The sequence below is a fragment of the Bacillus sp. ISL-78 genome (assembly GCF_018613455.1).
GTDB classification, from domain to species: domain Bacteria; phylum Bacillota; class Bacilli; order Bacillales; family DSM-1321; genus Peribacillus; species Peribacillus frigoritolerans.
Genome location: NZ_JAGGQC010000019.1, coordinates 1 through 57,671, shown reverse-complemented (window position 1 = coordinate 57,671; position 57,671 = coordinate 1). Strand labels below are relative to the sequence as shown.

Annotated in this window: 50 protein-coding genes and 2 pseudogenes (1 of these 52 running past the window's edge); 37 read left to right on the top strand and 15 right to left on the bottom strand. The window is 42.3% G+C overall.

Going from position 1 to position 57,671, the window contains the following annotated elements:
* From J7I96_RS17975 to rbsB, 8 genes are all read left to right on the top strand, one after another.
* Window positions 1-564 carry the final stretch of a lysine N(6)-hydroxylase/L-ornithine N(5)-oxygenase family protein gene (locus J7I96_RS17975; RefSeq protein ID WP_214772553.1) on the top strand. It extends 765 nt beyond the left edge of the window, so 564 of the gene's 1,329 nt are visible here — the last part of the coding sequence; its start codon lies beyond the left edge, outside the window; it ends in the stop codon at window positions 562-564.
* A 22-nt stretch (window positions 565-586) separates the two neighbouring features.
* On the top strand, window positions 587-2,398 hold the full coding sequence (locus tag J7I96_RS17970) for an IucA/IucC family protein (protein ID WP_214772551.1): 1,812 nt from the start codon (window positions 587-589) through the stop codon (window positions 2,396-2,398).
* Window positions 2,399-2,729: 331 nt separating this feature from the next.
* Window positions 2,730-3,716, top strand: a complete 987-nt coding sequence (locus J7I96_RS17965) for a LacI family DNA-binding transcriptional regulator (RefSeq protein ID WP_214772549.1) — start codon at window positions 2,730-2,732, stop codon at window positions 3,714-3,716.
* Window positions 3,713-4,597, top strand: coding sequence for a ribokinase (rbsK, locus tag J7I96_RS17960; RefSeq protein WP_214772548.1), 885 nt, complete (start codon window positions 3,713-3,715; stop codon window positions 4,595-4,597). The genes J7I96_RS17965 and rbsK overlap by 4 nt, the downstream gene beginning before the upstream one ends.
* Window positions 4,594-4,986, top strand: a complete 393-nt coding sequence (gene rbsD / locus J7I96_RS17955) for a D-ribose pyranase (RefSeq protein ID WP_034316088.1) — start codon at window positions 4,594-4,596, stop codon at window positions 4,984-4,986. Before rbsK ends, rbsD begins: the two co-directional genes overlap by 4 nt.
* A gap of 18 nt (window positions 4,987-5,004) precedes the next feature.
* Window positions 5,005-6,486, top strand: a complete 1,482-nt coding sequence (locus tag J7I96_RS17950; protein ID WP_214772643.1) for a sugar ABC transporter ATP-binding protein — start codon at window positions 5,005-5,007, stop codon at window positions 6,484-6,486.
* A 1-nt stretch (window position 6,487) separates the two neighbouring features.
* Window positions 6,488-7,432 (top strand): ABC transporter permease, encoded by a 945-nt coding sequence (locus tag J7I96_RS17945; RefSeq protein ID WP_214772546.1) that lies wholly within the window; start codon window positions 6,488-6,490, stop codon window positions 7,430-7,432.
* A gap of 15 nt (window positions 7,433-7,447) precedes the next feature.
* Window positions 7,448-8,368, top strand: a complete 921-nt coding sequence (gene rbsB / locus J7I96_RS17940) for a ribose ABC transporter substrate-binding protein RbsB (protein WP_214772544.1) — start codon at window positions 7,448-7,450, stop codon at window positions 8,366-8,368.
* 196 nt (window positions 8,369-8,564) lie between these two features.
* Here rbsB and gdhA read toward each other — a convergent pair whose 3' ends face one another.
* Window positions 8,565-9,947: an NADP-specific glutamate dehydrogenase gene (gene gdhA, locus J7I96_RS17935; RefSeq protein WP_214772542.1), complete on the bottom strand. Its 1,383-nt coding sequence runs from the start codon at window positions 9,945-9,947 to the stop codon at window positions 8,565-8,567.
* 155 nt (window positions 9,948-10,102) lie between these two features.
* On the opposite strand from gdhA, the gene gltC reads away from it, so the two are divergent.
* From gltC to J7I96_RS17920, 3 genes are all read left to right on the top strand, one after another.
* The gene (gene gltC / locus J7I96_RS17930; RefSeq protein ID WP_214772540.1) at window positions 10,103-11,008 is read left to right on the top strand and encodes a glutamate biosynthesis transcriptional regulator GltC; all 906 of its coding nucleotides are present in this window, start codon (window positions 10,103-10,105) and stop codon (window positions 11,006-11,008) included.
* Window positions 11,009-11,414: 406 nt separating this feature from the next.
* On the top strand, window positions 11,415-12,407 hold the full coding sequence (locus J7I96_RS17925; RefSeq protein ID WP_214923982.1) for a PTS sugar transporter subunit IIC: 993 nt from the start codon (window positions 11,415-11,417) through the stop codon (window positions 12,405-12,407).
* Between the two features lie 109 nt (window positions 12,408-12,516).
* On the top strand, window positions 12,517-13,716 hold the full coding sequence (locus J7I96_RS17920) for a class I SAM-dependent rRNA methyltransferase (RefSeq protein ID WP_214772538.1): 1,200 nt from the start codon (window positions 12,517-12,519) through the stop codon (window positions 13,714-13,716).
* Window positions 13,717-13,800: 84 nt separating this feature from the next.
* Here J7I96_RS17920 and J7I96_RS17915 read toward each other — a convergent pair whose 3' ends face one another.
* Together J7I96_RS17915 and J7I96_RS17910 are read right to left on the bottom strand one after the other, a co-directional pair.
* A complete protein-coding gene (locus J7I96_RS17915; RefSeq protein ID WP_214772536.1) occupies window positions 13,801-14,472 on the bottom strand; it encodes a lysoplasmalogenase in 672 nt (223 codons plus the stop codon).
* Window positions 14,473-14,600: 128 nt separating this feature from the next.
* On the bottom strand, window positions 14,601-15,869 hold the full coding sequence (locus tag J7I96_RS17910; RefSeq protein WP_214772534.1) for a dicarboxylate/amino acid:cation symporter: 1,269 nt from the start codon (window positions 15,867-15,869) through the stop codon (window positions 14,601-14,603).
* Window positions 15,870-16,031: 162 nt separating this feature from the next.
* On the opposite strand from J7I96_RS17910, the gene J7I96_RS17905 reads away from it, so the two are divergent.
* From J7I96_RS17905 to J7I96_RS17870, 8 genes are all read left to right on the top strand, one after another.
* Entirely contained in the window at window positions 16,032-16,838 is an 807-nt protein-coding gene (locus tag J7I96_RS17905) for an alpha/beta fold hydrolase (RefSeq protein WP_214772532.1), read from the top strand.
* 274 nt (window positions 16,839-17,112) lie between these two features.
* Entirely contained in the window at window positions 17,113-18,525 is a 1,413-nt protein-coding gene (gene uxaC, locus J7I96_RS17900; protein ID WP_214772641.1) for a glucuronate isomerase, read from the top strand.
* 99 nt (window positions 18,526-18,624) lie between these two features.
* Window positions 18,625-20,004, top strand: a complete 1,380-nt coding sequence (locus J7I96_RS17895; RefSeq protein WP_214772531.1) for an MFS transporter — start codon at window positions 18,625-18,627, stop codon at window positions 20,002-20,004.
* Between the two features lie 162 nt (window positions 20,005-20,166).
* Window positions 20,167-21,165 carry a LacI family DNA-binding transcriptional regulator gene (locus J7I96_RS17890; protein ID WP_214772529.1) on the top strand — a complete coding sequence of 333 codons (999 nt, stop codon included), beginning with the start codon at window positions 20,167-20,169 and terminating at the stop codon, window positions 21,163-21,165.
* Between the two features lie 110 nt (window positions 21,166-21,275).
* Complete coding sequence (locus tag J7I96_RS17885) at window positions 21,276-22,745, top strand: tagaturonate reductase (protein WP_214772528.1); 1,470 nt, start codon at window positions 21,276-21,278, stop codon at window positions 22,743-22,745.
* A gap of 14 nt (window positions 22,746-22,759) precedes the next feature.
* Entirely contained in the window at window positions 22,760-24,253 is a 1,494-nt protein-coding gene (locus J7I96_RS17880; RefSeq protein ID WP_214772525.1) for a UxaA family hydrolase, read from the top strand.
* A 339-nt stretch (window positions 24,254-24,592) separates the two neighbouring features.
* The gene (locus J7I96_RS17875; RefSeq protein ID WP_214772640.1) at window positions 24,593-25,348 is read left to right on the top strand and encodes a threonine/serine exporter family protein; all 756 of its coding nucleotides are present in this window, start codon (window positions 24,593-24,595) and stop codon (window positions 25,346-25,348) included.
* 16 nt (window positions 25,349-25,364) lie between these two features.
* On the top strand, window positions 25,365-25,814 hold the full coding sequence (locus J7I96_RS17870) for a threonine/serine exporter family protein (RefSeq protein WP_170956501.1): 450 nt from the start codon (window positions 25,365-25,367) through the stop codon (window positions 25,812-25,814).
* A 105-nt stretch (window positions 25,815-25,919) separates the two neighbouring features.
* Here J7I96_RS17870 and J7I96_RS17865 read toward each other — a convergent pair whose 3' ends face one another.
* Window positions 25,920-27,458: a solute symporter family protein gene (locus tag J7I96_RS17865; RefSeq protein WP_034316065.1), complete on the bottom strand. Its 1,539-nt coding sequence runs from the start codon at window positions 27,456-27,458 to the stop codon at window positions 25,920-25,922.
* A gap of 14 nt (window positions 27,459-27,472) precedes the next feature.
* Entirely contained in the window at window positions 27,473-27,811 is a 339-nt protein-coding gene (locus J7I96_RS17860; protein ID WP_251025291.1) for a DUF485 domain-containing protein, read from the bottom strand.
* A 225-nt stretch (window positions 27,812-28,036) separates the two neighbouring features.
* On the opposite strand from J7I96_RS17860, the gene J7I96_RS17855 reads away from it, so the two are divergent.
* The 9 genes from J7I96_RS17855 to J7I96_RS28630 all read left to right on the top strand — a co-directional run bounded on the left by J7I96_RS17855 (window position 28,037) and on the right by J7I96_RS28630 (window position 36,475).
* Window positions 28,037-28,990: an efflux RND transporter periplasmic adaptor subunit gene (locus tag J7I96_RS17855; RefSeq protein WP_214772521.1), complete on the top strand. Its 954-nt coding sequence runs from the start codon at window positions 28,037-28,039 to the stop codon at window positions 28,988-28,990.
* Between the two features lies 1 nt (window position 28,991).
* Window positions 28,992-29,732, top strand: coding sequence for an ABC transporter ATP-binding protein (locus J7I96_RS17850; protein WP_251025290.1), 741 nt, complete (start codon window positions 28,992-28,994; stop codon window positions 29,730-29,732).
* Entirely contained in the window at window positions 29,659-30,849 is a 1,191-nt protein-coding gene (locus J7I96_RS17845) for an ABC transporter permease (protein ID WP_311315220.1), read from the top strand. Before J7I96_RS17850 ends, J7I96_RS17845 begins: the two co-directional genes overlap by 74 nt.
* A gap of 108 nt (window positions 30,850-30,957) precedes the next feature.
* Window positions 30,958-31,629, top strand: coding sequence for a response regulator transcription factor (locus J7I96_RS17840; protein WP_214772519.1), 672 nt, complete (start codon window positions 30,958-30,960; stop codon window positions 31,627-31,629).
* A gap of 10 nt (window positions 31,630-31,639) precedes the next feature.
* Window positions 31,640-32,878 carry a sensor histidine kinase gene (locus tag J7I96_RS17835; protein ID WP_214772517.1) on the top strand — a complete coding sequence of 413 codons (1,239 nt, stop codon included), beginning with the start codon at window positions 31,640-31,642 and terminating at the stop codon, window positions 32,876-32,878.
* Window positions 32,879-32,993: 115 nt separating this feature from the next.
* Entirely contained in the window at window positions 32,994-33,422 is a 429-nt protein-coding gene (locus J7I96_RS17830; RefSeq protein WP_214772515.1) for a hypothetical protein, read from the top strand.
* Between the two features lie 265 nt (window positions 33,423-33,687).
* Window positions 33,688-34,872 (top strand): NupC/NupG family nucleoside CNT transporter, encoded by a 1,185-nt coding sequence (locus J7I96_RS17825; RefSeq protein ID WP_214772513.1) that lies wholly within the window; start codon window positions 33,688-33,690, stop codon window positions 34,870-34,872.
* Between the two features lie 147 nt (window positions 34,873-35,019).
* Complete coding sequence (msrB, locus tag J7I96_RS17820; protein WP_214772511.1) at window positions 35,020-35,979, top strand: peptide-methionine (R)-S-oxide reductase MsrB; 960 nt, start codon at window positions 35,020-35,022, stop codon at window positions 35,977-35,979.
* Window positions 35,980-36,283: 304 nt separating this feature from the next.
* A complete protein-coding gene (locus J7I96_RS28630; RefSeq protein WP_311315221.1) occupies window positions 36,284-36,475 on the top strand; it encodes an STAS domain-containing protein in 192 nt (63 codons plus the stop codon).
* A 46-nt stretch (window positions 36,476-36,521) separates the two neighbouring features.
* On the opposite strand, the gene J7I96_RS17810 is transcribed toward J7I96_RS28630, so the two are convergent.
* The 4 genes from J7I96_RS17810 to J7I96_RS17795 form a co-directional block, all read right to left on the bottom strand.
* A complete protein-coding gene (locus J7I96_RS17810; RefSeq protein WP_214772509.1) occupies window positions 36,522-38,174 on the bottom strand; it encodes a glutamine--tRNA ligase/YqeY domain fusion protein in 1,653 nt (550 codons plus the stop codon).
* 299 nt (window positions 38,175-38,473) lie between these two features.
* Window positions 38,474-39,214 (bottom strand): amino acid ABC transporter ATP-binding protein, encoded by a 741-nt coding sequence (locus tag J7I96_RS17805; protein ID WP_285289431.1) that lies wholly within the window; start codon window positions 39,212-39,214, stop codon window positions 38,474-38,476.
* An 11-nt stretch (window positions 39,215-39,225) separates the two neighbouring features.
* Entirely contained in the window at window positions 39,226-39,891 is a 666-nt protein-coding gene (locus tag J7I96_RS17800) for an amino acid ABC transporter permease (protein WP_214772507.1), read from the bottom strand.
* 26 nt (window positions 39,892-39,917) lie between these two features.
* Window positions 39,918-40,697 (bottom strand): transporter substrate-binding domain-containing protein, encoded by a 780-nt coding sequence (locus J7I96_RS17795; protein WP_053536955.1) that lies wholly within the window; start codon window positions 40,695-40,697, stop codon window positions 39,918-39,920.
* Between the two features lie 442 nt (window positions 40,698-41,139).
* Between J7I96_RS17795 and purU the strand changes: the two genes are divergently transcribed.
* Window positions 41,140-42,042 (top strand): formyltetrahydrofolate deformylase, encoded by a 903-nt coding sequence (gene purU / locus J7I96_RS17790; RefSeq protein ID WP_034316032.1) that lies wholly within the window; start codon window positions 41,140-41,142, stop codon window positions 42,040-42,042.
* Between the two features lie 379 nt (window positions 42,043-42,421).
* Here the strand turns inward: purU and J7I96_RS17785 are convergent, their stop codons facing one another.
* From J7I96_RS17785 to J7I96_RS17775, 3 genes are all read right to left on the bottom strand, one after another.
* Window positions 42,422-43,081, bottom strand: coding sequence for an SIMPL domain-containing protein (locus tag J7I96_RS17785; protein ID WP_214772505.1), 660 nt, complete (start codon window positions 43,079-43,081; stop codon window positions 42,422-42,424).
* Window positions 43,082-43,222: 141 nt separating this feature from the next.
* Complete coding sequence (locus tag J7I96_RS17780) at window positions 43,223-43,417, bottom strand: YwbE family protein (RefSeq protein ID WP_214772633.1); 195 nt, start codon at window positions 43,415-43,417, stop codon at window positions 43,223-43,225.
* Between the two features lie 112 nt (window positions 43,418-43,529).
* Window positions 43,530-45,050: an FAD-dependent oxidoreductase gene (locus J7I96_RS17775; protein WP_214772503.1), complete on the bottom strand. Its 1,521-nt coding sequence runs from the start codon at window positions 45,048-45,050 to the stop codon at window positions 43,530-43,532.
* A gap of 709 nt (window positions 45,051-45,759) precedes the next feature.
* On the opposite strand from J7I96_RS17775, the pseudogene J7I96_RS17770 reads away from it, so the two are divergent.
* The 3 genes and pseudogenes from J7I96_RS17770 to J7I96_RS17760 all read left to right on the top strand — a co-directional run.
* Window positions 45,760-45,953 (top strand): annotated as a pseudogene (locus tag J7I96_RS17770) (nucleoid occlusion protein); the annotation flags it as partial.
* 462 nt (window positions 45,954-46,415) lie between these two features.
* Window positions 46,416-47,612 carry a ParM/StbA family protein gene (locus J7I96_RS17765; protein ID WP_214772501.1) on the top strand — a complete coding sequence of 399 codons (1,197 nt, stop codon included), beginning with the start codon at window positions 46,416-46,418 and terminating at the stop codon, window positions 47,610-47,612.
* Window positions 47,613-47,620: 8 nt separating this feature from the next.
* The gene (locus J7I96_RS17760; RefSeq protein ID WP_057278234.1) at window positions 47,621-48,163 is read left to right on the top strand and encodes a hypothetical protein; all 543 of its coding nucleotides are present in this window, start codon (window positions 47,621-47,623) and stop codon (window positions 48,161-48,163) included.
* A gap of 96 nt (window positions 48,164-48,259) precedes the next feature.
* Here the strand turns inward: J7I96_RS17760 and J7I96_RS17755 are convergent, their stop codons facing one another.
* The gene (locus tag J7I96_RS17755) at window positions 48,260-49,552 is read right to left on the bottom strand and encodes an NCS2 family permease (protein WP_214923978.1); all 1,293 of its coding nucleotides are present in this window, start codon (window positions 49,550-49,552) and stop codon (window positions 48,260-48,262) included.
* Window positions 49,553-49,852: 300 nt separating this feature from the next.
* On the opposite strand from J7I96_RS17755, the gene J7I96_RS17750 reads away from it, so the two are divergent.
* Genes J7I96_RS17750 through J7I96_RS17740 form a run of 3 tightly spaced genes read left to right on the top strand, consistent with a single transcriptional unit; the run spans window position 49,853 to window position 53,647 of the window.
* Window positions 49,853-51,502 (top strand): DEAD/DEAH box helicase, encoded by a 1,650-nt coding sequence (locus J7I96_RS17750; RefSeq protein ID WP_214772497.1) that lies wholly within the window; start codon window positions 49,853-49,855, stop codon window positions 51,500-51,502.
* 15 nt (window positions 51,503-51,517) lie between these two features.
* Window positions 51,518-52,426 carry a phosphotransferase gene (locus J7I96_RS17745; RefSeq protein WP_214772495.1) on the top strand — a complete coding sequence of 303 codons (909 nt, stop codon included), beginning with the start codon at window positions 51,518-51,520 and terminating at the stop codon, window positions 52,424-52,426.
* 33 nt (window positions 52,427-52,459) lie between these two features.
* Complete coding sequence (locus tag J7I96_RS17740; protein ID WP_251029193.1) at window positions 52,460-53,647, top strand: class I SAM-dependent methyltransferase; 1,188 nt, start codon at window positions 52,460-52,462, stop codon at window positions 53,645-53,647.
* A gap of 106 nt (window positions 53,648-53,753) precedes the next feature.
* On the opposite strand, the gene J7I96_RS17735 is transcribed toward J7I96_RS17740, so the two are convergent.
* On the bottom strand, window positions 53,754-55,304 hold the full coding sequence (locus tag J7I96_RS17735) for an ABC-F family ATP-binding cassette domain-containing protein (RefSeq protein ID WP_034316019.1): 1,551 nt from the start codon (window positions 55,302-55,304) through the stop codon (window positions 53,754-53,756).
* A gap of 215 nt (window positions 55,305-55,519) precedes the next feature.
* Here J7I96_RS17735 and J7I96_RS17730 point away from each other — a divergent pair.
* Both J7I96_RS17730 and J7I96_RS17725 read left to right on the top strand, forming a co-directional pair.
* Window positions 55,520-55,834 (top strand): annotated as a pseudogene (locus J7I96_RS17730) (toprim domain-containing protein); the annotation flags it as partial.
* Window positions 55,835-56,117: 283 nt separating this feature from the next.
* Window positions 56,118-57,164: a YaaC family protein gene (locus J7I96_RS17725; RefSeq protein ID WP_214772493.1), complete on the top strand. Its 1,047-nt coding sequence runs from the start codon at window positions 56,118-56,120 to the stop codon at window positions 57,162-57,164.
* A 168-nt stretch (window positions 57,165-57,332) separates the two neighbouring features.
* Here J7I96_RS17725 and J7I96_RS17720 read toward each other — a convergent pair whose 3' ends face one another.
* Window positions 57,333-57,530 (bottom strand): hypothetical protein, encoded by a 198-nt coding sequence (locus J7I96_RS17720; protein ID WP_214923980.1) that lies wholly within the window; start codon window positions 57,528-57,530, stop codon window positions 57,333-57,335.
* Window positions 57,531-57,671 lie beyond the last annotated feature (141 nt).

Sequence of the window (57,671 nt, the reverse complement as noted above, 5' to 3'; positions counted from 1 at the left end):
CGGCTGCCTCAGGAAAAGAAGGATGAAATCCTGCCGAAACAGGATTTATTGTATAAAGGGATCAGCGCTACGACCATTGCAGCAATTTTTGATAAGATGTATGAAAAATCGATTGGAAATGCCGAACTTGCCATTGAACTTCGGGCCATGACGGAAGTTGCGGCAGTTACCCCCGCTGAAAATGGCTGGCAATTGAAATGTCGACAGTGGGTTGAAGATAGCGAATTTGATGTGGACACAGAGGCGATCGTTTTTGGGACGGGCTATAAATCAACCCTTCCGGCATTCCTTGAAACCATGGAGGACCATTTAGTCCGCGATGACTTGGGCCGTCTTGCAATAACGAAAGACTATCGGGTAGGAACGGCCATCTCTACACCGAATCACCTTTTTATTCAAAATGGCGAAATACATACACATGGGGTGGGTGCTCCGGATCTAGGCTTAGGAGCATTCCGAAATTCGATTATCATCAATCAATTGGCAGGTAAAGAAGTTTATCCATCGAAGCCAAAGGGTGCATTTCAGTCATTCCGTGTAAAATCACCCGTCATGGCTTACTAAGAGAAGGGAAGGGGAGAATTATATGCAGTTCATAAATGAAGTGGAACAGGCAGTTTCAGAAACGAATTGGTCGAAAGTAAACCAAAACCTGCTGGCCAAGATGATTTCTGAGTATATGTATGAAGATATGATCCATCCAGCTGTCCTGAATGAAAATACAGCAGGAAACTTATATGAGTTAAAGATAAATGAGGGGAAATCTTATCGATTTTTAGCGTCGCCCCGTCTTTTTGACAGCTATGAAGTACAGGCCGAGTCGATCCAGGTATGTGAAACGGAAGGTTTTACACAGGCCAAGGATGCTATTCAATTCATTTTGGACATCCAGCCGTTAATTGGGATGACTGCAGAAACAACAGGACATTTAATCAAAGAATTCCATCATACGCTGCTTGCGGATCTCCAATTGCTATCCAAACCTGAACAAGATGCGGCTGATTTAGTCGAATTGGATTATGCATTACTTGAAGGAGAAATGAGCGGTCACCCTTGGATTGCTTATAACAAGGGAAGAATCGGTTTCGGTTATGATGATTATTTGCAGTTCGCTCCAGAAAACCAGAAGGAAGTTCAGTTATCCTGGATTGCCGTCCATAAAACGAGGGGGGAGTTCAATTCAGTCGAAACGTTATCTTATAAGCAATTGATGGAGAATGAACTGGATGGGGAAACCCAAAAATCATTTGCAAAGATATTGACGGAAAAAGGGCTGAACGCAGAAAACTATTACTACCTTCCGGTTCATGAATGGCAGTGGAAGAATGTAATCATCCAGAACTTTACCGATGACCTGGCTAAAGGGCTGATCGTAGCTTTGGGAAATGGTCCTGATAAGTATCTGCCGCAGCAATCCATCCGGACATTTGTTAATGTATCGAATAAGGATAAACACCACGTCAAGCTGCCGATGAGCATTTTAAATACGCTAGTCTACCGTGGATTGCCAGCTGAACGCACGGTCATTGCCCCAAAAATCACAACGTATATAAAGAACATTTATGAAAATGATTCATTCTTGAAAGAACAATGCAAAGTAGTGCTTCCTGGTGAAGTGGCCAGTTTAAATGTTGATCACCCGTATTATTCCAAGCTAGAGAATGTACCGTATCAATATTTGGAGATGCTGGGGGGGATTTGGAGAGAAAGCATTTACAGTTATATGGAAGAAGGCGAAAAGCCCATTACGCTTGCGTCCCTTTTACATGTCGACAGCAAAGGGAAACCATATGTGGAAAGCCTTATTGAAAAATCGGGATTGACTGCAGAAGCCTGGACAGCTCAATTATTCGACGTCATCCTATCACCATTACTTCATTTTATCTATCAGTATGGATTGGTCTTCTCGCCGCATGGTCAAAATACCATTTTAGTTTTGAAGGATTACAAGCCTCACCGCTTGGCCATCAAGGATTTTGTAGATGATGTAAACGTCAGTGATCAGCCGCTTCCTGAATTAAGCAGCCTTCCTGATGATTTAAGGGAAGTACTAAGAAGTGAGACTCCCGAGGGGCTGGTTCAATTCATTTTCACGGGACTGTTCATCTGTCATTTCCGATACTTGTCAACACTTATGATGAAGCGGTCCCTTTTGGATGAGAATGCTTTTTGGGAAGGCGTCGCCCGAACAATCCTGACACATCAGAAAAAATTCCCTATGCTGCAGGATCGTTTCGATACGTTCAATTTCTTTGCGCCAAAATTAACAAAGCTCTGCCTGAATAGAAATCGGATGCTTCAATATGGATATAGCGATGGTGAAGACCGTCCGCATGCCTCTGAGTTTGGGCATGTGAATAATGCCCTTTATGAAAAGTTACCTGCAAAATCGCTATAAAGTTAAACTGGCTCAGACTTTTGAGCCATTTTTCTTATGGTTTTAACAATTTGACCGTTGATTTCCGCTCGAGGCACTCACTTTCCGCGGGCGGTCCGTGAGACTCCTCGGCGCTTTGCTCCTGCGGGTCCCTTGACTCGCCTTTTCCGCAGGAGTCTTGCCCCTTCCGCTCCACTCAACTCAACTTAATTATAACGGTTAGGTAGAACTCCTGCTGTCTTCAGTTTTAGGTCAATTCCCAAAAAATTATATTTGGGGAGGGCTTGCCGTTCATTTAAATTGGTGATAAGCTATGTGTAAACGGTTACACAAAAGCATAGAGGGTGATATTTTGGCAACTATTCGGGATGTGGCAAAGGAAGCTGGAGTTTCTGTGGCAACGGTTTCCAGAGTTATGAATGGCAGTGGTTATGCACATGAGGACACAAAAAAGGTGGTCATGGCAGCTGTTGAAAAATTGAATTATAAACCGAATGAAGTGGCAAGATCCCTCTACAAACGTAAATCCAAATTGGTTGGTTTGATTTTGCCGGACATTACGAATCCCTTCTTCCCAGAAATGGCAAGGGGTGTCGAGGATTATCTTCAGCAGTTTGGTTATCGGTTGATTTTTGGAAATAGTGATGAAAAGCGAGATAAAGAAATAGAATATATTGACACTTTCCTGCAAAACAATGTAGTGGGCATGATTGCTTCGACTAGTGAAGAAGCCAATGAGAATTTCGATAATCTGGATATTCCAGTTGTCCTTCTCGACCGTACAGCGGAGAAATTACCAGCTGTTTATTCCGATCAAAAAACAGGCGGTAAGCTGGCGGCACGCGTATTGCTGGATAGAGGCAGTACGAATATCGTCCTCATTAGGGGGCCAGTCGAAATAAAGCCTGTATATGAACGGTACATGGCAGCATTGGAAGAATTGAAACAAGCAAAAGTGAGCGTGCATGTCATGGATTCATCCCTGACTCTTCAGGGCGGCCAAACATGCGTGAAGCAGCTTTTCGAGCAATATCCGGAAACGGATGGAATCATTGCATGTAATGATATTGTTGCAGCCGCAGCACTTCAAGAGATTTTAAAACGGGGAATACGGATACCGGAAGACATACAATTAATCGGCTATGATGATATCTCCTTCACATCGTTATTGCACCCACCGTTATCGACAATTCGGCAGCCAGCCTATGAAATGGGGGCACAAGCGGCGGAAATGTTAATTAAAAGGATCAATCAAGAAAAAATGGTAGTAACACATAAAAAGCTCCCTGTTTCTTTTGTGGAGAGACAAACAACGAGAAGGAAGGCGGAGAAGACATGATTAGAATTGCAGTAGTGGGAAGTTCGTCAATGGACTTAGTGGTGACATCAGCCAAACGCCCAATGGCGGGGGAAACGGTTTTAGGAGAGTCCTTTATCACGGTTCCTGGAGGAAAGGGAGCCAATCAGGCTGTGGCAGCGGCACGTCTTGGTGCAGAAGTGTCGATGGTTGGATGTGTAGGAGATGATGTCTATGGAGAGATCATCTTAGATAACATGAAAAAAAATCATGTAAATACGAAGTATGTGGAACCGGTTACAGATTCTGCTTCCGGGACAGCGCACATTACCCTTTCGGAAGGTGATAACAGCATTATTGTCGTAAAAGGTGCGAATGATTTCATTACTCCTGAATATGTACAAAAGGCGAAAAAGGTGATAGAGGAATCGGATATCGTGTTGGTCCAGCAGGAAATACCTGAGGAAACTGTGGAGTATCTGGCTGCCTTGTGCAACATGCTTCAAAAGAAATTACTATTGAACCCAGCTCCCGCCCGCAGACTAAGCGAGGCTGTCATTCAACAGGCATCATTCCTTACTCCGAATGAACATGAATTCGAGATACTATTCGATGGGAGAGATAGAACGGAAGTCTTGACTGAGTATCCAAATAAATTATTCATTACCGAAGGAAGAAATGGAGTCCGTTACTTTGATGGACATGAAGAAAAGGTTGTTCCAAGCTTTGAAGTGGAAGCTGTGGATACAACAGGTGCAGGGGATACATTCAATGCTGCCTTTGCGGTGGCTGTTGCAGAAGGAAAGAGTTTGGACGAAAGTTTGTTGTTCGCGAACCGGGCAGCTTCCATTTCCGTGACGAAATTAGGTGCTCAAGGCGGCATGCCGCAAAGGTTAGAGGTCGAGAGGGGCTTTGAAGCATGAAACGTCAAGGAATCATCAATAGTTCAATAGCCAAGGTCCTGGTTGACCTTGGTCATACCGATTATATTGTCGTAGGTGATGCCGGGCTGCCGGTGCCGCCCGGAGTTTGCAAGATTGATTTAGCATTGACGCCTGGGACGCCATCATTTCAAGATGTCGTCCGGGCGGTTCACGAAGATATGGTTGTTGAAAAGGTTATCGCTGCCACAGAAGTGAAGGTTAAAAACCCGGAACAGCATCAATACATGGAGCAGCAATTCGGAGCAGCGATTGAATATGTCTCCCATGAGGATTTTAAAAGGCTGACAAGTAACGCGAAAGCCATTATCCGGACCGGGGAGACCACGCCATATTCAAATTGCATATTGCAGTCTGGAGTATTCTTTTAAAGAAATGAGATGATGAGCATGCAAATCGAAATGCGCGATATTTATAAAGCATTTGGTCAAAACAAGGTATTGGAAGGTGTTCATTTTTCTTTAGAGGCTGGGGAAGTACATGCACTAATGGGGGAAAATGGTGCGGGGAAATCAACCTTGATGAACATTTTGACCGGGCTGCATAAACAAGATCAAGGAACGATCGAGATTAACGGTAAAGAAACATCATTCAAGGATTCAAAGGAGGCCGAAGAGGCGGGAATGGCCTTTATTCGTCAGGAATTGAATATTTGGCCCGAAATGACCGTGCTGGAGAATCTATTTATCGGCAGGGAAATGGTCAATGGCTTCGGTGTCCTGAAGACGAAACAAATGAAAGCGCGTGCAAACGAGATTTTTAAAACACTTAATATTTCCCTTCCTTATGATAAGGAAGCTGGATTGTGTTCTGTCGGGGAACAGCAAATGATTGAAATTGCCAAGACGCTCATGACGGATGCCGAAGTCATCATCATGGATGAGCCAACGGCCGCTTTAACTGAGAGGGAAATAGAGAAGCTCTTTGAAGTGATGAAGGGACTCACCAAAAAGGGTGTATCCCTAGTTTATATTTCTCACCGGATGGAAGAAATATTCGCCATTTGTGACCGGATCACCGTAATGCGTGACGGAAAGACAGTCGATACGAAAAGAATTGCAGATACAAATTTCGATGAAGTCGTTCAAAAGATGGTAGGGCGGGAGCTGGAGGATCGTTTTCCTCATCGTGAAGCGAATGCTGGCGACATAGTCCTTGATGTGAAAGGTTTAACCAGAAAGGGGCTTTTTGAAGATATCCATTTCGCGGTTCGCCAAGGTGAGATTGTCGGTGTCGCCGGATTGATGGGAGCAGGCAGAACGGAAATAATGCGCGCCCTTTTTGGTGTCGACCAAATAGACAGGGGTGAAATCACCATTGAAGGCAAGAAAGTTTCCATACGAAAACCAACGGATGCAGTTCGGCACGGCCTGGCTTTCATTACGGAAAATCGTAAAGAAGAGGGATTGATCCTGGACTTTTCTGTAAGGGAAAATATCGGCTTGCCGAATCTCAAGAGTTTTGCTCCTAACGGAATCGTGAAAACGGAAGATGAGATGAACTTTGCCGAAATGATGATTAAGCGACTTCATGTAAAGACATCTTCTGCTGAGACGGTCATCGGCAACCTTTCCGGAGGAAATCAACAGAAAGTGGTAATCGCCAAATGGATCGGCACTTCCCCTAAAGTTCTAATTATGGATGAACCGACCCGGGGGATAGATGTTGGTGCAAAACGTGAAATTTACGAATTGATGAATGAATTGACGGAGCGAGGCATCGCCATCATCATGGTTTCGTCAGAGCTTCCGGAAATTATTGGAATGAGTGATAGAATCCTTGTCGTTCACGAAGGTGAGATTGCTGGGGAATTGTTAAAGCAGGAAGCAACGCAAGAAAAAATTATGGCATTGGCGACAGGAGGGAACTAGGATGAAACTTGAGGCTGCAGGGAAAAGCGGGATTTGGCAGAAATTCGGTCCGTTACTCGCCCTGGTACTTTTATTTATCGTAATAACCGTTTTAAATCCATCATTCATGGAACCGAATAATATTTTGAATTTATTGCGTCAAACCTCCATCAATGCACTTATCGCATTTGGAATGACCTTTATCATATTGACAGGCGGCATCGACTTATCCGTCGGTTCCATTTTAGCTCTATCCAGCGCACTCATGGCTGGTATGATGGTCTCGGGATTGGATCCGATTTTAGCAATATTGGTAGGCATTCTACTAGGTGCAATAATGGGTGTAATCAATGGGATACTCGTTTCAAAGGGTAAGATGGCCCCTTTCATCGTGACACTGGCCACCATGACGATTTTCCGGGGATTAACGCTTGTGTATACGGATGGAAAGCCGATTACCGGAATTGGCGATTCCGTTACGTTCCAGATGCTTGGGAGAGGTTACTTCCTTGGAGTGCCAGTACCGGCGGTTGTGATGATCATCGCTTTCTTAATTCTATGGTTCCTGCTTCATAAAACATCCTTTGGCCGTAAAACTTATGCAATCGGCGGAAATGAAAGGGCTTCCCGTATTTCTGGGATTAAAGTTGACCGGGTCAAGGTGGCCATCTATGGTCTGGCCGGTACGATGGCGGCCATTGCCGGTGCCATTTTGACATCCCGTCTGAATTCGGCACAGCCGACGGCAGGGCAATCCTATGAAATGGATGCCATCGCAGCCGTGGTGCTGGGCGGAACGAGCCTTTCAGGCGGTAAAGGGCGCTTGTTCGGTACGCTGGTCGGTGTCCTGATCATCGGTACCTTGAATAACGGCATGAATTTACTTGGTGTATCTTCTTTCTACCAGCAAGTGGTAAAAGGTGCAGTTATATTAATCGCGGTCTTACTTGACCGTAAAAAATCATAAGAAGAGGTGTAATCAATGAAAAAAATAGTATCGATCATCATGGTTCTTTCTTTAATGGTCTTGGCTGCCTGTTCAATGGATTCTGGTCTAACAGATGATAAAAAAGAAAAGAAAGACTCGATGAAAGACGTGAAAGTCGGGGTCAGCATCTCTACTTTAAACAACCCATTCTTCGTTTCCTTAAAAGATGGTATTGAAAAAGAGGCAAAAGAAAAGGGCATGAAAGTCACAGTTGTTGACGCCCAAGATGATACGGCAAAACAAATCAGCGGAATTGAAGATCTAATCCTTCAAAAGGTTGATGTCCTTCTTGTGAATCCTACTGACTCTTCGGCAATATCTTCAGCCGTTCAATCAGCTAATGAAGCGGGCATTCCCGTTATCACGATTGACCGCTCTTCAGACGAAGGAGACATTGAAACGTTCATCGCTTCCGACAATGTGGCTGGCGGGGAAATGGCTGCAGAATTTTTAGTTAAAGAGCTTGGCGAAAAAGCGAAAGTAGTGGAACTTGAAGGGGTATCCGGAGCATCTGCAACTCGTGAACGCGGGAAAGGTTTCCACAATATTGCGGACAAGCAGTTAGAGGTCCTGACAAGCCAAACGGCGGAATTCGACCGGACAAAGGGGCTTAACGTCATGGAAAATATCCTGCAAGGCGATAAAGACATCCAAGCGGTTTTCGCCCATAATGATGAAATGGCACTAGGAGCCATTGAAGCAATCAAGGCAGCTGGAAAAGACATCATCGTCGTTGGTTTTGACGGAAACGATGATGCATTGAAAGCAGTTGAAAACGGTGAACTAAAAGCCACAATCGCCCAACAACCGGCACTTATCGGTGAAGAAGCGGTTAATGCGGCTGAAAAGATCTTAAAAGGCGACAAAGTGGATGACACAATATCCGTTCCATTGAAATTGGTCACCAAAGAGTGATTGTCTCCCAAACAAAAAGAGTGACGGAAATCTTCCGACACTCTTTTTTGTTTGGGAGACAGAAATGTTTCGATCTCATTGATGTTATCTAAGAGTTGATATTCAGCTTGAATTGATATGAAAAAGAGGAGATAGAAAAGTGAATTCATTCTTTTAAGGCGGCCACGTGTCGGAACCGCCCTACATCTATTGACTGCTAGAGTACACCTTGAGTCAGCATCGCATCCGCCACTTTAAGGAATCCGGCAATATTGGCACCGACAACTAAATTGCCAGGCGCACCATATGCTTCGGCGGCCTCTATGCTGTTTTTATAGATATTTTTCATGATTTCATGCAGCTTGGCATCGACTTCTTCGAAAGTCCAAGGCATCCTGGCACTGTTTTGGGCCATTTCGAGTGCAGACACGGCTACGCCGCCTGCATTGGCTGCTTTTGCTGGTCCAAAAAGGATGCCGTTATTAAGGAATACATCAATGGCTTCAAGTGTTGAAGGCATATTAGCGCCCTCACCCACTGCCTTCACATTATTTTTGACCAGTAATTTTGCTGCTTCTTCATCGATTTCATTTTGAGTGGCACAAGGCAGGGCGATGTCGCATGGTACAGACCAGATGCCATAGCTTCCTTCATGGTATACAGCCTCCGGGTGCGCATCGACATACTCGCTTAAACGTTTTCGTTCCACTTCTTTAAGACGTCTAACTGTATCAAGATTCAGGCCATTTTCATCATATATGTAGCCATTGGAGTCGCTGCATGCAACAACTTTAGCGCCTAGCTGTGTAGCTTTTTCAATGGCATAAATGGATACATTGCCAGACCCTGAGATAACGACAGTGCTGCCATGGAATTGAAGCCCTTTGTCTTTTAGCATTTCTTCGACAAAGTAAACCGTCCCATATCCAGTCGCCTCTGTACGGGCCAGGCTTCCGCCATAACTTATGCCTTTACCGGTTAAAACACCGGCATGGTAGCCGCCTTGCATCTTTTTATACTGACCGAACAAGTAACCGATCTCCCTTGCACCGACTCCGATATCACCAGCCGGTACGTCTGTATCAGGGCCGATATAGCGAGCTAGTTCCGACATGAAGCTTTGGCAGAAACGCATGATTTCCGCGTCCGATTTTCCTTTTGGATCGAAGTCCGAACCGCCTTTACCCCCACCGATCGGCTGGCCAGTAAGCGAATTTTTAAAGATTTGCTCGAAACCAAGAAACTTTATGATGCTGGAATTGACAGTGGGGTGGAAACGGAGACCGCCTTTGAATGGTCCGATTGCACTGTTGAATTGCACCCGGAAACCACGGTTTACTTGAACATTGCCCAGGTCATCAACCCAAGAGACACGGAAGGTGATCATTCTCTCGGGTTCTACCAGCCTTTCCAATATCCCGCTTTTCATATATTCTGGATGTTTTGCAAACACCGGGACCAATGAAAGGAATATCTCCTTTACGGCTTGATGGAATTCACTTTCGTGAGGATTACGTTCCTTTACCTGCGCGTATACTTGACTTACGAACTCTCTGGCAACCTGCGATTCCTCATGCTCGACTTCCTGTGAAGTGGTCATTGTTCTCTCTCCTTTAGTTAAAGTCATAAAATATTAAATAGGGTAAGTCTATCGATTTTTATATGATACTTTCATGATATAATTTAAAAATGAAACGAACAATCTGAATATTAGATAAATAACATGCTGTTTTGATATGAAAGAGGGAGCTTAGATTGGAATTAAGGCAAATCGAATATTTCATTGAAGTGGCAAAACGTGAACATATGACGGAAGCAGCAGTGGATTTGCATGTTGCCCAGTCTGCAGTCAGTCGCCAAATTTACAATTTAGAAGAAGAGCTGGGTGTGCCCTTATTTATCAGGGAAGGCCGAAAGATTAGATTGACGCCTATAGGACATACATTTTTAGCTCATATGGAACAAGCTATGGATATAATCAATCGTGCCAGGCGTGAGATGGCTGAAAGTCTGGAACCGGAAAAAGGGACAATCCGCATCGGCTTTCCCAGCAGTTTGGCTTCTTATGTATTGCCAAGGGTCATTTCCGACTTCAGGGAAAGTTACCCGCAGGCGAAATTCACATTGAAACAAGGTTCCTATCGCTACCTGATAGATTCCGTGATTAAAGGTAACATTAACATGGCCTTGATCGGCCCGCTGCCGGTGAATGAAAAGAAAATCAAAGGGGAAACGCTGTTTATTGAGAACTTAGTTGCCCTTTTGCCAGAAAGCCATCCTTTGGCCCTGAAGATATCACTATCCTTGAATGAGCTTCAAGGGAATCCGTTCATTTTATCTCCAAAGGGTTATGTTTTAAGGGATCTCGTCATGAACGCCTGCAAATTGCATGGCTTTGAACCGGAAGTTGCATTTGAAGGGAAAGATACTGATGCCATAAAAGGGCTGGTGGCAGCAGGTCTGGGTATAACCTTGATTCCTGAGATTTCCTTGATTGACAGTTTGCCGCGTTTTACTGTTAAATTGCCGCTGGAGAATCCATCTGTAACCAGGGCTGTAGGGGTCATCGTTCCGACTGATAGGGAACTGATGCCGACGGAGAAATTGTTCTACCAATATTTGAAGGACACTTTTGCCAAATTGGAAGGATTTCAAAAATAGGATGATATCTATTAGAAAAGTCATATATCCAGCTAATGAGAGAATCCTTAATCGGGTTCTTTTTTTTGTCGCAAAAGTACGGAAGTATCTCCATGTAGTACATCCTTAAAAGGGGTAATTTATTTTAGAATAATAAATTATTAGCTTTTATTTGATAGTAATGTATTAAACCTTTATTTTTGAAAGCGCTTTTATTTTATTAGAATAAAATCATCCCTTACATTATCAGAAAATTCATGTTATTATACGAACAGACATTAACAGACATTCAGGTAGTGGTACGCTATACTTAATAGGCTTTTAAATGAAGACCTTTATTTTTTTTTTGATTCTGTTAAATCGAATATTCTGATAATTAACAAGGAGTGGAGATAAAGTGAGCAGGAAAGAATACATCAGCGATCGAATGTACAAGGCATCAACAGGGATAGCCAACGCTGTCTTGGTTACATTAGGGATCGGGTTATTGTTTGAGTCCATAGGGGGCTATTTAGGCTGGGAGGTCTTTCTGGCAATAGGCGGGGCCGCAAAGGTCTTGCTGGCACCAGCTTTAGGAGCAGGAATCGCCTATCAGCTAGGAGGAAATTCATTAATTATCTTTAGCGCCATGGCTTCAAGTGCTGTTGGAGGTGCTGCCATTCACAAAACGGCTGAGGGTGCCTTCACGATTGTTACGGGCCAGCCGCTAAGTGCTGTATTGGCAGCGGTGATTGCAACATATATAGGTAAGCGCATAATGGGCAAAACGAAGTTGGACATCATGGCCATACCTATGGGTGCCGTTCTTGTCGGTGGAGTTTCGGGATATGGCCTGGCTCTTGTCACCACTCCGCTCCTAACATGGATAAGCAGTCAAACTACCGCTGCGGTCGAGGGTTCTCCCTTAATCGGTTCCATGGTCATAGCCTTGGTATGGAGCATTTTATTGATGACACCGGCGTCTTCCGCGGCCCTTGCGATCGCCCTGCAATTAGATCCAGTTTCCAGTGCTGCAGCCCTAATCGGATGTACGGTTCAGTTTGTCGGGTTCACTGTCATGTCTTATAAAGATAATGATATGGGCGGGTTCCTGGCACAGATGGTCGTAACGCCAAAAGTTCAATTTCCTAATTTGATCAAAAAACCATTATATGTAGTTCCGCCTTTTGTGGCAGCAATCATCTGTGCACCTATCGCTACCTTGGCATTCGATTTTCAAGTGCCGTATGAGCTTGGCGGCATGGGGTTAAGTTCAATGATTGCCCCGATTGCCATCATAACAGGTCATGGGTTATACACATTCTTGGTTTATGTGGCAGTGGGGATGGTATTGCCAGCTGTGATCACGCTTGCCTTACATCGCGTATTGAAAATGATGGGTAAAGTTAAGCCGGGCGATCTTCATTTGGAAGTTTCATAATCAAAGTTTTCTTGGAAACCAGCCAGGTTAAGGACCGGGCTGGTTTTTATTTATAAGGGGATTAGGGTAAAATGGGGAGGAAAGCATTTGCATAGATAGGATGATATAGATGGGAAAAGAAATTGATATAAAAGTGAAAGCTAAGTTCGTGAGTAAAATCAGCAAGGGTTTTCCCTTGATTGTTAAAGAGTCGATAGCCAATCTTAATGACCTTAAGGAAGAGGGGTCCTTGGTGCGCTTGGTGGATGAGAACAACCGCTTTCTGGCAAAAGGATATTATGGTATACAGAATAAGGGCTACGGCTGGATATTGACCCGAAGAGAGAATGAAAAGATCGATCAATCCTTCTTTAACGGAAAAATCCAGGCAGCGTATGAATTCCGAAAGTCTTTTTTTGAAGATGGGGAGACTACAGCTTTCCGCATGTTCAATGGGGAAGGTGATGGAATTGGCGGGTTAATCATTGATCATTATGATGGCCATTATGTCATTAGCTGGTATAGCAAAGGAATATATTCCTTTAAGGACTACATCATTAAGGCATTGCAGGAAGCGGTCGAGGTCAAATCGATTTATCAGAAGAAACGCTTTGATACAAAGGGGCAGTACGTGGAGGAAGACGATTTTGTCATGGGCGAACAACCGGAATTTCCGCTTCTTGTAAAGGAAAATGGAGTCCGTTTTGCTGTTTATCTGAATGATGGCGCAATGGTCGGTGTCTTTCTTGATCAACGCGATGTCAGAAGGAAAATCCGCGATGAATACGCAAAAGGGAAAACGGTGTTGAATATGTTCTCCTATACGGGGGCATTCTCCGTGTTTGCCACTTTAGGCGGTGCTGTTAAAACAACGAGTGTCGACCTGGCGAATCGAAGTTTACCAAAGACGATCGAGCAGTTCAGTGTGAACGGCATAGATCCTGAAGCTCACAATATCGTGGTTATGGATGTTTTCAAGTATTTTAAATATGCGGTGAAGAAAGCCTTGAAATTTGAAATGGTCATCCTTGATCCGCCTAGCTTTGCCAAATCGAAGAAGTTTACTTTCAGTGCCGGAAAAGACTATACGAATCTACTGAAGGATACCATTTCCATTACGGAAGACAACGGGGTCATTATCGCCTCTACTAATTGCAGTACGTTCGACATGAAAAAATTCAAGAACTTCATTGATGTTGCTTTCAGGGAAATGAATGGAAAGTATGAAATCATGGAACAATTCTCATTGCCGGCTGATTTTAAAACAATTCCTGAGTATAAGGAAGGGAATTATTTAAAAGTAGTCTTCATTAAGAAAATTAAAGGATAAGAAAAGGCGTCCACAGTTCAAGCAGAACTGTGAATGCCTTTTTTATAATGTAAATGTTTCATGTGGAACGATTGGACATTAGATTCATTGGATAGGCCGTTCACTTTTCAAACCTCTCGATACATGAAAGGAAGGTTTCCTGCGAATGCTGTTAGCGATGCAAAACTGCGCTGCATAGTAGGTAAGCATGATCAGTGGACCTGAAAAGGCAACATCATCGATAAACTTGTTCCAAGATAAAATGGAGTCGGAAATCATGAAGAGGAGCCCGCCGATGATTGTGGCCGCATTGCCGGTCATAAATGCTGCCCAGCCCATAAGGGAGATGACCGTTACATAACAAATCACAGGGATGATGAGGTTATGTTCACCTTTTTCGATTAACGAATGTACAATTTCACGGCTAATCCAAGTGGAGTAAATGCTGATCGGAAGAATCGTCGCAAATCGGAGCCATGAAAAGTTCCATCGTCCAAAGAATGCTGAAATATAGAAAAGGTGGCCGATCAAGAAGGCGGAAAGCCCGATGACGAACCAAATCAACAAACCATCTCCAAGCATGCAAAAGAATAAACCAAGAAGGATCAAGGATTGGTAACGATCGCGTATTCCCACATTTGTGCGGGCGTAGAGAAAAATCAATAACATGGGGATTACCTTGAACAGTATTTTGATGATTAAAGGCTCTTCCGGTATAAGAAAAATATAGGATAGTCCCGTGATAAGGATCGCGGCAGGTAGGCACTTTATTAACATTCCATTCCCTCCTTCACTCTTTAATTCTATGTAAGGGGAAGGAACCCCTTGTCAATGAAAGAACTGTTTGAAAGAAAGTAGTGAAAATGAAAAAAACTGGCTCCTGTTTTAACTAGGAGCCAGTCAGGTTATACGGCTGAGTCTTCTTTAACGAAAGCCAGTTTTAACCAGTTTTTTCCCTCAACAAGCCTTGTGACGAGCATGGCACAAACCGTGTTTCCTGTGGAGTTAAGCAATGTAGCGGGAGCATCGATGATCGTTGATATAACGGCAATGATGGGCAGGACTTCCACAGGGAAGCCGAATACACTAAGAATCAACATTTCCCCAATCATGCCGCCCCCAGGAATGGCACCCATAACAGCTCCAACCAAAAAGGCAACAGCAAGTATACTTAAAATGCTTGAAATGCTTGTCATATCCTTTCCAAATAAGCTGAATAGGAAAACGATTTTCAATACACCGCCGAAAACCGAACCATCTTTATGAGTATTGGCTCCGAGTGGGATGACAGTCTCCGCTATATCCTTAGGCACGCCCATTTTCTTGACTGCTTCCAGATTGACTGGAATGGACGCGGCACTTGAACAAGTTGCGATGGCTGTAATGGATGGTGTCAGGGCATTTTTCCAAAATAGTTTAACTCCATCTTTCCCGCCGGCGATAAAGGCATACAAAGTGAAGAAGCCGAAATAATAAATCAAGGCCAAGGCTAGATAAAGAATGAAAGTGCGAGCATAGCCTTCTAAAATCTGCGGCCCAAGCTGCCCGATAATCGCCGCAAAATAAGCACCAAGTCCAATTGGCGCATAGTACATGACAATTTTGACGACCTTCATCATGACAGCTGTACCTGCTGTCAAAAATTCAGTAATCGGTCTTGCTTTCTCACCGACCAGTGCAGTGGAAAGTCCGATTAATACTGAGAAAACGATAAGCTGAAGCATATTGCTTCTGGAGAACAGTTCTGGAAAGTCGGAAACGGTTACAGTGCTGACCAGTTGACTGAAGAAAGAAACTTCTTCGATGGTCTCTTCAGGGGAACTGTTTTCCATCAGTTCTTTAATGGCTGTCGTATCTGTGCCCTCCAACGGATTGACGATGGTTGTCCCAATAAATCCAATGACGGCAGCTAAAGCGGCTGTTGTCAGGAAAACGAGAACGATACTTCCCATGATTTTTCCGAGGCGCTTCATTCCGCTCATATTGGCAATCGCTGAAGCAATGCTGAAAAATACCAATGGCACGATGATCGTGAACATCAGATTTAAGAATAAGTCCCCTAGCGGCTGTATGACCGAGGTTTTCTCCCCGAAAACCACGCCCGCTATCCCACCGATAATGATGGCAGTGAGCAGTATTAAAGAGGTTCGATAGTTTTTGATGAAGCTCTTCATTTAAATTCCGTCCTTTCAGGATGAAGATATCGATAAAAATATACTTCATTATCAACTCTAAAATCGGGTTTGACAATATTTTTTTATAGAAAGGAATGTTAATAGAATAAATGTATTAATAATGGGGAATGGATGGTGAAAATATCGAGAAGGAGGGCTAGAATGGCATTTGTTGAGGTGGAAGAAGGCGTTCGGTTGTTTTATGAAGAAAAGGGCGAGGGGAGACCGATTATTTTTATACATGGTGTGTGGATGAGCAGCCGGTTCTTTAAAAGTCAGCTGCCGTACTTTTCAGAAAAATATAGAACGATATTGCTTGATTTAAGAAGTCATGGCCAGTCAAATCATGTACATTACGGAAATACGGTCTCCGTTTATGCAAAAGACCTTCATGCGTTCATTGGTGAACTGGGATTAAAGGATGTCATACTTGCAGGCTGGTCGATGGGGGCATTTGTCGTTTGGGATTATCTTAAGCAATTCGGTGAGGGAAATATTCATTCAACTGTGATCGTGGATGAATTGGCCTCTGATTTTAAGTGGCCCGATTTTCATATCGGTGCGTTTGATATGGAAACGTTGATTGCCTTCATGACAGAAATTCAAACGAATCGTACCCCGTTTCTGCAAAAATTCCTTGCTTCCATGTTCAACAATGAATTATCTGCAGAGGATGCAGGCTGGATGCTTGGGGAAGTGACCAGAATGCCGGAATCCATTGCTAGCAGCATTCTATTTGACCAATCGATTGTGGACTATCGTGACTTCTTGCCAGCAATCCATGTACCCACACTTCTCTGTTTTGGAAGGCATGAAAAAGTCATTCCTGTAGCAGCTGGGGAACATTTGCATAAAAACATTCCGAATTCCGAACTAGTAATCTTTGAAGATAGTTGCCATTGTCCGTTCATGGAAGAAAGCGACTTGTTTAATGAAACCGTGAATGGTTTTATTTCAAAAATTAAATGAAAAAAAGTGCCTATTCGGCTTATATATGGTCCCGGTATTGTACCGGGGCCATTTTACTTTATTCCCCATTGATCACACTCATTGTATAATTTGTTCTTTTCTTGTTTTTCTACTATCTGAAATAAAAATATTGTAATTTTAGAGAATAGTCTGTAAAATGAATCTAACCTAAAAATGTTAACGTTAACATAAAGCGAAGTACTACTTTTACGAAGTTTATAGGTTCAAAAATGTTAACGATAACATTATACCTATTAAGAAAGCGGTGAAAATGATGAAAATTTTTATGGGATCAGACTTTTTACTAACAAATGAAACGGCCGTTCATATTTATCAAAATTATGCAAAGGATATGCCGATTATTGATTATCATTGCCATCTAAGCCCCAAAGAAATTTATGAAAATAAGACATTCAAAAATATTACTGAAGCATGGTTATATGGGGACCATTATAAATGGCGGGTAATGCGGGCAAATGGTATCCCGGAGTATTACATTACGGGGCAGGCTGATGATTATGATAAATTTGTAGCATGGGCGAAAACGGTTCCGATGACAATTGGAAATCCGCTATATAATTGGACACACTTGGAATTGCAACGCTTTTTCGATGTATATGATATTTTAAATGAAGATACGGCTTCTAGCATCTGGGAAAAAGTCAATAATTTATTAAATGGCGGAGGTTTTGGCGCAAGGGATTTAATCTCGAAATCGAATGTAAAAGTGATCTGTACGACGGATGATCCAGTCGACTCTCTTAAATACCACAAGCTGTTGAGGGAAGATCATGATTTTAATGTAAGCGTTTTACCGAGCTTCCGTCCAGATAAGGCTTTAGAAATTAATCGTAATGGTTATCTCGAGTGGGTGAGTAATCTGGAGCAGGCAGCAGATCAAAAAATCGCAGATTACGATGGTTTCCTTAAGGCCTTGGAGTCAAGAATCCACTACTTTCATTCAATTGGAGGCAGGGTATCTGATCATGCTTTGGATGTAATGGTCTATGAAGAAGCAACTAAAGAAGAGATTGCTGATATATTTACAAAAAGAATGCAAGGTGTCGCAGTCTCTCAATCAGATGAGAAAAAATACAAAACATATACACTGAATTTCCTTGGCGGCATGTATGCCAAATTAGGTTGGACGATGCAATTTCATATAAATGCCCTGCGCAATAATAATTCAAAAATGTATAATCGGCTAGGACCGGACACCGGTTATGATTCAATGAATGATGATGGAATAGCAAAGCCACTTGTGAAAATATTGGATGCAATGGACAAAGAAGATGCTCTACCGAAGACGATTCTATATTCTTTAAATCCAAATGATAATCATGTCATAGCCAGCATTATTAATAGTTTTCAAGATGGAAAGCAACCAGGGAAAATTCAGTTTGGAACCGCATGGTGGTTCAATGACAATAAGGATGGCATGCTAGAACAAATGAAAGCACTAGCGAATGTAGGACTCTTTAGCAGATTTCTTGGTATGCTGACGGATTCAAGAAGCTTTCTCTCCTATACAAGGCATGAGTACTTCAGAAGGCTAGTGTGCCAACTAGTAGGAGAATGGGTGGAAAATGGAGAGGTTCCAAATGATATGGATTTAATAGGAAATATTGTGCAAGGGATTTCATATTATAATGCAAAAAATTACTTTGGATTTGATATTAAAGAATAAATATAGCTCTCTATTCCCCCTTCCCCATAGGTAGAATAGAGAGTTCCATTTATAGGTAGTTTAACGTCGGAACAAAATGTAGATTATCAGGAGGATAATATGAATACAGCCCTTGCTCCAGAAAAAGATCCGATAGAAGTGAAAAACGAGAAATTGAGTTTGAAAGAGAAGATATCTTATGGCTTCGGCGATTTTGGAAACGGTTTCATGTTCGATCTCGGTCAACTCTACCTGCTTAAATTTCTTACCGATATTGCTGGTATACCTGCAGCGGCGGCAGGTACAATTTTTTTAGTCAGTAAGCTTTTTGCTGCCATTATGGATCCGATCGTTGGCTCTTCAATAGATTATCGCAAGAACATTGGAAAGCGAGGTAAGTTCAAACCATACTTAATTATTGGAAGTTTAATATTAGCTATATTCACTGTGCTACTGTTTATTTCACCTGAGATATCAAATACAGGTAAGCTTATATATGCTTATGCTTTATATATGGTTTGGGGCATTGCTTATTCCTTTACCAATATTCCTTACGGTTCACTTGGGGCTGCAATGACACAAAATGCCGAAGACCGGACTTCCCTTGCCACTTTCAGGCAAATAGGTTCATTGGGAGCTTTGCTGATCACTAGCGTCATTGTTATGCCATTGATCGTGAAGTTTGAGAATCCTAAAGTGGGTTACCCGGTTGTAATGGGAATCATGTGCATTGTCGGAATCATTGGTTTCTATATTTGTTATCGAAATACTAAAGAAAGAGTTATGGTTAAAAAGTCTCCAAGGGAAAAATTATCTTTTAAATCTATTGTCAAAACATTTGTAATGAATAAGCCCTTATTAACACTGGTATTGATGACGATTTTTTCAATCTCAGCCTATAATATCAAGTCAGCATTATTAATCTATTTTGCACAATATAATTTAGGTAACGTAACCCTGGTGGCCAATATGAGTTTTGTCATTATTGGTTCCTCTTTCATAGGGGTTATCCTCATGCCTAAACTTGTCAAGAAATTCGGAAAAAAGCATACGGCGATGCTGGGGTTCGCTATTTGCATTGCCGCCGATTTAATTAATTTCCTTATTCCTACCAATATCTATTCATTCACAATTTTATCTGCGATTGCTTTCATCGGGATAAGTATTCCAAATGGCATAACTTGGGCACTTGTTTCCGATATCATTGATTATGGAGAGTGGGTCTCAGGGGAGCGCAAAGAAGCAACTACATATTCACTATTCAATTTTTCAAGGAAATTGGCTCAGTCTTTAGCCGGCTTTCTTTCAGGACTAGGACTGAGTTTAATAGGTTATGTACCCAATGTGGCTCAAACAGCAGGGACCCTGCTTGGGATCAAGGGTTTACTGACCCTTTACCCTGCAGTTGCGCTGACAATAGCCATGCTGATAATTGGAATGATGTATAAATTAACAGATGATAAACATGCAGAAATCATTAGAAAACTTGAAACCAGGTAATGGGGATATATAATGAAAGGTATAGTTTTGGCAAAACACTTTGCAGATTTCATCCCTTATTGACTCATGGATTTTCTATTAGGGGGATTGTAATCTGGAATTGCCTGATAAACATGGTATGCTAGTAGAAAGTATACTTTGTGATTTTAAAGGATGAGTGGAATGGTGACGATAAAAGATATTGCTAAGATAGCGAATGTATCTCATACAACAGTATCAAGGGCCTTGAATAATAGTCCTTTGATTAAAGAGGATACAAGGAAGAAAATACTGGATCTAGCCTCTCAGCTAAATTATACCCCTAATTATAATGCTAAAAGCTTGGTAATGAAGAAATCACACACGATCGGATTGTTTTTTACAAGCATCTCAAATGGTACATCACCCAGCTTCTTTACAGATACAATAAAGGGAGTCAATAGTGTCATTAATGAGGATTTCAATTTATTTGTACGCGGTATAGATGATTATGAGGATTTTTCAGCTATTAATAGTGGCAGGTTCGATGGCATTATTTTGATGAGCCAAAGTGATGTAGATAATGTTTTTATTTATTATGTATTGGAAAAAAAGATACCTCTTGTCGTGTTAAATAGGCAAGTTGATGAAAAGAAACTGATTAATATTTTATCAAATGATTCAGAGGGATCCTATCAAGCGATTGAACATTTGATTCAAAATGGTCATCAGAATATTGCGATTATCGAAGGTAAAGAAGGATTTAAATCAACTAAAAAGCGGAAAGATGGCTTTATAAAGGCGTTGATTGATTACAAAATCGAAATCAAAAGTGAATATGCTGTCAAAGGGAATTATGATATGCATAGTGGGTACCAGGCTATGGAAAAACTGCTTGCCGTTAAGACGATGCCGACTGCAGTCTTCTGTTCCAATGACGATATGGCCATAGGGGCGATGAATGCTGTTTTTGCCAATGGTTTCAAGGTTCCAGATGATATATCCATTATAGGGTTTGATGATATAGGATTTGCCCAATATACAACGCCGCGGTTAACAACGGTAAAAAGACCGATTGAGCAGATAAGTATAAAGGGGGCAGAGAATTTATTATCCCTAATTGAAAACCCCGGGAAAAACGGGAAGCGGATTTTTGTGAATACAGAATTAATGATGCGGGATTCTGTGAAAAAATTGAAGTGAAAAAAACATGCCCATTTATTTGAATATACATAATAAATGGGCAGTAAAATGATTCTCCTTTTTTTTAAAACAGAATGTTCACGTGTGCAATTGTCGAGGAGGAATAGAGGATGGAAAAAATAAGTAAGAAAATATGTGGTGAGCATCCCGTATACCAGGAAAAAATCCTTCAATTTGGAGAGGGTAATTTCTTAAGGGCATTTGTTGATTGGCAAATTGATGTACTGAATAAAAAAACGGACTTCAATGGCAGTGTAGTGGTTGTCCAGCCAAGAGGTTCTGAAAAAATTGAGCGTTTGAACGAACAAGATGGATTATTCACTTTATATTTGCAAGGAATGAAAGAGGGAAAAGCTGTTAATGAGCATATGATTGTCAATTCGATAAGCAGAGGCATCGATCTAGTTAAGGACTATGATAAATATGTGGATTTAGCAGGTAGTGAAGAGCTAAGATTTATTATTTCAAATGCCACGGAGGCAGGAATTTACTTAGAGGCGACTGACAGATTGGAAGACCGTCCTCAAAAAAGTTTTCCGGGTAAATTAACAGCCTTTTTATTTCACCGCTTCAAAGCATTTAAGGGGGATTATCAAAAAGGCTGCATTATAATCCCGTGTGAATTAATAGAAGAAAATGGAGCTAAGCTTAGAGACATTGTTCTCCAGCTTGCTAGTAGTTGGAATCTCGGGAAAGCGTTTATCGAGTGGATTCTCCACGCCAATACATTCTGCAACAGTTTAGTTGATCGAATCGTACCAGGTTTTCCAAAAGATAGGGTAGATGAAATCACAGAAGAGTTAGGGTATCAAGATGATTTATTAGTGGTAGGCGAACTATACCATCAGTGGGTTATCGAGGGTCCTCAGTGGATCAAAAAGGAATTCCCAATCGATCAAGTGGGCCTAAATACTTTTTTTGTCGATGACTTAACTCCATATCGCGTACAGAAAGTGCGTATTCTGAATGGTGTCCATACAGCGATGACCCCTGTTGCCTATTTAGCAGGGGTGGGAACAGTGGCAGAGGCGATGGAAGATGAGACCACTGGACAATTTATAAAGGAATTGACTTTTGAAGAAATCATCCCGACCCTTGACATGCCGACTGAAGAATTGAGAGCCTTTGCAAATGATGTTCTTAACCGTTTTAAAAACCCTTATATTAAACATTATTTATTGAGCATTAGCCTGAATTCCCTATCAAAATTTAAAACAAGGAATATCCCGGCATTACTTGATTATATGGAAAAGAAACAAGAGTTGCCCCGAAGAATGGTTTTTTCCTTGAGTGCTTTACTCATTTTTTATAAAGGGAAAAGGGGAGAAGAAATGATTCCACTTGAGGATGATCCAAGTGTCCTTGAATTATTTAAGGCGTCGTGGAAATCGGTGGCTGAGGGTACCACGAAAATCGAGGAGCTTGTCGAGACGATTCTCGGTAACCAAGATATTTGGGGGATGGATTTGAATGGAGTAAGCGGACTTACGAAATTGGTGGCAGAATATGTACATCAAATGGAAGACTTAGGTATTAAACCCTCGTTGGAAGCAATGATGAGGGAGCAATCCGTAAAATAGGGAGGGCCTTTATCATGAAAGATATTTTTCAAATACATGAAAATGACAATATAGCACTAGCCTTAAGAAAATTATCAAAAGATGAACGCCTCATTGTCAATGGAACAGAATTAGTGATACAGGAAGATGTTGAACGAGGACATAAAGTGGCATTAAAGAATCTTCTAAAAGATGATCAAGTAATGAAGTACGGTTTTCCAATTGGTCATGTATTGCAAGAGGTGGAAATTGGAGAGTGGGTCCATACGCATAATACAGTAACCAATTTATCAGGTACTCAGGAATATAGCTATGAACGGAAGCTTACGGAAAATCCTTACCATGATGAAAATTTAACATTTAAAGGATATAAAAGGGAAAATGGATCCGTTGGAATCAGAAATGAGCTCTGGATTGTTCCCACAGTAGGATGTGTTAATGGCATTGCCGAGAAAATCATCAAAAGGTTCGAAAAAGAGGTAGGTAATATTACTCCTTTTGATAATATGCTTGTCTTTAAACACAATTATGGCTGCTCACAATTAGGGGATGACCATGAAAATACAAAGCAAATTCTATTGAATGCAGTGAACCATCCAAATGCGTCAGGCGTTCTCGTACTTGGGCTGGGATGTGAAAATAATGAAATGGTCCAATTCAAAAAAGATCTGGGAAATGTGGATGAAAACCGAATTAAATTTCTTGTATCACAAGACGTTACGGACGAAATTGAGGCTGGAGTAAAGTTAATTAAAGAAATCCATGCTTATGTTCAGGGTGATAAAAGGGAAGACGTTCCATTATCGGAATTGAAAATAGGCTTAAAATGCGGGGGGTCTGATGGATTCTCAGGAATAACGGCTAACCCCCTTTTAGGCAGGTTTTCAGATTTTCTGATAGCACAAGGTGGAACGACCGTCTTAACTGAAGTACCTGAAATGTTCGGTGCGGAAACCATCTTAATGGAACGAGCAAACAACGAGGAGGTCTTCCATAAAATTGTTGCCGTAATCAATGATTTTAAAGAGTACTTTCTAAAGTTCGACCAGCCAGTCTATGAAAATCCTTCCCCTGGAAATAAAAAAGGGGGCATTACAACGCTTGAAGATAAATCGTTGGGGTGCACGCAAAAGTCCGGATCATCTCCAGTTGTCGATGTATTAAAGTATGGGGAAGTACTGAAAACGAAGGGCTTAAACCTATTGAATGCTCCAGGGAATGACTTGATTGCTTCTTCAGCACTCGCTGCCACTGGCTGTCATATGGTATTATTCACCACGGGACGAGGAACACCATTCGGGACATTCGTTCCGACGATGAAGGTATCTACTAATACATCAATCTATCATTCCAAACCGCATTGGATTGATTTTAATGCAGGTATCTTACTGGATGATGACATGTCCTCTGAAGCCATTTTACGGAAATTCATTAATTATACCATTCAAATAGCTAATGGTGAATTTGTAAACAATGAGAAAAATGACTTTAGGGAACTTGCCATTTTTAAAACAGGTGTTACCCTTTAGTTAGAAAACGCCATGTCGTTTTTATAAAATATGGTTAAATGGATATAAGGTGATAATGAATGGATGCGGGCAAGTAGTGCCCCGCATTTTTTTTATTGTAGCAGGTGTCATTATTAATAGTTTCTAACTGGATTTTTTTAACTGAACGGTTTCGGTAAGAAATAAAGGGAATACTGATAGGACGTCATTGGTGCAGAGGTAATGGAATTGATAAATTAAATGGGTAATATTTTTATATCCTTTTCACAGGAATTGGGCTATTATGAGGTGGATTTAAATTGGTGTGATCGTTATCTGTTATTGAGAGAAACTCATGCAGAAAGTGATGGAGAGGATAAAATGGATGATCGTTTACCATACAATGAAATTATAGATGTATGTTTACTTGCGGGAAAAATCATGCTTCAGAACGGAGCGGAAACATCAAGGGTGGAAGATACGATGGTTAGAATCGCTGCAGCGTTTGGGTGCGGTGAATCACACAGTTTTTCGACGCCTACTGGAATTATTTTTTCGCTGGATGGCATGCACCCAGCGTCAAAATTGATCCGAGTTTCCCAACGATCTACAGATTTACATAAGGTGACGCAGGTTAATAGTATATCCCGAAGCATTTCCAGCAAGGAAATGACACCGGAGGAAGCATATTTACGGTTAAAACAAATCGAAAAGGCCGGGATGGGGTATCCAATGTGGGTGCAGGTCTTTGCTGCATTTATAGCGAGCGGCTGCTTTTTAATCATGTTCCAAGGACAGTGGAGTGATTTCATCTGGTCCTGTGTAGCTGGAGCAATGGGATTCTCATGCCTGCTTTATTTGCACTGGTTACTGGAAGTCCGTTTTTTTGCTGAATTCATCGCCTCTTTAGTCGTAGGATTAGTAGCTATGTTTTTTGTCCAGATTGGAGTAGGGAGTCATTTGGACACGATAATCATCGGAGCGGTGATGCCGCTTGTGCCAGGGCTGTTAATAACAAATGCAGCCAGGGATTTAATTGCAGGGCATTTGGTTTCGGGTCTATCCAAGGGTGCGGATGCAGGATTGACTGCTTTAGCCATTGGGGCAGGGATATCGGCCGCGTTTGTTTTCTTATGATTTTAGGGGGGGAAGAATGATGATTGCACAGCTTATTACAAGTTTCATTGCCTCAGCCGCCTTTGGAGTCATCTTCAATGTACCAAAAAATTCATTGTTTCAATGTGGTTTCGTAGGGATGTTGGGGTGGATCTTATACTTTGCTCTGGTTGAAAATGAGATAAACAGCATCATTGCAACATTAGCGTCTGCATTTATCGTTGCGGTCATCAGCCAGTATTTTGCTAAAAGGTATAAAACGCCGATCACGATTTTCAATGTATCGGGAATCATCCCCCTCGTGCCTGGAGGTTTGTCGTATGATGCGATGAAGCACTTTGTCGGAAATGATTTTTATGTCGCCGTTCAGCTTGCAGCCAAGGTTTTCATGCTTGCTGGTGCCATTGCGATGGGACTTATCTTTGCAGAAGTCATGAACCAGTTAGTAACTAAGTACAATAGAAGGAAGGTAAGATTGAGAAGTTAGCGGGAATTTTCCTGATGAATAGGTTCTGAATAAAGAGAAAGGAGAGCAGGGCGAAGCCTGCTCTCCTTTCTCTTTTTAATATTTTAAAATAATAATGAATCTAGTCTATATAGGATCTTTCATCCCAGTATTGGCAGTAACCAAAATTTCGTCGAATTTTTTGGCATCAGCTTTCTTGCTTGACAGAAGTGTTCCGGCGATGGCTGCGATAAAACCAATCGGGATGGAGATGATGCCTGGGTTGGCAAGTGGGAATAATGGTTCCCCAACGAATATTGCCGCTCCCTCCACCGGAGACCAGACATTGGGACTTAGGAATACAAGCAATAAAGAACTGACCAGTCCAACTAACATGCCAGTGACAGCCCCAGTCGTGTTAAAACGTTTCCAGAATACTGTGAAGACAATGATGGGCAGATTGGCACTGGCAGCGACGGCAAAGGCGAGTGAAACAAGGAAGGCGACATTCATGTTTTGGGCAAATAAGGCCAGGATGATGGAAAGGATGGATACTCCGATGGATGCCCAACGAGCAGCAACGACTTGTTCTTTGTCGGTGGCTTGACCTTTCCGGATGATGTGGCCATAGAAGTCATGGGCAAAAGCAGATGCTGCCGATAGAACGAGACCTGCCACAACCGCTAAAATGGTAGCGAAAGCAACTGCAGAGACAAACGCGAATAGGAAGTCGCCCCCAATGGCTTCGGCAAGCAGCGGAGCAGCCATATTGCCGGCAGCATTCGCGGCTATGATCTTGTCGTAACCGACAAAGGCTGCCGCTCCGAAGCCGAGGAAAATGGTCATTATATAAAAGATGCCAATGATCCATGTGGCATATACCACGGACTTTCGGGCTGTGATGGCGTCTTTCACGGTAAAGAAACGGATGAGAATGTGAGGCAGTCCAGCCGTACCGAGTACAAGCGCTAAGTTAAGGGATAAAGTATCCAAAGGATCCTTGAATTTGTTACCGGGGTTAAGGAAATCCCCGCCCAAAGGGGTGGCTGTTTTCATCTGCCTGAACATCTCGATCACGCTAAAGTCGAATTTCGCCAAAACGATGATGGATATGATGAATGTACCAGCCATCAATAAAACGGCTTTAACGATTTGGACCCAACTGGTGGCCGTCATACCGCCGAATACGACGTATACGGTCATTAAAATACCTACAATGATGACGGAGTAAAGATAATCAATTCCAAGTAAGAGTTTTATAAGTGCACCTGCACCGACTAATTGGGCGATCATATAAAAGGTTGAAATCGAAATGGTGTTAAGGGCAGCAACCCCGCGTACTTTCTTTTCATTGAAACGGGCAGCAATCATGTCCGCCAATGTATACTTGCCAAGGTTACGAAGCGGTTCGGCCACGATATAAAGAACGACCAGATACGCAACCAGAAAACCTATGCTATAGAAAAAACCATCAAATCCAGAGAGTGCGACCATGCCGGCTATTCCCAAAAATGAGGCGGCGGACATATAATCTCCCGCAATGGCCCAGCCATTCTGCCAGCCAGTGAGGCTGCTGTCCGCCGTATAAAAGTCCGCGGTCGTTTTGGTGCGCCGTGAAGCAAAATAGGTAATGACCAATGTTAGTCCGACAATGATAAGAAATAATATAAAAGCAAGAATATTCATTGTGAATTCACCTTTTATCCTTTCGCTTCTTTAACGATTTTTTCTACTAATTGGTCAAATGTCGCAGCTTTTCTGGAATAGATGATGCATAATGTCCAGGTCATGATAAATTGGGCGAAGGCAAAAATCCAGGCCCAGCTGATTGCCCCGAAGGCAATTGAGTTAAGAACTTTAGAATAGGAAGTTAGTATGGGTAGGGTGAAATAAAAGACCATGAAAAAGATGGATAGCGGGACGATGAAATTGCGTTTTTTCCTTAAGAGTTCTTGAAAAGATTGTGATTGGACGATCTTGGTGTAGTCCGTGGAAGCGCTTACCTCGGTTTCTTTAGCGATTGAATCGTTTGATGCCAAGTTGGTTCCCCCTTCATCATTATTGATTTGGTTTTCATTACCAATTTCTGATAACAGTATCAGTATATATTTTTCAGAATATATTGTAAATTTAAATGCTGAAATTAAAGTTTTTTTCGTTCGACATCGTTTTTTCTTTTTACGCACAAGCAAAACCATTAAGGAAAAGTTAAGTTTCTTTCACGATACTGGTTTCAACGAAGGAAATCTGAAAGGAGAAAAGTGATGAAAAAGTTGATAACGATAGGTACGGTTTTAGTGCTGGCGATTGGGGGAAGCGTTTGGTTTTTCATGAAGGACCATGCTAAGCCTGTCATTGCGAAATCGGTGACGGCTACAGTTGAAAAGGGAGATCTTGAAGTGCAAATAAGCGGTTCCGGATCGGTCGCCGCAATCAATAGTGAAGACATTACATCTTCGGTAACGGGTGAAGTGGACGAAGTCCTTGTAGAGAAGAATGAATTGGTTGAGAAAGGTGATGAACTAATTACCTTCGCGGATGGTAGTGATCCGATAACAGCTCCATTCGATGGTACCGTTACAACAATGGATGTTGAAGAAGGGGACCGTGTATCAAACAGTGAAGTGTTGGCACATGTTACGGATTATAAAAAATTGAAAACCACGATCAGTGTTGATGAATTGGATGTTCCAAGTGTTAAAAAAGGACAAACGGTTGAAATTAAAGCCAGTGCTTTTGAAGATGAAACGTTTACGGGGGAGGTAACCAGTGTAGCAAAGGAAGGTACATATGAGAATGGGGTTTCTTCATTCGATGTCACTATCAAAATTGACAAACCCGGCGATATAAAAATTGGGATGTCGACTGAGGTGAGCATTTTGACGAATCGTGTAAAAGATGCACTATATGTTCCGATTGAAGCAGTCCAAATCGACGGGGAAGAGAAATATGTGAATATACAACAATCCGGTACAACTGAAGGAGCTGCCAGTACAAAGAAAGTGGTTGAGACTGGAATCAGCAACGATAGGTATATTGAAATAACTTCAGGGCTTGAAGAGGGACAGTTTGTTTCCTTGCCTATCACTATCAATGAAAGCTCCACTGGCAGCGGCGGCGAAGGAATGAGGGGAGACCAAGGAGGCGAGATAAGAATGCAGAGCGGCAGCGGAATGCCAAACGGTGGCGGAATGCCGAGTGGAAAGGGAGGTCAGTAAAATGGCGAAACCCATCATCAAAATTAAGAACATGTCTAAATCTTATGAATTAGGCGGTGAAACGGTCAAGGCACTTCAGGATGTCTGTCTTACAATCGATAAAGGCGATTTCATTTCGATCATCGGTCCTTCTGGGTCAGGGAAATCGACGTTCATGAATATGATTGGCTGCCTTGACAAGCCTGACATAGGTGAATATCTTCTTGATGGTAAAGAAGTGGAAAAGATGAAGGATAATGAGTTAGCTGCCATTCGTAATATTAAAATAGGATTTATCTTTCAAAATTTCAACCTGTTGGCAAAACTGACAGCGTTGGAGAATGTCGAACTTCCCCTGGTTTATAGAGGGGCAGGCGTGAAGGAAAGAAGAGAAGTGGCCAATGCGTGCCTTGATATGGTGGGCCTTGGTGACCGGAAGAATCATCTGCCGACCCAACTGTCGGGTGGACAGCAGCAAAGAGTTGCGATTGCAAGGGCACTTGCCGGTAATCCCCCCGTTTTATTGGCGGATGAGCCGACGGGGGCGCTTGATAGTAAAATGAGTAAAGAAGTGCTGCAGATGCTGAAAGAATTGAACGGAAAGGGACAAACAATCATTCTTATAACTCATGACTTGGAAGTGGCAAAAGAAGCGACTCGTGTCGTCCGGATACAGGATGGGCAGCTATTTGAAAACGGAGGTGATTGGATTGAACCTGAACGAATCAATGAAGATGGCTATACGCAGTATCAAAACCAATAAAGTCAGAGCATTTTTAACCATGCTTGGGATCATAATTGGAGTTGCCTCCGTAATCGTCCTGGTTTCGATTGGGCAGGGTTCCTCACAGTCCGTTCAGGATGAGATCAATAGCTTGGGAACGAACCTGATAACGGTAAGTGTCACGGATACCGACTCCGTGGAGCTGACGGATGATACAATTGAACAGTTTAAAGAGCTGAGCGGGATATCGGAAGTGGCGCCTGTTGTCACTGGACGCGTGTATGCCAAGAACGGAGAAGCTGCGTCACAGGTTTTGATGACCGGTGCAACTTCATCCTACTTATCAGTCAGGGATCTAGAGCTCAGTCAAGGCCGGTTTTTGACGGATATGGAAACGGAATTACGCTCCAAGGTCGTTGTCCTGGGATCGAATACAGCCACCACGCTTTTTGAAAATCAAAAAGCCGTGGACCAGAACGTGCTGATCGGCGGTGTTTCCTATCGCGTGATCGGTGTCCTGAAATCGGTAGGCACCTCAATGGGATCGAGCGGGGATGATGTCATCATTGCACCGATCACCACTGCCGAAAGGGCTACAGGCAGCACGACAATCGGAACCGTCTATTTAAAAGCGGAGAACGAGAATATCATGGATAGGGCAATGTACCAGGTACAAGGTGCGATGACCACATCATTCCCGGAACAGAGTGATAACTATTCGGTTTCCAATCAAGAAGATCTGATGGATACAATGAGCTCTGTATCAGATACGTTCACACTCATGCTTGGCGGTATTGCCAGTATTTCGTTACTGGTAGGCGGAATCGGGATCATGAATATCATGTTGGTTTCCGTCTCGGAGAGGACAAAGGAAATCGGGATTAGAAAAGCAATTGGGGCAAATCGGAAATCGATTCTTCTTCAGTTTTTAATTGAAGCGATGGTCCTGAGCTGCTTCGGGGGACTGTTGGGAGTTGGAATTGGCTTGGGAATCGCAAAATTGATTTCGGTTTTTACAAGTTTAACGATTAGTTATTCATGGTCGGTGACATTGTTTGCCTTCTTATTCTCCATTTTAATCGGGATAATGTTTGGTGTATTTCCTGCCAATAAGGCATCCAAATTAAATCCAATCCAGGCACTGCGTCACGAATGAACATACCATTTTGAAAGAAAGCAGGCATTAAAAGCCCGCTTTCTTTTGCATATGAAAAAGGATAAAATCAACATATATCACAATTGAGGCGGTTGGGAGGTATCCTGAATGAAGGTTTTGGTGGTAGAAGATAATGTTTCATTATTAGAGTCGATCCGACAGATTCTGACGGAAGAATATGAAGTCGATACAGCGGATAATGGGGAAGATGGGCTATTCATGGCCCAACAAAGCATTTACGATATCATCATTTTGGATGTAATGCTTCCGGGAATCGATGGATTTGAAATCGTACGGAAAATCAGGGAAGCAAAAATAGATACAAGTGTCTTGTTTTTGACGGCAAAAGATGCACTTGAGGATCGTGTCAGAGGGTTGGAAATGGGTGGCGATGATTATTTAGTCAAGCCGTTTCAGGCACCGGAACTTAAGGCCAGGATTCGTGCCCTGCTTCGAAGGAGTGGCATTATTTCGCTAGAACAGCATGTGAAATACCGTAATATTGAATTGTTGGAAAAAGAAAAGGATATTTTGGTCGATGGAAAGGTCATTAAAATGACCTTGAAACAGTATGAATTACTGGAATACCTGATTCAAAATAATGGGAAAATATTGACCCGTGAGCAGATTTTCGACCGCATTTGGGGGTTTGATTCAGATACGACCATTGCCATTGTGGAAGTGTTCATCCATCACCTTAGAAAAAAATTGGAACCTTTCAATTATCATAAAGATATTCAAACCGTTCGGGGTATTGGTTATATGCTAAAACAACCATAAGGGGATCATTATGTTCCAAAAAACAAGGCTTCAACTAACAATATTGAATTCTATCGTCTTTATTGTCTTAATAGCCATATTAAGCAGAACGATTTATTTCTATACGGAAGACCAGATCTATAGGGATGTCAATGATTCACTTATAAAGGATTACCGGGATTTCAATAATGGCGGCATGCCAGGCGGTCGTCCGCAAGGTGAGTTTCTCTTAGGACCGGGGCCAAGCGTCATTGTTTGGGGGCCGGATGATACGATCATTGAGCCAAGACTGAGTGTAGATAATTTTTTTAAGGTCAATGAACAAAAATTTTTCCCTAAAACTTTTGATGACATTGAAGAAATTTCAGTGAATGGATACACATATCGGGCCCTTTCCACCCAGGTCGATACGGGGTATGGACAGATGGCCGTACAATTCATCAGGAATGTGGATACAGAAAAGGAAATGCTCGATCGCTTGCTGCTCATATTGTTTGTTGGTGGAGGAATTGGAAGTCTAGTGGCGGTGGGCGCTGGCTATCTTCTGGCAGGACGGGCCTTGATCCCGGTCAAGAAATCCTGGGAGCAGCAACAGCAGTTTGTCTCGGATGCTTCGCATGAAATTCGAACGCCGCTTGCAGTCATTCAATCGCGGGCTGATTTGCTATTTCAATCGCCTAACGCGACAATCGAGGAAAAAGCCGTTGATATATCCATCATTTCGAAAGAAGTCCGCCGGTTGAATAAGCTTGTTAACGGACTTTTAACTTTGACCAGAACGGATTCGAATCAAATGGAGGTTAAGAAATCGAACTTTTTCCTTGATGACTTACTTATGGATATCGTGGAACAGTATACGGATATAGCTTCTTTTCAAGAGAAATCAATCATTAGTCATGCTCCCGAACAGGTAGTGTTTCATGGGGATAAAGAGAGAATTCACCAGCTGTTGGTGATATTGGTGGATAATGCCATGAAATTCACCGAGGAAGGCGGGGAAATTTCCTTATCCTGCATCAAGAATGCTTCATCCATCATTCTTACTGTAGAAGATAATGGAATAGGCATTCCGCAGGAAGAACTCCCGTTGATTTTTAACCGTTTTTACCAAGTGGAGCAATCCCGTTCGGCAAATGAAGGCACTGGATTAGGTCTATCCATAGCCCAATGGATTGTAAACACACATCAAGGGACCATCAAGGTTACAAGTGAGCAGAATGAACGGACCCGTTTTGAAATCACTTTTCCGAGAAATCAAAGGAAAAATTAGCTGCCATCCAATACGAAAAAGACTCTTACTTTCTTCCTTGCTGCTTAAGGGAAAATTAAGGGTCTTTTTAGATAATCCTCTTATAAATATATTTATTTTCGGAGGAGAATCATTGATGAATAGACTTGGTAAGTTAAATTTTTTAATTGGAATATTGGCTTCGGTCCTCTTAATGGCCCAAGCAGTCATCGGGATCATGATGTATGTGGATGGCAACGGCAATGAAACCATGAATCGACAGGCGGTGATGGGCCAGCCTGCCGACCGCAACACAACAGAATCGGCTAATGGCAGTACGGCGACCGATGATTCATCGACGGATACGGCAACTAATGAAACGCAGGGAACTCCACAAGGGGGGCCTAATGGTTCCGGGACTCCAGGAGAAATGCCAAGCGGCGGCAGCTTCCCAGGCAGAGACTCTTTTGCAGGTAAATTCATCGACTTTTATAAAGGGGCGGGTGGCTTGGCCGCATCCATCATCATCTTTGTAATTGGAGTCGCTGGATTAGCGACAACGGTGATATCCAGAACAGCTGCCTGAATAGTCGATATTACTTGAGGCAAGAGAAGGCTCCTTTCGAAGGGGAGCCTTCTTTTTTAATTCGCGAAACCCATTATTGTCACTAATTGTTATTTTAAAAAGTGAAATAATAATTGCACTTAAAAAAATATTAGTTTAATATAGACTTCTGGAGAGGTACGTACATGTATTTTGGATGAAAGAGAAAACGTTTGCATAAATTATTTGAGGGTATCCTACTATTAATGCACGAACATTAAATTCACCCTTAGTGGAGGCAGAATATATGAAATTTCTGATTGCAATTTTAGGACTGCTTATTGTTTTTGGACTAGCTATCTTAGTCAGCAGTGACCGGAAGAAAGTTAAAATAAAACCGATCATCCTCATGGTGGTCATTCAGCTTGTTTTAACTTATTTATTATTAAACACGAAGTTTGGCTTAGTGATCATCAATTCAATTGCCGATGGCTTCGGAAAACTTTTGGAATGGGCAAATGAAGGGATCACCTTTGTATTTGGCGGGATTGTAAACGAAGGGGCATCGCCCTTCTTTTTAAATGTCCTTCTTCCTATCGTATTCATATCAGCATTAATCGGGATTTTACAGCACTTCAAGATCCTTCCGTTCATCATGAAGTGGATTGGATTCGTTCTAAGTAAAGTGAATGGGATGGGTAAATTGGAATCTTACAATGCGGTTGCATCAGCAATAGTAGGCCAATCCGAAGTTTTCATAACCTTGAAAAAACAACTCGGTGCCATTCCGCCATCTCGCATGTATACGCTTTGTGCATCAGCCATGTCAACTGTATCAATGTCGATCGTCGGTGCTTATATGACGATGATTGAACCAAAGTACGTTGTGACGGCCATTGTTATTAACATGTTTGGTGGATTTATCATCGCATCCATTATCAATCCTTATACCGTAACGGATGAAGAGGATATTCTCCCTGTTGAAGTAGGGGCAGAGAAGCAGTCTTTCTTCGAAATGCTCGGGGAATATATCATGGATGGGTTCAAGGTTGCCATCACTGTAGCAGCGATGTTAATTGGTTTCGTTGCTTTAATCGCTGGGATCAACAGTGTATTCGACATGATCTTCGGCATCAGCTTCCAAGACATCATGGGGTATATCTTTGCACCTTTTGCCTTTATCATGGGGATACCGATTTCAGAAACCGTGACTGCTGGCGGAATCATGGCGACGAAACTGGTAACCAATGAATTCGTTGCCATGCTAAGCTTAGGGGAAGCATCAGCTGCTTTGAGCGAAAGGACGATAGGGATCGTTTCGGTTTTCCTGGTTTCCTTCGCCAATTTCTCATCAATTGGAATCATTGCCGGTGCAGTCAAAGGACTTCATGAAAAACAGGGTAATGTTGTAGCCCGTTTCGGCTTGAAGCTGCTATATGGTGCGACTCTTGTCAGCATCCTATCAGCGATCATTGTAAGTGTGATACTTTAAATAATGGATCTAACACAAAAGGGCACTTGGGTTCACTCCTAAGTGCCTCTTTATTTTTTTCGAAAGGGAAGAATTTTTGCATTTGAAGGTGTTTTGCTTGCTGGTATATAATACATAAAATGACAGGAGTGAAAGGGGAGTTTTAGGATGACGATGGATGGAAAAGAAACAGCCATCTTTGCAGGAGGCTGCTTTTGGTGCATGGTTGCTCCCTTTGATGAAATGGACGGTATCATTTCAGTGACATCAGGTTATACAGGCGGTAAATTTGCTACTCCTAGTTATAAACAAGTGATTACCGGTGCGACTGATCATGTTGAAGCGGTTCAAGTGGTATTCAATCCATCAATCATTTCCTATAAAACGTTATTAGAGATATTCTGGCGCCAAATCGATCCTACGGATGACGAGGGACAGTTCTCGGATAGGGGAATGCAATACAAGGCAGCCATTTTCTATCTTAATGAACGTCAGAAACAGGAAGCAGAACAATCGAAGGAAGATTTAATGATGAGCGGGCGGTTTAAGAAACCTATTGTTACGGGTATTCTACCCTCGGGGCAATTTTACGCCGCTGAAGAGTATCATCAAGAATTCTATCGGAAAAACCAATTTCGCTATGCATTGTATCGTAAAGGCTCAGGCCGGGATGCTTTCATTAAAGAAAATTGGCCTAAGGATAATGCACACCTTAGAAAGACCTTAACGGAGAGTCAGTTTCATGTCACCCAGGAAAATGGCACGGAGCCGCCTTTCGATAATGCCTATTGGGATCACTTTGGAGAAGGCATTTATGTGGATGTCGTTTCCGGGGAGCCCCTATTCAGTTCGCGGGATAAATATGATAGCGGTTGTGGGTGGCCAAGCTTCACGAAGCCCATCATGTCGGCAAGTGTCAATGAAAAAATGGATCTCAGCCACCGAATGACCAGGACCGAGGTGCGCAGCAGAGATGCCGATTCACACCTTGGACATGTTTTTCCCGATGGTCCAAGTCCTAAAGGCACGAGATATTGCATAAATTCCGCGGCCCTTCGATTCATCCCCAGAAATGAAATGGAGAAAGCGGGATATGGAGATTTGTTAATACTATTCAAAATGAAATAACTAGGAAGATAGGAGAAAATTTATATCGATATATCCTTGATAACTCGTCGAAGATTACGGAAAACTGGCTGGCTTTAAGGGAAAAGCAGTCTTGGTCCATCTATTCAATGGATTCTAATGAGGAAATCGAAAAGCTGCTTAGGGAACAGAATACATGGACCATCAAGACAGTCACAAGTGCTTAACTTGAAGATAAAACTGCTTTTATTGAAACGATGGAGCAGTGGGCCACACTTGTCGCGAAGAGCAGGGTTGAATCGGACACCCCATTTACGAAGTGTTGGAAGCGCTTAATAAGGATACGATGGTTGCCAAACAGATCTATCAATTGATAAGTACCCTGAACCTGTTAGGCATTCAATCAACCATTTCCGGGATTCGTACTGAGGTGGCCCAGACATCGATAGGTCTTGATTTTAGTCAGGTTTCGACACATAGTACTCTTAAACAGAAGGGATCAAGCTATACGAGAAAAAATGCTATAAGGGTGCAGTAAATGAAAAGAACCAGATCCGCTAGGAATCTGGTTCTTTTTCGTGATTCTATAACTTGAATGAACTTTTCAACCCAACGATTTGGTTGAAGACCAAGTGATCGGCCGCAGTGAGTTTAGAATCAACATTATAATAGCCATGCCTGAAGAATTGGAATTTATCCTGAGGCTTAGCATCTTTCATGTTAGGCTCGACAAATCCTTGTAGAATTTCGATAGAATCAGGGTTTACCCGGTCCAGGAATGATTTTTCTTCCTCTTCACCATTTTCCTTATCCAAGATTAACGGTTGAAAGTTGCGGAATTCTGCTGAAACGGCTTGTGAGGCTTCGATCCAGTGTAATGTACCTTTTACTTTACGTCCAGTGAAGCCCGATCCGCTTTTCGTTTCAATATCGTATGTGCAGCGGAGTTCAATGACGTTACCGGCGTCGTCCTTTATCACTTCTTCACATTTAATGAAATAAGCATGTTTCAAACGGACTTCATTGCCCGGGAAAAGTCGGAAATACTTTTTCGGCGGGTTTTCCATGAAATCGTCCTGTTCGATATATATTTCACGTGAAAACGGGATTTGGCGTGTACCCATTTCCGGTACTTCCGGATTGACCTCGGCATCCAGCCACTCTATCTCGCCTTCCGGATAGTTGGTGATGACCACTTTAAGCGGGTTCAGGATGGCCATAGTCCGTGGAGCCTTCAGCTTTAAGTCTTCCCGAACGAAATGATCAAGCATTTGAGAGTCCACGATACCGCTTGTTTTGGCGACACCTATCTCTTGGCAGAATGCACGAATCGCTTCGGGTGTATACCCGCGTCTCCGCAAGCCTGAAACGGTAGGCATCCGCGGGTCGTCCCAGCCGTCCACGAAGCCCTCATCGACAAGCTGCTTCAGTTTTCGCTTGCTCATTACTGTATTGGTCAGGTTAAGACGGCCAAATTCATATTGCTTTGGTTTGCTTTCCATTTCACAATTCTCAACGATCCAGTCATAAAGAGGGCGTTGATCTTCGAACTCAAGCGTACAAATGGAGTGTGTGACTCCCTCGATGGCATCTTCAATCGGGTGGGCAAAGGCATACATTGGGTAGATGCACCATTTGTTGCCGGTATTATGGTGTTCAGTATGGGAGATACGGTATATGACGGGATCACGCAAATTAATGTTAGGTGAGCTCATATCGATTTTTGCACGCAATACTTTTGCGCCGTTTTCGTATTCGCCGCTACGCATCTTTTCAAATAGTTCAAGATTTTCCTCAACGGTCCTATTGCGGTAGGGGCTGTCTTTCCCCGGCTCTGTCAGCGTTCCGCGATATTCACGGATTTGGTCGGCATTAAGGTCGTCCACATATGCCAGTCCTTTATTGATGAGCAGCACAGCTCTTTTATACATTTCATCAAAATAGTCGGAAGCGAAGAAAAGGTTATCCCAGTCGTAACCGAGCCATTTTACATCTTCCTTAATGGAGTTGACGAACTCAATATCCTCTTTCAATGGATTCGTATCATCGAAACGAAGGTTGGTTTTCCCATTGAAATCATCAGCCACCCCAAAATTCAAAATGATGGATTTGGCATGCCCGATATGTAAATATCCGTTCGGCTCAGGAGGGAAGCGGGTGATGACATGATCATGTTTTCCGGACTCTAGGTCATCTTTTATAATATTTTTAATAAAATTCGAAGAGTTATTTTCCAACTGAATTCGACCTCTTTCATTTATATACTTCTTTTAATTTTACCTGTATATATACCATAAATACAGATATTTTTCCATGTTCGAGCCGGAATCACGGTTTATCTGAAACAATTCATCAAGTATTTAGTTTGTACAATCCAAGCGGAAATATCCCTGAAACTTCGATCATGTAATTTAGGGAACGACCTAACTGGATAGTAAAGAAACAAACTAAACCTTTTTCATCTAAAAAAAGCAATACAGGAATTCACGCCTGTATTGCTCATGATCTCGCTGGCAGACAGGTTTTAGAATTAAAATCAAAAGACCGTCGTTTGCAAAAATTCTTTTGTACGTTCTTCTTTTGGATTGGTGAAGAATTCTTTTGGCGGTCCGCTTTCGACAACCCTCCCATTATGCATGAAGACAATCCAATCCCCGACCTCACGTGCAAAGCTCATTTCATGTGTTACGACTACCATTGTCATCCCTTCCAAGGCAAGTTCCTTCATCGTGGCAAGAACTTCACCGACAAGTTCGGGGTCCAGAGCCGAGGTAGGCTCATCAAAGAGCAGGATATCAGGTTTCATGGCAAGGGCGCGGGCGATGGCAACACGCTGTTTCTGCCCACCTGAGAGTTTGCTTGGATAGACATCCGCTTTATCTGATAAACCGACTTTGGCAAGCAATGCCTTTGCTTCTTCGATCGCTTGGGCCTTTGGGACTTTTTTGACGTGTATCGGTGCTTCGATGATATTTTCCAGTACGGTCATATGAGGGAAGAGGTAGAAATGCTGAAAAACCATTCCGACTTTCTCGCGGATTTTATTAATATCATGGGTACCCGGATTGATTTCCGTTCCTTCAATGAGGATTTGGCCGCTGTCTTTCTTCTCTAAATAATTCAAACAGCGGAGCAGGGTGCTTTTTCCGGAACCGCTTGGTCCGATCAGACAGACAACATCGCTATCGAGTACCTTCATATCAATATCTTTAAGTACATGCAGATTTCCATACGACTTATTTAAATTCCTTATCCTAATCATTTCTTTTTGTTCCATTTCAATTCCCCCTATCGATCACTGATGGACAGTTTCTTTTCGAATAAATTGACGATTATGGTCAGGAAAGCCACTAGAATCAAGTAGTAGACCGCTACAATCAATAAATAAGTCATTTCATCGAAATTATTCGAACCCAACGTAGTGGCTACATTAAACAGCTCATTCATGGATATGAAGGCTGCCAGTGATGAATCCTTCAGTCCGATGATGAATTGGTTGCCAAGCGGCGGCAATGCGCGGCGGAAGGCTTGAGGCAGGATGATTCTCCTTAAGGTGAGCGAATTGCTCATGCCAAGGGAGCGTCCGGCCTCCATTTGGCCTTTGTCGATGGATTGAATCGTACCACGTAAAATCTCTGAGATATAAGCTCCGTTATGGAAGGCCAGGGCAAGTGACGCCGCCCAGAAGTCCGGCAGTAAGAAGAGATTGCTGATACCGAAATAGAGTATGAATATCTGTACGATTAAAGGTGTTCCACGTACCAGGAATACATATGTATCTGAAATCCATGCAAGAATTTTTATATTGGATATTTTTAATAGGGCAAATAGCAAACCGATGAAGATACCTACCAATATGGAGACTACCGTCAGTTCCAATGTGAGGAGCATGGCCCGGATGAATACGTCCGAGTAGCTAAATAATGTATCAAAAAAATGTGAAAAACTTGGCAATGTAATGACTCCCTTTCTATCAATCTTTATTCAGGCTTAGTTGTGATGTCTTCACCAAAATACTTTTTGCTGATTTCAGCAAGCGTTCCATCTTCACGGAGGTTTTCAAGTGCTTCGTTGATGCGTGCAAGCAGCTGAGGGTTGTCGTCAGGCAGTACGATGGCCTGCTCGCTCCGTTCGATCAATTGCCTTCCTTCGATGTCGAAACCTTCCTTGGTCGCTTCCTTGCCGGTTACGAAGTCGGTGATGACGGCATCATGACGTCCTCCGCTCAATGCCTTCAGGGCGGTGATATCACTGTCATAGGTTTTTACATTGGTAGTATATTTTTCTGCTGTGGTTGCGTACGTGGAGCCTTTAGAAGCAGCAACTTCCTTACCCTTTAAATCTTCAACCGTTTTAATATCACTATCCGGGCGAACGAAAATTTGAGGACCTGAGTAGTAATAAGGGGTCGAGAAGGCAACATGTTTACTTCGTTCTTCATTGATTGTATGGCTGGCAACCGCGGCATCTGCCCGACCGGTTTTAACACCTTCCACAATACCTTTGAACTTTATCCGTTTAGGCACGGGTTCTAGGTCGAGTTCCTTTGCAATTGCATCGCCAACTTCAATATCGAACCCGGTTACGGTCATGTCATCATTGACATAACTGAATGGCTTGAATTCACCTGAGGCAGCGAAAACAAACTGGTCCTCATTGATCAGCTTACTCCCGTCCTCCAGCTGGTCCTTTTCAGCACAGCCGGACAGAAGACCAAGAACAGCCAGAATGGATACAATGAATGTAACGGATGATTTCATGATAATTTCATTTCCCCCTTTGAAAAAACTAATAGAATGGTCTATACCCTTATGAGGCAATGAATAACCTTATTAACTATGGAAAATAAAACTGAAACCAAAAAGGTTGTCCAGCACATACCGACATTTCATCCAAGAATCCCCCTTCACTATGCATTTCATAAAGGTTCTCGGCCTTTGCCTTCATTTCCTCCAAATTACATGTAATTTCCTGAAAAAATGACAAAAATTCCTTAATAGGAGAAGAAATTTAGGATTGAAACAATTCAGGCTGATGATTTATCTATCGAAAATCTAATGAATGGGATGGGATAAAACTGTGGAGTATTATAGGCAATGTTGATTTTGTCTACCAACAAAGTCCCGATTTGATTGACTGGCTTTAATTTCGGACATGAATTGAAGTATAATATAGCAAAATAGAAGAAGGGCAGTTGGGAAAATGGTTAGCAACTTTGTGCAAGAGCAGTTACAGGAATATCGTGAAAGAAATCAAGATAGAGGCCGTTTAATTATAAAATGTCCGGACCAGCCGGGAATTGTTTCGACAGTTACGGCTTTTCTTAAAGAATATGATGCAAATATTGTTGAATTGAGTCAGTATTCGATGAATCCTGAGGGCGGTACCTTTTTCACTAGGATCGAGTTCGATTGTCCAGGATTGAATGACAAGGCAGCGGATATGCAACTGGCATTCCAGGAAGTTTCGACAGCATTCTCGATGCAATGGACATTTAATCATGTGAGTGATCTGAAGAGGACGGCAATCTTCGTTTCGAAGGAACCCCATTGCCTTCTGGAATTGTTATGGGAGTGGCAAAGCGGGGATTTATTGGCTGACATTGCACTGGTCATCAGCAATCATGAAGATACGAGGGAAATTGTCGAATCGATGGGCATCCCGTTTTATTACATTCCTGCCAATAAGGATATACGTAAGGAAGTGGAAACTAAACAGCTTGGACTTCTGGAAGAATTCAAAGTGGACCTTATTGTTTTAGCCAGGTATATGCAGATATTGACGCCGGATTTCGTAGCGGCCCATCCGAACAGGATCATCAATATCCATCATTCATTTTTACCTGCCTTCATTGGAGCACGGCCTTATGAACGAGCGTATGACAGAGGTGTTAAGCTGATTGGGGCGACTTCCCATTATGTGACGAATGATTTGGATGAAGGCCCAATCATCGAGCAGGATATCGAACGTGTGGACCATCGTGATTCTGCCGGGGATATGAAGAAAATCGGTCGTTCAGCTGAACGCAGGGTGCTGGCACGTGCCGTTAAATGGCATTTGGAGGACCGCGTCATTGTTCATGAAAATAAAACGGTAGTCTTTTAAAATGGAAAACCCCCTTTGGATTGCCAAGGGGGGTTCCGTTTGCGACAAAAGGAGGTTCGGATTGCTGACATCCTAGAACCATGATTTTAGTGGAATAATGAATTATCTTGCATGTTTTTTAACTTGATTATAGAAATTAAAACCTTACTAGATTGAAGAAATTTGCGACACTCCTGCCGAATAACTGGCTAGCCGAGACCCCGGAGACGCTTGCCGGCGAGGAGGCTTGGCAGACAGTCGGCGGCAAGGGAGCGGATTTCTGAAATCACCTGGAACCTTTTTAAACGAATTGAAAGTAAATTAGTTCTTCTCTAATTTGTCTACAGTCTGAACCCCCCTTTAGGTTAAGGGGGGTTTTTAGGATGGAATTAAGTGAGTGCTAGTACGAGTATTCCACCCTTACTGAGGCAGTTATGTTCAATTCACCAGGCTGAATCGGGGTAGTCGTCATTTTTGATAGAGTACTTGTTTGAAAAAGCATTGGAGTTGCCGTTTCAGATAGTTCTTCAACCCTATTAGGGACTGGGTTCAATGAGATCCCTAGCGTTCGAGCCATGGAAAGAGCTTTTTCGTATGCATTTTTTAAAGCGAGGGAAAGTGCCTGGTTATAGTATGCATCTGGATTGGATAAAGAGAAGCGGATGCTGGTGATTGAATTGGCGCCGCTTCTGACGGCCGTGTCGATTATGCTGCCTATTTTCTCGATGTCGGTCGTCTGTGCTTGTATGATGTGCTGGACTTTGTAGTTCTTGAACAATTCCTTTCCGTCAATATAATCATATTGTGGATCGATTCTGTAATCACTCGTTTTCAATTGCTCTTCGGGAATGCCTGCGGATTTAAGTGATGCGATGACATTTGCGATTGCTTGGGAATTGGCTTGCTGGGCCTTTTGCGGGTCCTCATCCTCTGTTATGACTCCAAGGGTGATCGTGGCTTGATCCGGAGCGGCAGATAGCGTCTCTGAGCCGGAAACTTTCAATATATGTTCATCGGTGCGGTAATGATCCCTAAAGGGGGCATTGTATTCTTGATTCATTTTGACACCAGCCTTTTTATAGAGATAATCTCACCCCTATTGTACGAATTATGAATGGGAAACATGATTGAAATATCCCCCTTTGTCATTAATTCATCGAACAATCACACAAAAAAACACTCGGCCTGGACCGAGTGCACATTACTTATGAATGACTTGAACCCTGCCTACCTGGCCATCAGTCAATCTTACTTTAATTCCATGAGGGTGGGTGCTGGAGTTGGTTAAAATATCCTTTACAGTGCCGCTTGTCAGCTTTCCAGTGCGTTGATCTGCTTTAAGTACAATCTCCACAGAGGCACCTGGGGTAATATCTTTCCGGTTTTTACCGTTCATGTTCGATTCATTCCTTTTCAGAGTTATTTGCAGCCATTCAACCATGCAGTAACTTCAGTATAAGGAAAACGGCGGGCCCAGTCGACTATTAGATAAAATCACAAATTGGCAGTCAGCGAATTTTCTTCAATGGTTCGACAGCAGGGCCATTTAACACTTCACCGGCGATGGAGTAGCGGGAGCCATGGCATGGGCAATCCCAAGTACGGTCGCCGCTATTCCAGGCAACTTCACACCCCATGTGTGTACAGGTGGAATCAACAATATGAAGCTGGCCATCATGGTCACGGTAACACCCAGCTTTGTCTCCATCCACCTTCACGATTGCTCCTTCATCAATTCCTACGTCTTCAGGAGTTTTATGATTGACAGCCAATTTGCCTTTGATGAGATGCTTCGCCACATCAGCATTATCTTGAAGAATATTCTTCACGCCTTTTAAACGGGCAGGATCATACAATTCCGCATACCGGTTATCTTTTTGCAAAATCCGGTCAGTTAAGATCCTGGCGGCAATCGATCCATTCGTCATTCCCCATTTCGCATAGCCGGTAGCTATCAGGACGTTTTGTTGGTTGGCTGTCACTGGACCGACGAAGGGGATATTATCCGGTGTCACGATATCCTGTGCAGACCAGCGGTAGGGAATGTCTTTCACATCGAAATACTGGGCACTGAAGTCCTTCAGTGCTTCATAATGCTCGATCGTCGAGATTCCCTGGCCTGTTTTATGGCCATCTCCGCCAACAAGTATAAGTTTTTCCCCATTGTCCAATTCCGTATAGCGAAGGGAGCGGCTAGGGCTGTCTGCACTGTAATACATCCCGCCCGGATACTCCTGTTCGGTCCTGATGCCAAGCACATAGGACCTACTTACATGAACACGGGCAAAGTATAAGCCTTTCTCATCATTGAAAGGGAAGTGGGAGGCCACGATAACCTGATTGCTTTTGATGGAATTTCCCGTATCAGTCAGAACGGTTGGTGGATCGCCGTCTTCAATTTTCATTGCCGTTGTCCGTTCATAAATGGTGCCACCTGCATCGAGAATTGTCGAAATGAGGGCCGTTAAATATTTTAATGGGTGAAACTGTGCTTGATCTTTCATTATCACAGCAGCTTTACATGGAATGGAGAAAGGGATATTCTCCGCATAATCCCCTCGAATGCCAAGTTTTTGATAAGCTCTCAGCTCTTTTTGGATTTTGCTTATATATTCGTCCGTATTTGCGTACACATAGGCATCCTGTGCAGTCAAATTACATTCAATGGAATGTTCTTCTACCAAGTCTTTAATCAGCTTCATACCATCTGTATTGGCTTCATAATAAAGCTTGGCATTCTCTTCGCCATGGTCAGTGATCAACTGGTCGTAAATCAGGCCATGCTGGGCCGTGATTTTTGCTGTAGTGTGTCCTGTCGTTCCGGTAAGGATTTGGCCTGCTTCAATCAGTGTGACTTTTACACCTTGTTTAGCAAGTAGGTAAGCAGATGTGATTCCGGTAATTCCGCCGCCTACTATTAAGACATCAGTGGTTAGATCTGTATCTAGTTTAGAAAAAGAAGGGAATGTCAACGCACTGCGCCAATAAGGTTCCGGAAATCGGGGAAGGTCTGTATTTTTTTCAGTCATTTGAATACCTCCATACAGTTCATAGTGAATCGTCCATTTATTACCATACCCAAATTCGCTATTTATACGCTTATTTTTGTAAGAAGAAAGACTAAAAAAATACATTATTTGGTTCGTTTACAAATATGTATACATGTAAACAAAAATAGATAGTTTGTACACAAATATGTATACATGTTTACAAACGCGTACACATGGCTATATATAAGGTGTATACATATTTTTTTCTATTGTAAACAATTTGAAAACAATTCGACAAATATAGCTACAACTTATGAAGGATTGACTATAGTGGAAATTTTTTTCAGCTTCCAGAATCGTGGAGAGGAGGGCCGTTAAATACTTTAGGGGTGAAACTGTGTTTGAGTATGGAAGAATTACAAGGAAAGGAGAAAGGAATTTCTTCTGCATGGTCCCCGCGAATGGCTAGTTTCGATAGGCTGTTAGTTCTTTTGGGATTTTTACATTTATATTCATCAGTATGTGCGTGAATATAGGTATCCATTGCATTGCAGTCAAATTACATTCTTTTATAAGCCCATTATTTCTGCATTGGCTACATAATATAGTTTGGCTCTCTTCACCATGTTTTAGTGAACAAAAAAATCGTAAATCAGCCATATGTGGTGTGTCCCGTTGGTTGTTCCGTTAAGGACTTCGCCAGCATCCATCAGTGTAACTTTAATTTCTGGTTCCCTGTAATTCCGCCGAAGAACTGACACCGATTGAAGAAGCTTTGACTTATGGAAAACTATTGGAGTTGCATGGTTTAACACAAGAAGATTTTGCACAAAGGTTGGGAATAGAACAATCTACATGGCGAATAAGCTTCTGCTGCTTAAGACGTCCCAGGAGGTTCAGGATGCACTTCTTCAAAGGCAAATTACGGAACGCCATGCCCGCAGACGTCAGTGGGATATCTGTATAATGAAGGAGAATTTAACGGACTGCGACAATCGTGTTCCCGAATTTGGGAAGTTTCTGCAGTTTTCTCAGCCAGTTGAATACCTCTATACAGTTCATTAGTGAATCGTCCAGTTATTACCATACCCAAGTCTACTATTTATCCGCTAATTTTTGTAAGAAGAAATATATAAAAAAATACATTATATGGATTGTTTGCAATTACGTATACATGTAAACAAAAATAGATAGTATGTACACAGAAATATATACATGTTTACGAACACGTACACATGGCTGTACATAAGGTGTGTACATATTTGTTCCTATTGTAAACAGTTTGAAAACAATTCGACAAATATAGCTACAACTTATGAAGGATTGACTATAGTGGAAACTTTTCCTATTCTTAAAGGGAATGCTTCACTTAAATTTTTTCCATGAAAAAGGGGATGTTTTTAGATGAGTTCTAGAATCGCAGCAGTAGACGTAGGAAATGATGCTATCAAGGCTATTTTTGGAAAGCTAGAGTCTGAACTATATATACCGAACGTCATTGCAAAAGACATAGAGGACCGTCCGGTCATTGGGATTGAGGAACTTGATGAAAAAAACCCATTGGAAGGGATTCATATCAGGGTCCATTCACCGGCTCTGCAAGACAATAATGCGATTTATCGCGTTGGGAACTTGGCGACAAAAAGTGATAATCCTACCGAATTGGATTTAGGAAGCAGTAAATCGGAAGAAGATCAAACATTAGTCATGCTTTTTGCGGCTCTTGCATTAGACGCTGCCAAGTTGGGGGACAACGATACATTCAAAAAAGTGAATAACGTTGTGGAAGCCAACTATACTCTTGGAACAGGGTTGCCACTTCGGGAGGTTAAAGAAGGGAAAGATGTCGGGTATCGTTCGAAATTACTCGGATCTGTCCATCAGGTCGAATTTTTAATTACCCCTAAATACCAAGGTATGAAGATTAATATCAAATTCGATGAAGTGAAAGTCTACCCAGAGGGTTTTGCAGCATACATAAATTTGGTCATGGATAAAGATTTGAATATCATTAATCGTGAATTAATAGATAGAAGAATACTGATTCAGGATATCGGTGGATTATCGACGGATATCGCTGTCATTAAAAATCGTAAAGTTGACGATGACAAAGCGCAAGGATTCAATTTGGGAGTAGCTGAAGCCCTTGAATCGATTCGTGAAGAAATCAGGAAGAAACATGGTGTCGAGTTGGATAGCAGGCGCGACGTCGTTGAAATCATCACGAAGAAAAATGATCGCAATCATATCATGGTTCGCGGAAGCCGGACAAGCGTTCATGATATCGTTGACCGTATTTTGGGAGAACTGGCCAAAAAGCAATATCGCCACCTGCGCAACGTATGGCAAAAAAACTCACAAACGGAAATCTGCTATTTTGTAGGCGGGGGATCGATTGTCTTGAAAGATTACTTGAAAACATTGAACCAAAATTTCGATGGCTACAATATAGACTTTTTCGAAGATGAGCGGGAAAGCGTTTGGATGATGGCAAACGCCTATTATAAATTGATTTCGGATTTTAATCGCCGCCGGAATGCAAAGGAACAGAATCAGTCACAGCAAAAGAAGAAAGAACAAAGAACGGGTTCCATTAAATAGGTGAGAGAATGAAAAAAACAGCTTCTTCTGAAATTAAAAGAGGACAAGCCATCACTTTTCGTATCCCTTCGGATGTCTCAGACTATACGTTAAGACAGCTGCAGAAATTGAAGGAAACGGAAAGAAGGAATTTTTCCAGTAAAATTGCTGAGTATGTTCTCGATGGAGTCGGGCAATCCACCCATCAGGATCGGGAAATGATTGCCCTGCCCATGCCGAACAAGCTAAGCAAATCTCAGCGTGATTGGCTCAAGCATTCCCACTCAGAAGCTATGCTTGGAACGATTATGTACCACCTTTTATCCGATCCTTTACGCGCTACGGCCTTGCTTGCCTCTTTGAATAATAATGTATTGAGTGAGGAATTGTATGTGCAGGCCGAGCCCGAGGAAAAGGAACCCGTGGAGGTTCAGGAGGACCTGCCTAAGAAAGATTTGGATGACTTTGATTGGAATTTGAATGAACCCTCACAACAAGAGGAAGAAACCGAACCTGAAGAGGAAAATCTTGACGATCTCCTGGGTGATTTTCTTGATCAAATGAACCAGTGAACATAAAGGAGGATATCTGACGACAAGTTGGATATCCTCCTTTTTCTTTGCGGGGGCTAAAAAAAGAGGAACCACAAGGGATTCCTCTTAAGATGATCAAGCCAGGAAAATCAGTTGGTAAATGAATAAAACGGCAAACATGTACACGAACGGATGCACTTCACGGAATTTGCCTCTTGCCATTTTTAAAATGGGGTAGGCGATGAATCCGAGTGCTATTCCGTTGGCGATGCTTGATGTTAAAGGCATGGCGACAATGACCAAAAAGGCTGGAAATGATTCATCAAAGTGTGTCCAGTCAATTTCATTAATACTTTTAATCATCATGCTTCCGACGATGATCAAGCTAGGTGCCGTGATTGCCGCTACATTTGAGACAGCTCCTATCAGCGGGCTGAAAAAGGCGGTTATTAGGAATAGGATGGCCACCACCAACGCGGTTAAACCTGTCTTGCCGCCCGCTCCTACACCAGCCGATGATTCAACAGAGGCAGCGGTCGGGCTTGTGCCGAACATGGCGCCGACAGTAGTGCCGATCGAATCTGCAAAGAAGGCACTGCCGGATTTTTCAAGCTTATTTTCCTTCAGCAATCCAGCTTGACGGACAATGCCCAATAAAGCACCGGTCGTATCGAAAAGCATGACAAGCAAAATAGAGAAGACGACGCCATAAAGCCCATAGTTAATCACATCAGCGATAGATGTGATTGGATTGGCGACTATTATCCCTTCAGGTAACGAAGGGGTGGAAACCAGACCGTTAATTTCCAATTGGCCTGTAAAGAAAGCGATTATGGCAGTCACGATCATTCCGATGAATATCGCTCCCTGTACATTGCGAACGATCAGTACAATCGTTATGACCAAACCAACCAATGTAAGTGCCACACTGGAATCCCTGAAGCTTCCAAGGGTAACCAGGTTGGATTCATGCTTTGTGACGACACCTGACAAACGAAGTCCGATGAAGGTAATGAAAAGCCCGATTCCGGCACTGATTGCATGCTTCAAGTTATTAGGGATGGCCTCGATCAATTTTGAGCGGAAAGAGGTTAAGGATAAAAGGATAAAGATGATACCGGTAACAAAGACGGCAGAGAAAGCAACTGTGTATGAGATATCATGGGTTCCCAATACCGAGTATGCAAAATACGCATTCAATCCCATTGCCGGGGCTATGACAATTGGGTAATTGGCTAAAAGGGCCATGCATAGTGTACCGACTATTATTGCAATTATGGTTGCTGTGAATGCTTGGTCGAAGGGAACACCCGCATCAGAAAGGATCATGGGGTTTACAACGATGATATAAGCCAGTGTTAAAAAGGTTGTAAGCCCCGCAAGTACTTCCGTCTTAATATTTGAATTCCGTTCTTTTAATTTAAACATGCGGTCACTCCTTTTTTATATACAAAAAATCCTTGCAAAAATCTACAAGGAGGAGATGCTTACCCTATTTCAAGTAAGTAGCTCGATAGATGGATAATAAATCTTATAAATTATATTAGAAAAATAACTAAAGTACAATAGGATGAAAAATTTTAAGGTACAGGTTTTCTCGAAAATAGATAATGATATACTAACAAATAGCTTAGACTAAGGATAATGACTCGAAATGAAGGAAGCTGTTACCATTTAAGTGGATTTATCAGTAAATTAAATGAAGAAATTCAGAAAGTAGGCCCATACATGACAGAATTCATCGACCTTGGCGTCAGCCCGGCGATTAACAACATATTAAAGCAAATAGGAATATCCTCCCCTACCCCGATTCAGGAGAAATCGATACCCGATATCCTTGCTGGAAGGGATGTCATCGCGAAGGCGCAGACAGGAACGGGGAAGACTTTGGCCTTTTTGCTGCCAATCCTGGAAAAAGTTGATCCCGCCGCATCCCACATACAATCACTGATCGTCACGCCAACAAGGGAATTGGCTTTGCAAATCACTGCTGAATTGAAAAAATTCGCTGATGAAATCGAAGGACTTCAAGTGCTTGCAGTTTATGGCGGACAGGATGTCGAGCAGCAAATGAAAAAGCTGACAAGAAACATCTCCGTGGTGGTCGCCACGCCCGGCAGGTTATTAGATCATTTACGAAGAGGCACCATCGATCTCTCACAAACTGGAACGCTTGTGCTGGATGAAGCTGATCAAATGCTTCATATTGGCTTTTTACCGGAAGTGGAAGAAATCATGGAACAGCTTCCAGAGGAGCGCCAAACGCTGCTCTTTTCAGCGACGATGCCAGAACAGGTTCATCAATTGGCTAAACGCTATATGACTAAACCATTAACTGCCGCTGTGAAGGCTGAGCAAGTAACGGTCGAGAAAATCAGGCAGCTTGTCATCGAGACGACCGATCGTGCCAAACAATCTTCATTAATCAACATCATCAAAGAAGAACAGCCATACCTTGCGATCATATTTTGCCGTACAAAACGTCGCGTTTCGGTATTGAATGATGCCCTGAAGGCGGCTGGATTCAATTCTGAAGAGCTTCATGGTGACCTTTCACAGGCAAAGCGGGAACGTGTCATGAAAAACTTCAGAGACGCAAAGCTTCAATATTTAGTGGCGACGGATGTTGCTGCACGAGGGCTTGATGTAGAAGGCGTGACCCATGTGTTTAATTACGATGTTCCTGAGGATGCAGAAAGTTACATCCACCGAATCGGGCGGACGGGCCGCGCGGGTGAGAATGGCTTGGCTGTCACCTTCATAGCAACGAAGGATCTTCAGCTATTAAGCGATATTGAAAAAGGGATCTCCATGAAAATCGAAAGAAGGACGATTGAAGGAGTGAAAATGTTCCAACCCGATGAGGTGAGGCAAAAAAGGAAGCGCCATGAAGATCCTTCTGATGAGGGGACCCGCCGCCCGCGCTCGGGAGGGGGAAGGAAACATCGGGAAAGGATTGATACGAGAGGACCGAATCGGGGCAGTCACCGTTCTGTAAATCAAGCGGACAATCGTGAAGTCGAGAGGGAGAAACCACGGGGAGGCCGGATGGAAAACAGCCGCGGACCTATACGTGAGGATTCACGGGGAGGCCGTTCGGAAGACGGCCGTGGACCAAAGCGAGAGAATCCGCGGAGTGACCGCTCGGAAGACGGCCGTGGACCAAGGCGAGAGAATCCGCGGAGTGGCCGTTCGGAAGACGGCCGTGGACCAAGGCGAGAGAATCCGCGGAGTGGCCGCTCGGAAGACAGCCGTGGACAAAAGAGTGACAATCCACGAGGAGGTCAAAGAGACAGCCGTAGATCATCTAGTACACAAGGGGCGATTAATCGCAGAGGTGGTTCTGGCAGCAGCCCTAATAGAGGGAGAAACCGGTAAAAGGGGGAGACGGGAGTGAACAAGCCTTGGTTGGCAGAATATCCAGTTTCTTTGGAGCTGGCAAGGAAATTGATCCTGCTGCAGTTTCCGGAAATTGAGTTGAAAGAGATCAAGCAACTTGGGGAGGGTTTCGATAACACAGTCATACAAATCAATGGGCAATTTGTATTCCGTTTTCCCCGCCGCCCTATTGCAGTTACGCTGATTCAAGTGGAAAATCAGCTTTTGCCATCCATTGCAGGCACTTTTCCGCTTGCTATCCCTGAACCAATCTTTTTTGGAAAACCAAGCACTTTGTATCCTTATCCTTTTACCGGTTATAAAATGGTGAAGGGATACTTGCCTGTAGAAGGAACAAAAGCAAATAAGGTCGAATCGGCAAAAAGATTTGCCCGCTTTTTGAAGGTTCTTCACAGTTTTCCTGTCGAAAGGGCTATGTGTTTGGGTGTGCAGCCTGATGGGATGATGAGGCTTGATGTTCCCTATCGAAAGAAATCACTTATGGAAAATGTCTCGAATTTAATAAAGCTAGGATACTTTGAACAGGCGCATGCAGTTAAGGATTTTGTTGAAACCTTATGTGAATTGGATGTTCCGCATCCGATTTCACTCGTTCACGGAGATATTCATATCCGGAATGTTTTACTTGATGACGAGGGCGTTCTCGCAGGTGTCATTGATTGGGGAGATGTCCATATAGGGAATCCAGCCATTGATTTCTCCTTTTTATACAGTTATTTCCCAAAAGAGGTGCGCAGGGTTTTTTTCGAAATCTATGGTGAAATCGAAAAGGAAACAGAGAGCCTAGCCCGGTTCAGAGCGATATATATGCTTGTTACATTACTCGTTTATGGCATAGATCGCCAAGATGAAGAGCTGATTGCCATTACGAGTACCGGTTTGGAATTTGCTATAGAAGAATAATTGTCATGCTCTTTTGATGTTTAGGAGGTACATATGAAGGCAAGTTATTATCATACAATCACATTAATGGCGAACATATTGGATCAAGCTAATATTCCCTACCAATATACAGGTCGATCTGCTCTTTTCGTACAAGGAGTGGATATCGATGAATATAAGAAAATCGACATGGATGTACAATGGGATGTCTTTAATGAGGCTTTGGATCTTTTTTCCGAATACGCGCCAACAAAGCCTGAAAGAAGTCCTGAGACTGCATTCTTTCTAATGGATGTCGAGGGGGTTTCTGTCACTGTTCGCTGCCGGTTTAACACGACCATTAAAACGGACCCTTATCGTTTATCCATAAAGATGGGGGATATGGAGGTTTGGTGCAGGTCGTTATACAGTTATTTATACGAAGAGGAAATGGGAAAGTTCAGTGCCGAGATTCATGCTTACTTATCATCCGAGCAGAAGGGGTTCACAGCGGAAAATGAACAGGCCTGGAACCAGAATAATTATTTAGCGCTTGTCAATCGCTATGGAGATCCCGTTGAATTGGCATCAAAAATCAAACAAAACCCAAAATGGAGACTGCACCCTTTTTATAAATATATGGGGGAAATATCCGGCAAAAAAATCACACATTTGATGGGATCGAACGGTGTTAAGGCAGTTGCACTGGCCATATTGGGAGCAGAAGTGAAAGTCGTTGATTTTTCCCAGGAAAACGCAATGTTTGCAAATGAGCTGGCAAGTGGCGCCAATGTCTCCATCGAGTATATCGTTTCGGATGTCCTTTCGCTATCATCCGAGCATGAATCGGGGAATCAGGATCTGGTTTTAATGGAGCTCGGTGTACTTCATTACTTAATAGACCTGCAGCCGTTATTTGAAAAGATTAAAATGATGCTGAAACCTGGAGGCCGATTCGTACTGCATGAATTTCATCCGATTTCAACAAAGCTCATTACTTCAAATGGTAAAAAGCACAAAGTCACAGGCAACTATTTCGCTCCGGCAATCGAAAACAATGATGTCGCATTTTCGAAGCATATGCCGGATGAGGAAAAAGGGAGCCTTTCAAGAGTTGTACAGCGTAAATGGACAATCGGGGAACTTATAACGTCAATAGGTCAATCAGGACTCGTTATTAAAGTGCTCGAGGAAGAACCGAATCATAAAATCCATGATATTGGGCTTCCGAAAACATATACCTTAGTGGCGGAACGAGTTTAAGCTGCATGATGAGGGAATGAAAGCTGACTGAAGGAGCGTTTTCAGTCAGCTTTTTATTTATTCCACAATAAAGGGGATGCCGCTTCTGCGACATCCCCGAAAAAAATTAATTTTGGGCCGACCATTCCTCTACATCCCATACTTTGGTTACCCAATCTTCATAGAAATCAGGTTCATGGCATACAAGGACAATCGTTCCTTTATACTCTTTCAATGCACGTTTCAGTTCTTCTTTTGCAACGACATCCAAATGGTTTGTCGGTTCATCGAATAACAGCCAATTGCTTTCGGTAAGCATGAGTTTACAAAGGCGCACTTTTGCTTGTTCCCCACCACTTAAATGGCTCATCGGACGTGTAATGTGTTCGTTTTTCAAACCGACACGGGCAAGAATCGCACGTACCTGCGGTTGGTCCAGATGCGGAAATGCATTCCATACTTCATCGATCGGCGTCGTATCGCCTGCTTTCACTTCTTGTTCAAAATAAGAAGAAAAAAGGAAATCGCCAAGTGATCTTTTACCGCCTAGAGGATCGATTTTACCCAAAATCGTTTTTAATAGAGTGGATTTACCAACTCCGTTACAGCCGACCACGGCAATTTTTTCTCCCCGCTCGATGGTCATGGACAACTTCGGAAGCAATGGGCGGTCATATCCGATTTCCAGATCTTCACCTTCAAAGACATAACGGCTGCTCGCACGTGACTCTTTAAAGTCAAAGGTAGGTTTCATTGCAGTTTCCGGACGATCGATGCGTTCCATGCGATTCAATTGCTTTTGTCGGCTCTTTGCCCGGCCGGTCGTTGAATAGCGTGCTTTATTCTTGGCAATGAAATCTTCCTGCTTTTTAATGAATTCGCGCTGTTTTTCATAGGCGTTAATATGTTGGTTTTTATTCAATTCAGCCAGCTCAAGGAATTTTTCATAAGTTGCCGTATAACGGGTCAGTTTAGAAAATTCAAGATGGAAGATGACGTCGACGACGCCGTTCATGAACTCAGTGTCATGCGAAATTAATAAGAATGCATTAGGATATTCCTTTAAGTAGCTGCTCAGCCAGCGGATATGCTCCACATCCAAGTAGTTCGTAGGTTCATCTAGGAGCAGTACTTCAGGCTGTTCCAAAAGTAGCTTGGCTAGTAAAACCTTTGTCCGTTGTCCGCCGCTTAGGGCAGAGACATCACGGTCCAAACCGATTGCATCCAACCCTAGACCGCGTGCCGCTTCTTCAATTTTAATATCCAGATTGTAAAAACCGCCGGCTTCCAGCTTGTCCTGGATTTCACCCATTTGTTCCAAGAGTTCTTCAAGTTCCTCCGGAGTGGCCGTACCCATTTTCTCCGTAACTTCATTCAGTGCTTTTTCCTGCTCGAATAAAGGCAAGTAGGCATCCCGTAAGACGTCGCGAATCGATTTACCTTTTGAAAGTATCGTATGTTGATCAAGATAGCCATATTCGACACCAGGTGTCCATTCGACCCGGCCATCATCATGGATGAGTTGTCCTGTAATGATATTCATCATCGTTGATTTCCCGACACCATTTGCCCCGACCAGACCAACATGTTCGCCGGCCATCAGGCGGAAGGAAACATCCTTGAATAAAGTACGGTCGCCAAAGCTGTGTGCTAATTTATCTATAGAAAGTAAGCTCATTTATATTGAACCTCCCAATTAATTTGAAAAAATCCCTACGTTTCATCATACTAAAATCTGCACGGGAATGCTATCTAATCTATTAATTTACATATATGTGGGTACGGGGAATCCTTAAATTGAACCAAACGATCCAATGCCATGGTGGATTATCGCCCTGTCATAAATTATATGAGATAATAGAGGAACCAGTTTAAAAGCGAAAGGATGTTAATATGAGTAAAACAGTCGTACTGGCCGAGAAACCTTCGGTCGGAAGAGATATAGCAAAAGTGCTGAATTGCGGGAAAAAGGGGAATGGCTTTTTTGAAGGCGATCAGTATATCGTCACTTGGGCACTGGGTCATTTGGTTACCCATGCAGATCCGGAATCTTATGATGAAAAATATAAAACGTGGCGCCTTGAGGACCTGCCCATGTTGCCGCCTGCTTTGAAATTGGTCGTGATCAAGCAATCAGGCAAACAGTTTCAATCGGTTAAAACACAATTGAATCGCAATGATGTCAAGGATGTCATCATTGCAACGGATGTTGACTTATCTCTATAAAAACGCCATGTTCATAATTCATAAATTACCTTCTTTCCTTTGTATAACAATAATATCTAATACTTTTTCAGTGCTCATAATTAAAAACTGCACATAATTGACTATTTATCATTTATCAAGGTTTCTGTGTAGTGACAATAAAGTTGTTTAATTACAAATAAAGTCGTTATATTTACAGTATAGTTATTTAAAAAGCACATGTTATCAATTACAATAAATGTAATCGAACGTGTGTTTTTTATTTGTGAAATGAGGTTATAGAATAATGGCAGATATTATCAGCTACAAAGGAAAAGAACTAACATTACATAAGTCGATAAAAAACCCTAATTTTCTAGGGAAAACCGTTTTAGTGGATGATCCATGGGATTATGTAGAAATGTGGCTAAAAAGAAATAATCATAATGATGAAGCTGTATTCTATTGGCAGCAGTCTCGTCAGTTTTATGAAGCTTCTACCATGCTACCCTTAACCTCATCCCCGTTGACGATATATTATTGTTTTTTAAATGCAGTAAAGACACTTTTAATCGTAAATAAGGTTTCTTATTCAGATTTACATGGAGTATCAGGTTGGAGTAGAGAAAGTCGTGTGTCCCTAAGTAATGAATATATCAAATTTAAAACATCTGGGATTTTCTCTGCCTTATGCAATTATTTAGGAGATCCAGTCCAAGATAATGAACAATACACACTGAAAAATTTACTTTATAACCTTCCTTTCATTCATAGAGCCTATTGTCTAACATATACCTCTGAAGCAAAAAAAGAGTTATACATACCTATCCACAAAGCATTTTTTGTTAAAAAAAAGGGTTCTTCAGAAAGTTGGTTTTCTGCAGTAGTGGATCCAAAGTATGCAAATGGTCATACTCTAAATAAACTTAAAAAAAACTTTGAGAGGGATATGAATTTTCCTGATACTTTTGTAGTTAGATACAAAACAAGATTTAGATGGAAAAATGATGATTCTAACAAAATGAAAAAATTATCATCTTATCACTATAAATTGAGAAAACAACTTAGTTACATTTCTGGCTTATCAAGACTGTGGTACATCAAACGAGATGAGATAGATGGAATAATACCACGAAATTCAATGATTTTAATATTTGCAGCAATGCATAGGTTAAGTGAATTATCTAGGTATGAACCTGTAATTCTTTCTAAACATTTAAATAGTCAACATAACTGGTTATTATCAGAGTTTATCAAAAATGCCTCAACGCAATTTATAGACGAAATAGCATCCGAATTAACTGGAGAGGAATTCATGACCCCGGGAATGACATCCAGAAAAAATCTTATCTGAATTTAATACTTAAAAAGGTAATTAATAAATTTGGAGATGAAGTTATGCCTAAGCGCCAAACTGGTTGGACTGAATAGAAAATTGCCCGGTATCAATATGGTAAAGGAAGGAGATACCCTTTATGGGCGTCTCCTTTTTTTATTGTTCATTATCTAATGAGTTTGTTATTCAATAAAAACCAACATCAACCACCCCATCCCCGCCAATCTTGGCAGGGCACGCTCGGCACTTGTCAATCCTTTTAGTTTGAATGACCGTCAAACCAAATGAATTTGGGTCAGCTTTTTGGAATAGTAAAAGGCAACTCCTTAAATTCCCTCCCTGTCGATCAGTCAGAAATTTACCATTGACGCCTGCGGTGTTCATATTTTCTCCCCAAAAGAGACTAGTATTGTAGATTTATAAAAAAGAGTGATCAATTATATTAAAGTTTAAAAAGGCCTTGTTAATATAAAGAGGGATTGTGAAGAAATGTACTTAAACTAAAGGGGCAGGTTAGTTCAACAA

Excerpts from the sequence above, each read along its gene's own strand:
- J7I96_RS17970 (WP_214772551.1), top strand. The coding sequence starts at position 587 with ATGCAGTTCATAAATGAAGTGGAACAGGCAGTTTCAGAAACGAATTGG.
- rbsK (WP_214772548.1), top strand. The coding sequence starts at position 3,713 with ATGATTAGAATTGCAGTAGTGGGAAGTTCGTCAATGGACTTAGTGGTG.
- rbsD (WP_034316088.1), top strand. The coding sequence starts at position 4,594 with ATGAAACGTCAAGGAATCATCAATAGTTCAATAGCCAAGGTCCTGGTT.
- J7I96_RS17950 (WP_214772643.1), top strand. The coding sequence starts at position 5,005 with ATGCAAATCGAAATGCGCGATATTTATAAAGCATTTGGTCAAAACAAG.
- J7I96_RS17945 (WP_214772546.1), top strand. The coding sequence starts at position 6,488 with ATGAAACTTGAGGCTGCAGGGAAAAGCGGGATTTGGCAGAAATTCGGT.
- rbsB (WP_214772544.1), top strand. The coding sequence starts at position 7,448 with ATGAAAAAAATAGTATCGATCATCATGGTTCTTTCTTTAATGGTCTTG.
- gdhA (WP_214772542.1), bottom strand. The coding sequence starts at position 9,947 with ATGACCACTTCACAGGAAGTCGAGCATGAGGAATCGCAGGTTGCCAGA.
- J7I96_RS17925 (WP_214923982.1), top strand. The coding sequence starts at position 11,415 with ATGTACAAGGCATCAACAGGGATAGCCAACGCTGTCTTGGTTACATTA.
- J7I96_RS17920 (WP_214772538.1), top strand. The coding sequence starts at position 12,517 with ATGGGAAAAGAAATTGATATAAAAGTGAAAGCTAAGTTCGTGAGTAAA.
- J7I96_RS17915 (WP_214772536.1), bottom strand. The coding sequence starts at position 14,472 with ATGTTAATAAAGTGCCTACCTGCCGCGATCCTTATCACGGGACTATCC.
- J7I96_RS17910 (WP_214772534.1), bottom strand. The coding sequence starts at position 15,869 with ATGAAGAGCTTCATCAAAAACTATCGAACCTCTTTAATACTGCTCACT.
- J7I96_RS17905 (WP_214772532.1), top strand. The coding sequence starts at position 16,032 with ATGGCATTTGTTGAGGTGGAAGAAGGCGTTCGGTTGTTTTATGAAGAA.
- uxaC (WP_214772641.1), top strand. The coding sequence starts at position 17,113 with ATGAAAATTTTTATGGGATCAGACTTTTTACTAACAAATGAAACGGCC.
- J7I96_RS17895 (WP_214772531.1), top strand. The coding sequence starts at position 18,625 with ATGAATACAGCCCTTGCTCCAGAAAAAGATCCGATAGAAGTGAAAAAC.
- J7I96_RS17890 (WP_214772529.1), top strand. The coding sequence starts at position 20,167 with ATGGTGACGATAAAAGATATTGCTAAGATAGCGAATGTATCTCATACA.
- J7I96_RS17885 (WP_214772528.1), top strand. The coding sequence starts at position 21,276 with ATGGAAAAAATAAGTAAGAAAATATGTGGTGAGCATCCCGTATACCAG.
- J7I96_RS17880 (WP_214772525.1), top strand. The coding sequence starts at position 22,760 with ATGAAAGATATTTTTCAAATACATGAAAATGACAATATAGCACTAGCC.
- J7I96_RS17875 (WP_214772640.1), top strand. The coding sequence starts at position 24,593 with ATGGATGATCGTTTACCATACAATGAAATTATAGATGTATGTTTACTT.
- J7I96_RS17870 (WP_170956501.1), top strand. The coding sequence starts at position 25,365 with ATGATGATTGCACAGCTTATTACAAGTTTCATTGCCTCAGCCGCCTTT.
- J7I96_RS17865 (WP_034316065.1), bottom strand. The coding sequence starts at position 27,458 with ATGAATATTCTTGCTTTTATATTATTTCTTATCATTGTCGGACTAACA.
- J7I96_RS17855 (WP_214772521.1), top strand. The coding sequence starts at position 28,037 with ATGAAAAAGTTGATAACGATAGGTACGGTTTTAGTGCTGGCGATTGGG.
- J7I96_RS17850 (WP_251025290.1), top strand. The coding sequence starts at position 28,992 with ATGGCGAAACCCATCATCAAAATTAAGAACATGTCTAAATCTTATGAA.
- J7I96_RS17840 (WP_214772519.1), top strand. The coding sequence starts at position 30,958 with ATGAAGGTTTTGGTGGTAGAAGATAATGTTTCATTATTAGAGTCGATC.
- J7I96_RS17835 (WP_214772517.1), top strand. The coding sequence starts at position 31,640 with ATGTTCCAAAAAACAAGGCTTCAACTAACAATATTGAATTCTATCGTC.
- J7I96_RS17830 (WP_214772515.1), top strand. The coding sequence starts at position 32,994 with ATGAATAGACTTGGTAAGTTAAATTTTTTAATTGGAATATTGGCTTCG.
- J7I96_RS17825 (WP_214772513.1), top strand. The coding sequence starts at position 33,688 with ATGAAATTTCTGATTGCAATTTTAGGACTGCTTATTGTTTTTGGACTA.
- msrB (WP_214772511.1), top strand. The coding sequence starts at position 35,020 with ATGACGATGGATGGAAAAGAAACAGCCATCTTTGCAGGAGGCTGCTTT.
- J7I96_RS28630 (WP_311315221.1), top strand. The coding sequence starts at position 36,284 with ATGGTTGCCAAACAGATCTATCAATTGATAAGTACCCTGAACCTGTTA.
- J7I96_RS17805 (WP_285289431.1), bottom strand. The coding sequence starts at position 39,214 with ATGGAACAAAAAGAAATGATTAGGATAAGGAATTTAAATAAGTCGTAT.
- J7I96_RS17795 (WP_053536955.1), bottom strand. The coding sequence starts at position 40,697 with ATGAAATCATCCGTTACATTCATTGTATCCATTCTGGCTGTTCTTGGT.
- purU (WP_034316032.1), top strand. The coding sequence starts at position 41,140 with ATGGTTAGCAACTTTGTGCAAGAGCAGTTACAGGAATATCGTGAAAGA.
- J7I96_RS17785 (WP_214772505.1), bottom strand. The coding sequence starts at position 43,081 with ATGAATCAAGAATACAATGCCCCCTTTAGGGATCATTACCGCACCGAT.
- J7I96_RS17780 (WP_214772633.1), bottom strand. The coding sequence starts at position 43,417 with ATGAACGGTAAAAACCGGAAAGATATTACCCCAGGTGCCTCTGTGGAG.
- J7I96_RS17775 (WP_214772503.1), bottom strand. The coding sequence starts at position 45,050 with ATGACTGAAAAAAATACAGACCTTCCCCGATTTCCGGAACCTTATTGG.
- J7I96_RS17765 (WP_214772501.1), top strand. The coding sequence starts at position 46,416 with ATGAGTTCTAGAATCGCAGCAGTAGACGTAGGAAATGATGCTATCAAG.
- J7I96_RS17760 (WP_057278234.1), top strand. The coding sequence starts at position 47,621 with ATGAAAAAAACAGCTTCTTCTGAAATTAAAAGAGGACAAGCCATCACT.
- J7I96_RS17755 (WP_214923978.1), bottom strand. The coding sequence starts at position 49,552 with ATGTTTAAATTAAAAGAACGGAATTCAAATATTAAGACGGAAGTACTT.
- J7I96_RS17750 (WP_214772497.1), top strand. The coding sequence starts at position 49,853 with ATGACAGAATTCATCGACCTTGGCGTCAGCCCGGCGATTAACAACATA.
- J7I96_RS17740 (WP_251029193.1), top strand. The coding sequence starts at position 52,460 with ATGAAGGCAAGTTATTATCATACAATCACATTAATGGCGAACATATTG.
- J7I96_RS17735 (WP_034316019.1), bottom strand. The coding sequence starts at position 55,304 with ATGAGCTTACTTTCTATAGATAAATTAGCACACAGCTTTGGCGACCGT.
- J7I96_RS17725 (WP_214772493.1), top strand. The coding sequence starts at position 56,118 with ATGGCAGATATTATCAGCTACAAAGGAAAAGAACTAACATTACATAAG.
- J7I96_RS17720 (WP_214923980.1), bottom strand. The coding sequence starts at position 57,530 with ATGAACACCGCAGGCGTCAATGGTAAATTTCTGACTGATCGACAGGGA.